The sequence below is a fragment of the Cupriavidus sp. R6-3 genome (assembly GCF_059772245.1).
Window position 1 is genome coordinate 1 of sequence record NZ_JCBAJO010000015.1, and the last position, 50239, is coordinate 50239.

Sequence of the window (50239 nt, forward strand, 5' to 3'; positions counted from 1 at the left end):
CACCAGCGACGCGGAAGTGGCGGCGATCGCCGCGCGCGCGCTGTCGTGGATCGCGCCGGCCTTCGGCGGCTTCGGCCTCGGCATGGCGCTGTATTTCGCGTCGATGGGCGCAGGCCGGATGCGCTGGCCCATTGCCGCCGGCATCGCCCGAATTGGCCTCGCCGCCGGCGGCGGCTGGCTGCTGGCGCATGTCGGCGGCATGGGGCTGGACGGTCATTTCCTCGGCGTGGCGCTCGGCATCACGGCCTACGGCGCGGTGACGGCGATGGGCGTGCGGCGCGAGGTGTGGTCGGGACGGTAGCCAGGCGATGGGCCGGGATGGGGTTGAGACGAGGCGGCGCTGAGGTAGAGCCAGGGCGGTAGTGCGGCGCTAAGGCGGCGCTAAGGCGGCGCTGAGGCGGCGCTAAGGCGGCGCTGAGGCGGCGGTGAGGCGGCGCTAATGCGGGGGCAAGGCGGCGCTTGGCACCGCCAAAGCGGCGAGGCTGGAACGCGGCCGCCATCGCGGCTCGGCGCCCCAACGCATGCGCGCACGCCGTATCCCCGGTATCGTGCGGCTTATCGTGCCGACGCGGCACGCCTGTCCGGAGCACCATGACCCCTCGCCGATCGATCCTGACGGCCGCGCTGATCGTCGCCCTGCTGCATGTCTATATCGGCGTGCGCCTGCTGCCCGCGCTGCCGTGGCCGCTGGCGGCAAAAGCGCTGGCCGCGCTGTGGCTCGCCATCTCCGCCGTGTCGATGCCGACCGCGCTGCTGGCGCGCCGCTTCGAGCCGCCGTGGGGCGATCGCCTTTCCTGGCTCGGCATGCTGGCGATGGGGCTGTTCTCGACGCTGCTGATCCTGACGGTGCTGCGCGAACTGGTGCTGCTGGCCTGCGCGCTGGCCGGCTGGTACCCGCCCGCGCTGGCGGTCTGGAGCGCCGTCGGCACCGTCGCGCTGGCGCTGCTGGTCTCGCTGCTCGGCTACTGGAACGCGCGGCGGGTCGCGCGCGTGGTCGACGTCGAGGTGCCGATCGCCGGACTGCCCGCCGCGCTCGACGGCTTCACGATCGCGCAGCTCAGCGACATCCACGTCGGTCCGACCATCAAGCGGCCGTACCTGCAGCGCATCGTCGAACGCGTCAATACGCTCGGCGCCGATGCGATCGCGATCACCGGCGACCTGGTCGACGGCAAGGTGCCGGAGTTGAGGGACCACACGGCGCCGCTGGGCTCGCTGCGCGCCCCGCATGGGGTCTATGTCGTCACCGGCAACCACGAGTACTACGCCGGCGCGCACGCGTGGATCGACGAGCTGCGGCGGCTGGGGCTGCGCGTCCTGCTGAACGAACACGTGGCGATCGAACGCGACGGCGCCAGGCTGGTGCTGGCCGGCGTCACCGACTTCAGCGCCGGGCATTTCGATCCCGCGCATCGCAGCGATCCCAAGGCGGCGCTGGCGGGCGCGCCGGCCGATGCGGCGGTGCGCGTGCTGCTGGCCCATCAGCCGCGCAGCGCGATCGCGGCGGCCGAGGCCGGCTTCGACCTGCAGTTGTCGGGGCATACGCATGGCGGGCAGTTCCTGCCGTGGAACCTGTTCGTGCCGATGCAGCAGCCCTATGTCGCCGGGCTGCACCGCCACCGGAACATGTGGGTCTATGTCAGCCGCGGCACCGGCTACTGGGGACCGCCCAAGCGCTTCGGCGCGCCGTCGGAGATCACGCGGATACGGCTGCGGCGGCCAACGGCGTAGCGGGGAAACGAGCGCGGCCTGGGCACGGCTTGAGCACCGCGTGAAGCGGCATGACCAATGTCTGGGCAAGGCCAGGGCAAGCGCTGAGCTCGCGGGCGCAGCGCGGCCAGAGCATGGCCAGAGCAAGCCCCGAGCGCCGGCCGACCCCATCCGACGCCGGTCTATAATCGCCGCACCCCGCCGCGCCTGCGGTCCTGCGTGCCGCGCGCGGCGGCAGAGCCTTGCCGCGGCATGCGGCCGCCGCGGCCCTCCTTCGAACGCAGTCCCCGTGCGAGCCAGCAGCATCCATGGTCTCCGGTCCGGTCCCATGAACACTGCCAGTTTCACCCACCACACGATCGCCATCCAGCAGGTCCAGCAGACGCTGCTGGGCGCGCGCCATCGCGGCGCCGACATCGCCGCGCTGCTGCGCCGGGCCGGCATCGCGCCGGCGCTGCTCGATTCGCCGGTGGCGCGCGTCACGCAGGGCCAGTACGCGGCGCTGGCGTTCGCGATGCGGCGCGCGATGCGCGACGAGATGTGGGGCCTGTGCAGCCGGCCGCTGCCGCTGGGCAGCTTTGCGCAGTGCTGCCAGATGCTGGTCCGCACGCGCACGCTGGGCGAGGCGATGCAGGCGGGGCTGCGCTACTACCGGCTGCTGATCGACGACTTCGTGCCGCGGCTGCGCCGCCATGGCGAGATCGCGATGCTGTCGCTGTCGCCGCGCGTCCCCTACGATGCGCGCCTGGCCTACGCGGCCCGTGCCTTCGCGTTTCTCGGCTACGGCCTGGCCTGCTGGCTGGCGGCGCGCCGCGTGCCGCTGATCGGCGTCGACTACCCCGATTCGGAGCTGGGCCCCAGCCCCGACGCCGCGCTGCTGTTCCAGGCGCCGGCGTCCTACGGCCACGACTACACCGGCTGGCGCTTCGAGTCGCGCTGGCTCGATCTGCCGGTGGTGCAGAACGAGGCCAGCCTGCGCGAATTCCTGCGGCACGCGCCGGCCAGCCTGCTGATCAAGTACCGCGACCAGACCAGCATCACCGAACGCATCCGCCGCATCCTGCGCCGCAACCTGACCGGCGAGCTGCCCACGCTCGAGGACGTCGGCGAGCAGCTGGCGATGACGCCGCAGACGTTGCGCCGCCGGCTGCGCGAGGAAGGCCAGGGCTTTCGCGGCATCAAGGACGACCTGCGCCGCGACGCCGCGATCGAATACCTGGCGCGCCCCGAGCTGACGCTGCCCGAGATCGCCAGCCTGCTGGGCTTCTCCGAGGCCAGCACCTTCCACCGCGCCTTCAAGCACTGGACCGGGGTCGCGCCCGGCCAATATCGCCAGGCGCATCTGCGCGAGCACTGAGCCGCCTTCGCGCATCGGCGCTTGCTCTGCGGGTTTCCCCGTAGCCGCAAGGACCTGCGCGCCGCGCTGCGTTCGCACGCGCTCCGGCTTGATCGTTCATGCCAATGCGATTCAGCGCTTCGGCCATGTATCGGTGCGCGCTGCCTTCCTAGACTGTGGTCACCGTGGCGGCAGGACCGTCGACCAGCGGACACAGAACAGGAGACAGACATGGCAGACACATCGAAGTCGCGCCGGCGCGCACTGTGGGCCCTGGCCGGCGGCGCGCTGGGCGCCTGGTCACCGTGGCCCGCCGTGGCGCTGGCCAAGTCCGACAGCTATCCCTCCCGCACGCTGACGATGATCATGCCGTTCCCGCCGGGCGGCGCCACCGACGTGCAGATGCGTGCGCTGGCGCACGCGCTGTCCAGGGAAATGGGGCAGCAGGTGGTGGTGGTCAACCAGCCCGGCGTCGCCGGCACCATGGGCCCGGCCGCGATGGCGCGCAGTGCGGCGCCCGACGGCTATACGTTCTCGGTGGCCCCTGCCACGCTGTTCCGCCTGCCGCATCTGCAGAAGGTCAATTTCGATCCACTCAGCGACTTCACCTATGTGATCTGCCTGACCGGCTACACCAACGGCCTGGTGGTACGCGCGGACGCGCCGTGGAAGACGCTGCAGGACCTGTTCGCCGACGCCAAGGCGCGGCCCGGCCAGATCAGCTACGGCTCCACCGGCATCGGCAGCGGCGGCCACGTGGCGATGGAACGGCTCGCGCTTGCGGCCGGGGTCAAGTTCAACTTCATTCCCTTCAAGGGCATGGCCGAGGAAACCACCGCGCTGCTCGGCGGCCATCTCGACGTGATCTCGGACCCCGGTTGGGGCGCGCTGGTCGATGGCGGCAAGGCCCGGCTGCTCGCGACGCTGGGCAACACGCGGCTGCCGCGCCGCCCCAATGTACCGACGCTGAAGGAGTTGGGCTACGACATCACGGTCAATTCGCCGGTGGGCATCGTCGCGCCCAAGGGCATGGAACCGGCCGTGCTCAAGACCCTGCACGACGCGCTGCGCAAGGCGATGCGCGACCCCGACTACCAGCGCATGCTGGCGGACTACGACCAGGTCGACATGTACATGAGCAGCGCCGAGTATCGGCAGTACGCGATCGACCAGTTCGCGCGCGAGAAGGTGTTCCTGAGCCAGATCGGCGTCAAGCTGCAATAACAGGCAATGCGCTGCAGCCAGGCACGCGGCAAACGCAGGCGGCGCTGATCGTTTCGGCCAGGCGCTTTGGTTGCGCGGGCCATTGGCGCATCGCGGCGGGAGCGGCACAGTGGGACCACGCAGCAGGCAAACAACGAGGACCAGACCATGACACGCAAAGTCCATGTCGCCGGTGTCGGCATGATTCCCTTCAGCAAGCCGGGCAAGAGCGAGCCCTATATGGTCATGGGCGAGCAGGCTGCGCGCCTGGCGCTCGACGATGCCGGCGTGCCGTACGACGCGGTGCAGCAGGCCTACGTCAGCTACGTCTACGGCGATTCGACCGCGGGTCAGGCGGCGATCTACCGCGTCGGCCTGACCGGCATCCCGGTCTTCAACCTGAACAACAACTGCTCGAGCGGATCGAGCGCGCTGTTCCTGGCGCGCCAGGCGGTGCAGAGCGGCGCGGTCGAATGTGCGATTGCGCTCGGCTTCGAGCAGATGGTGCCCGGCGCGCTCAAGGGCGCCTATGACGACCGCCCCTCGCCGATGGCGCGCTTCGCCGAGACCATGGGCGAGCTGCAGGGCATTGATGCGAACGCCCCGCGGGCCGCGCAGTTCTTCGGCGGCGCGGGACGCGACTACATCAGGCAGCACGGCATCCGCCCCGACACCTTCGCCCGCATCTCGGTCAAGGCGCGCCAGCACGCCGCGCGCAATCCGCTGGCGGTCTTCCGCGACACCGTGACGCTCGACGAGGTGATGGCCGCGCCGATGGTGTTCGAGCCGCTGACGCGGTTGCAATGCTGCCCGCCAACGTGCGGCGCCGCGGCGGCGATCCTGTGTTCCGAAGACTTTGCCCGCCGCCACGGGCTCGACATGCGCGTCACCATCGCCGCGCAGGCGATGACCACCGATACGCCGAGCACCTTCGCCCAGCGCGACATGCGCCAGCTGGTCGGCTACGACATGAGCCGTGCCGCCGCCGCGCAGGTCTACGAGATGGCCGGCATCGGCCCTGAAGACATCGACGTGGTCGAACTGCATGACTGCTTCACCGCGAACGAGCTGATCACCTACGAGGCGCTCGGCCTGACCCCCGAGGGCACCGCGGAGAAATTCATTCTCGAGGGCAACAACACCTACGGCGGCCGCGTGGTGACCAACCCGTCCGGCGGCCTGCTGTCGAAGGGCCATCCGCTCGGTGCCACCGGCCTCGCGCAGTGCGCGGAACTGACCTGGCAGCTGCGCGGCCAGGCCGACCAGCGCCAGGTCGACGGCGCGCGGCTCGCGCTGCAGCACAACCTCGGACTTGGCGGCGCCTGCGTGGTGACGCTCTATCAGGCGGCCTGAACCATGATCGATCGCCAATACATCGGGCACCGGATGGCACCCTTCACCGTGCCGGTGGAGGCGGGCCGGCTGCGCCTGTTCGCCAAGGCCACCGGCCAGCACGATCCCGTCTACACCGACGAGGCCGCCGCCCACGATGCCGGCCACCCGGGGCTGCCGGTGCCGCCCACCTTCCTGTTCTGCCTGGAGATGGACGCGCCCAACCCGGCCGCGATCCGCGAACTGCTGGGCCTGGACTATCGCCGGCTGCTGCACGGCGAACAGCGCTTTACCTATCACGCGATGACCTATGCGGGCGACCGGCTGACCTTCGAGCAATGCATCGAGGACATCTACGACAAGAAGGGCGGCGCGCTCGAATTCGTCGTCCGCCGCACGCGCGTCAGCAACCAGCACGGGACGCATGTCGCCGACCTGCGCACGGTCACGGTGATGCGCCATGGATAAGGGAGCCCGACCGATGCCAACGCTGCGCTACGACGCCCTGCAGGTGGGCGATGCCCTGCCCGCCTTCGAGACCGAACCGGTGTCGCGGCTGACGCTGGCGCTCTATTGCGGTGCCTCGGGCGACCACAACCCGATCCACGTCGACACCGATTTTGCGCACGCCGCGGGCCAGCCCGACGTGTTCGCGCACGGCATGCTGTCGATGGCCTATCTCGGCAGGCTGCTGACCAACTGGGTTCCACAGCAGGCGCTGCGCGACTTCGGCGTGCGCTTCGTCGCCATCACGCAGGTGGGCGACCGGCTGACCTGCCGCGGCACCGTGGTCGAGAAGATGGAGGCGCACGGCGAGAAGCGCGTGCGGATCGAACTGAGCACCGTGGACCAGAACGGCGAGGTCAAGGTGGCCGGCGACGCGGTGGTGGCGCTGCCCTGACGACAGTCGGCCGGGGCGGAATAGCACGGATAACACAGATACAGCCAGGAGCAGACGCATGAACAAGCTGCAGGACAAGGTGGCACTGGTATCGGGCTCGGGACGGGGCATCGGCCGCGAGATCGCGCTGAAGCTCGCGTCGGAAGGCGCTCGCGTGGTGGTCAACGACCTGGACGAGGCGCCCGCGCTGGACGTGGTGGAGACGATCCGCGCGAGCGGCGGCAAGGCGGCGGCCTGCGTCGGCAGCGTGACCGACGCGGGCTTTGCGGACCGCTTCGTCAATACCGCGCTCGAGCAGTTCGGCGGCCTCGACATCATCGTCAACAACGCCGGCTATACCTGGGACAACGTGATCCAGAAGATGAGCGACGAGCAGTGGGAGGACATCCTGGCGGTGCACCTGACCGCGCCCTTCCGCATCCTGCGCGCCGCGTCGGGCTTCATTCGCGAGGCCGCCAGGCAGGAGGCCGAGCGCGGCACGCCGGTGTTCCGCAAGGTCGTCAATATCTCGTCGACGTCCGGTGTCTACGGCAACGCGGGGCAGGCCAACTACGCCGCCGCCAAGGCCGGCATCAACGGCCTGACGCGCGCGATGGCCAAGGAATGGGGCCGCTACAAGGTCAACGTCAACAGCATCGCGTTCGGCCTGATCAAGACGCGGCTGACCGAGGCCGATGCGCAGGCCGACGCCAGCATCGACATCGCGGGGCGCAAGATCAAGGTCGGCGTCAATCCGCAGATCCTGAAGAACGCCGAGGCGCTGATTCCGCTGGGACGCGGCGGCACGCCCGAGGAAGCGGCCGGCGCGGTCTACCTGTTCTGCATCCCCGAGTCCAACTACGTCAGCGGCCAGGTGCTGGTCTGCGGCGGCGGGCGCCCGTAATTCGCACCGGAACCGCGCCATGACGATCCAGCATGCATCCCGTCCGTGGATGAACAGCGAACTGGAGCTGCTGCGCGATACCGCGCGGCGCTTCTTCGAGAGCGAATGCGTGCCGCGCCAGCCCGCGTGGGTCGAGCAGAAGCATTGCGACCGCGAGATCTGGCGCCGCGCGGGCGAGCTCGGCCTGCTGTGTTCGGGCATTCCCGAGGCCTACGGCGGAGGCGGCGGCAGCTTCCTGCACGAAGCGGTGATCTGCGAGGAGCAGCAGCGCGCGCTGGTCACCAGCTTCAGCATCAACGTGCACAGCGGCATCGTCGCGCACTATCTGCTCGCCTACGGCAGCGAGGCGCAGAAGCAGCGCTGGCTGCCGGCAATGGCGCGCGGCGAGATGGTTGCGGCGATCGGCATGACCGAGCCGGGTGCGGGCACCGACCTGCAGCGGATCAAGACCACCGCAATCCTCGGCAGCGATGGCCGGCACTATCTGGTCAACGGCGCCAAGACCTTCATCACCAACGGCTGGCACGCGGACCTGATCTGCCTGGCGGTCAAGACCGATCCCGAGGCGCGCGCCAGCGGCGTGTCGCTGCTGATGATCGAAACGCGCGACCTGCCGGGCTTCCAGCGCGGGCGCCTGCTCGACAAGATCGGGCAGCGCGGGCAGGACACCGTCGAGTTGTTCTTCGACGGCGTGATGGTGCCGGCCGAGAACCTGCTCGGCAACGAGGAAGGCCGCGGCTTCCGGCAGCTGATGCAGCAGCTGCCGCGCGAGCGGCTGCTGATCGCGATCGGCGCCGCGGCCACGATGCAGCGGGCGGTCGACGACACGCTCGCCTATGTGACGCAGCGCCACGTGTTCGGCGAGCCGCTGATGGCGATGCAGAACACGCGCTTCAAGCTCGCCGAGTGCCAGACCCATGCCACCATCGCGCGCAGCTTCGTCGACGACTGCATCGGCCGGCTGCAGCGCGGCGAGCTCGACGTGCCGACCGCCGCGATGGCCAAGTGGTGGAGCACGCAGACGTTGTGCCAGGTCATCGACGAATGCCTGCAGCTGCATGGCGGCTACGGCTATATGAACGAATACCCGATCGCACGGATGTACACCGATGCGCGCGTGGGCCGCATCTACGGCGGCGCCAACGAGGTGATGAAGGAAATCGTGGCGCGGGCGATGGACGACTGAGGCATCGGCGTATCGGCGCATCTGCGCATCGGCGTATCGGCGCATCGGCGTATCGGCGTATCGGCGTACGGGGGTATCGGGGCGAACGGCGCGTCGCCGCGGAGCGGCCGCCTGACCAACCACAGGAGACCAGCAGGCAATGACATCCGAAGCAGTGCCATCCAGCCCATCGGAGCAGGCCGCGTGGTTCGGCAGTTGGCCGCGCGGGCTGCCGCATCGCATCCGCGTGCCGCGCGTCACGCTGTGCCACAACCTGTCGGTGCAGGCCGACCGCTATCCCGACAAGCCCGCGATCGTCTTCTACGGCCGTGACCTGAGCTATGCCGAACTGCGCCGCCAGACCGAGGCGCTGGCCGGCCATCTGCATCGCCAAGCCGGTGTGCGGCCGGGCGAGCGCGTGCTGCTGATGAGCCAGAACTGCCCGCAGTTCGTCGTCGCCTTCCACGCGATCGTGCGCTGCGGCGCGGTGGTGGTGCCGGTCAATGCGATGTGCACCGCCAACGAGCTGGATCACTATCTGCGCGACAGCGGCGCGCAGGTCGCGCTGGTCGCGCAGGAACTGCTGCCGGCGCTGCGGCCCGCGCTGGCGGGCGATCGGCTGCGGCATGTGGTGGTGCACAACTATGCCGACGCGATCGACGCCGATACCGATCTCGACGTGCCCGACTGGGTGCGCGCCCCGCGCGCGGCGCTGGACGATGCGCGCCTGACGTACTGGGCCGATGCGCTGGCGGCCGCGCTGCCCGCGCCGGATGTGCAGGCCAGCCCGGACGACCTCTGCGTGCTGCCCTACACCTCCGGCACCACCGGCCAACCAAAGGGCTGCATGCATACGCACCGCACGCTGCTGGCGTCGACCTTCTCCGCGGTGCTCTGGCGCGGCCTGCATGCGGAAGCGGTGGTGATGGGCGTGGCGCCGCTGTTCCATCTGCTCGGCATGCAGAACGCGATGCTGATGCCGATCGCGATCGGCGCGACGGTGGTGATGCTGCCGCGCTGGGACGCCGCCACCGCGGCCCGCCTGATCGAACGCCATCGCGTGACGACCTGGGGCGCGCCGCCGGCGATGCTGATCGACTTCTTCGCGCACCCGGAAGCGAGCGCGCGCGACCTGTCCAGCCTGACGCTGCTGAACGGCGGCGGCGCCGCGATGCCGGAGGCGGTGGCCGCGATGCTGAAGTCGCGCTTCGACCTTGGCTATATCGAGGGCTATGGCATGACGGAGACCGCCTCGTTCCTGCATTGCAATCCGCTGCACCGACCGAAGCGGCAGTGCCTCGGCATTCCGGCCTTCGGCGTCGACTCGCGCATCGTCGACCCGGCCACGCTGGCGCCGCTGCCACCCGGCGAGGTCGGCGAACTGGTGACCAGCGGCGACCAGCTGATGCTCGGCTACTGGAACGACGAGGCCGCGAACCGCGAGTCGTTCTTCGAGCGCGACGGCAAGCGCTTCTTCCGCACCGGCGACCTGGCAAGCGTCGACGAGGAAGGCTACTTCTTCATGCGCGACCGGCTCAAACGGATGATCAACGTCAGCGGCTACAAGGTCTGGCCCGCCGAGGTCGAGACCATGCTGTACCAGCATCCCGCGATCCACGAAGCCTGCATCGTCGCGGTGCCCGACAGGCGGCAGGGCGAATCGGTGAAGGCGGTCGTCGTCCTCAAGCCCGGCACGACGCTGGAGCCGGCCGAGCTGATCGCGTGGTGCCGGGAGCGGATGGCGGCGTACAAGGCGCCGCGGGCCGTGGAGTTCCGCAGTGCGCTGCCGAAGTCCGGTACGGGCAAGGTGCTCTGGCGGGAGATTCAGGCGGAGCAGTGCCGTGCGGTGGAGACAGGAGCCGAGGCCGTGGATGCGCCGGCTCTGGGCGAAGCCAACGCCGGCCGCCTCGACAAGCCGCTTCAGCAAGCCTGATCCGTTTTCCGCTTCGGAGACCCACGCGATGTACCTGACCCAGGGACTGCACCGCGCGATACAGCGCCATCCCGCCAAGATTGCGCTTTGCCACGTGGCCGACGGCCACACGCGTACCACCGATTTCGCTGAACTGGGTGCGCGGGTGGCGCGTGCCGCCGCGGCGCTGAAGCGTCACGGCGTGGGACCCGGCGACCGCGTCGCGCTGCTCGCGCAGAACGGCGACGGCCTGATCGCGATGCTGCTGGCCTGCTGGTGGCGCGGCGCGGTGGCGTGTCCGCTCAATACGCGCTGGAGCGTGCCCGAGCTGCGCCATGCGATCGGCGACTGCGGCGCGCGGCTGCTGCTGCCCGATCGCCAGCTGACCGCGATGGCGGAGGAACTCGACGACCTCGCCACGGTGGTGCCGATCGACACCTTCCTGGCCGATGCCGACGCCGCGGCGGCGGCCGGCGCGGAATCGCTCGACGATACGCGCACCGGCGGCGATGCGCTGGCCGCGATCCTCTACACCGGCGGCACCACCGGTCGCGCCAAGGGGGTGATGCTGTCGCACGCCAACTTCTGGGCCGCGTCGATCTCGCGCGCCGCGGAACTGAACAATGCGCCGGACAGCGTATCGCTGCTGGTTGCCCCGCTGTTCCATGTCGCCGGTTTGGGCCGGCTGATCGGGCAGCTGATCGCCGGGGGCAGCTGCGTGACGCTGCCGCAGTTTCGCGCCGACATCGTGCTGTCCGCCATCGAGACACATCGGATCTCCGACATCATCGTGGTGCCGACCATGCTGCAGTCGCTGCTCGATCATCCCGGCTTCGACGCGGCGCGGCTGCAGAGCTTGAACCGCATTGCCTTCGGCGCCGCGCCGATGCCGCCGGACCTGCTGGCGCGCGCACTGCAGGCGTGGCCCGACGCGGAGTTCTTCCAGGCCTATGGCATGACGGAGACCGCCGCCGCGGTCTGCATCAATCCGCCAGCCAATCATCGTCCGGGCATGGGCGCCGAACGCCACCGGCATTCAGTGGGACGCGCCGGGCTCGGCGCCGAGATCCGCGTGGTCGATCCGCAAGGCGAAGAAGTGCCGCGCGGCACCGTCGGCGAGATCGTCGTGCGCGGGCCGATGGTGATGCGCGGCTACTGGAACCAGCCGGATGCGACCGCGCAGGCGCTGCGCGATGGCTGGCTGCATACGGGCGACGGCGGCTGGATGGACGAGGATGGCCATCTGTTCATCGCCGACCGGCTCAAGGACATGATCATTTCCGGCGGCGAGAACGTGTACTCGGGCGAAGTCGAGACCGCGCTGCGCAGCCATCCGCGCGTGGCGCAGGCCGCGGTCATCGGCGTGCCGGACGCGCGCTGGGGCGAGCGCGTGCATGCGGTGGTGGTCGTGGAGGGAGGCGAGCCACAGGACGACGCCGCGCTGTCGGCCGAGCTGACGCAGTGGTGCCGCGAACGGCTGGCGGGCTACAAGTGCCCGCGCAGTTTCGCCTATGTCGATGGGCTGCCGCTGTCGGCGGCCGGCAAGGTGCTGAAGAACGAATTGCGGCAGCGATACCGCGGCGCGGTGGCGGTTGGCGGGCGCTGATCGTCGGCGCCGCGAACTCATCAGCGAGAGGAATTCCGATGGAACGAATCGACTTCGAGATGCGGGACGGCGTCGCCACGCTGACGCTGAAGGATCCGAAGACGCGCAATGCGCTCGGGCCCGCGATGCGCGAGGAAATCGCCGAAGCAGTGCGCGTGGTCGCGACCGACCGCGGCATCCGCGCGCTGGTGCTGACCGGCGCCGACGGGCACTTCTGCTCGGGCGGCGACCTGCGCAATATCGCGAGCGCCGGTCTGGACAACCAGGGCTGGCGCGAGCGGCTCGGCGACCTGCATCGATGGCTGCGCGACCTGATCGGCCTAGACAAGCCCGTCATTGCGGCGGTCGATGGCGCGGCCTTCGGCGCGGGCTTCGGCCTGGCGCTGACGGCGGACTTTTTGATCGCCACGCCGCGGGCGCGCTTCTGCGTGTCCTTCCTGAAGGTCGGCCTGGTGCCCGATTGCGGGATCTTCCACACGCTGCCGCGCGTGGTCGGCGTGCAGCGCGCCAGGGAACTGATGCTGTCGGCGCGCGAGGTCGGGGCCGAGGAAGCGCTGCGGCTGGGAATCGCGATGGAGATTCATCCGCCGGAAGCGCTGGCGCAGCGCGCCCATGCGATCGCGCGCAGCTTTGTCGGGGCCTCGCCGATGGCGGTCAGCCTAGTCAAGCGGGCGGTGGCCGCGGATGGAGATCTTGCGACCGCACTGGAGCTGGAGGCCAATGCACAGGCGCTGGCGATGGGCACCGGGCACCATCGCGATGCGGTCGAGGCGTTTCTGGAGAAGCGGCCGGCGCCGTTTCAGTGGCCGGCCTAATGGGGAAGTTCTGGGGAAGTTTCGGGGTAGTTTCGCCGGTTTTCTCCCCTCTCCCGCGAGGCGGGAGAGGGGCCGGGGGAGAGGGAAAGCGCTTCGCCTTCAGCGGGCGATCGGCTTGTAGCGGATGCGCTTGGGCTTGGCGGCTTCCTCGCCCAGGCGGCGCTTCTTGTCGGCCTCGTACTCCTGATAGTTGCCGGCGAAGAACTCGACGTGCGAGTCGCCTTCGAAGGCCAGGATATGCGTCGCGATCCGGTCCAGGAACCAGCGATCGTGCGAGATGACCATCACGCAGCCGGCAAACTCCAGCAGCGCGTCTTCCAGCGCGCGCAGCGTTTCGACGTCGAGGTCGTTGGACGGTTCGTCGAGCAGCAGCACATTGCCGCCGGCGATCAGCGTCTTGGCCAGATGCAGGCGCCCGCGTTCGCCACCCGACAGCGTGCCGACGTGCTTCTGCTGGTCCGAGCCCTTGAAGTTGAAGCGGCCGATATAGGCGCGCGAGGGCGTCTCGTAGCGGCCCACGGTCAGCACATCCGCGCCGCCGGAGATTTCCTCGAACACCGTCTTGCTGCCGTCGAGCGCGTCGCGGCTCTGGTCGACATAGGCGAGCTTGACGGTCGGCCCGATCTTGATCGTGCCGCTGTCCGGCTGCTCCTTGCCGGTCAGCATGCGGAACAGCGTCGATTTACCGGCGCCATTCGGACCGATCACGCCGACGATTGCGCCCGGCGGCACCTTGAAGCTCAGGTTGTCGATCAGCAGCCGATCGCCGTAGGCCTTCGATACGTTCTCGAACTCGATCACCTCATTGCCGAGCCGCTCGCCGACCGGAATGAAGATCTCCTGGGTTTCGTTGCGCTTCTGGTATTCCTGGCTATTCAGCTCGTCGAAACGCGCCAGACGCGCCTTCGACTTGGCCTGCCGGCCCTTCGGATTCTGGCGGACCCATTCCAGCTCCTTCTTCAGCGCCTTCTGCCGCGCCGACTCGCTGGACTCTTCCTGCTTCAGCCGGTTTTCCTTCTGGTCCAGCCACGAGCTGTAGTTGCCCTTCCAGGGAATGCCGTGGCCGCGGTCCAGCTCCAGGATCCACTCGGCCGCGTTGTCGAGGAAGTAGCGATCATGGGTCACCGCGACCACCGTGCCCGGGAAGCGGGTCAGGAACTGCTCCAGCCATTCGACCGATTCGGCGTCCAGGTGGTTGGTCGGCTCGTCCAGCAGCAGCATGTCGGGACGCGACAGCAGCAGCCGGCACAGCGCGACGCGGCGCTTCTCGCCGCCGGACAGATGGCCGACCTTGGCGTCCCACGGCGGCAGCCGCAGCGCGTCGGCCGCAACTTCCAGCTGCTGCTCGGCATTGTTGCCGTCGCTGGCGGCCAGGATTGCCTCGTACTTGGCCTGATCGGCGGCCAGCTGGTCGAAGTCGGCATCCGGCTCGGCGTAGGCCGCGTAGATTTCCTCGAGCTTCTTGCGCGCCTCGAACACCTCGCCCAGACCGCCCTCGACTGCTTCACGCACGGTCTGCTCGGGATCGAGCTGCGGCTCCTGCGGCAGATAGCCGATGTTCAGATTCGGCATCGGGATCGCTTCGCCCTCGATGTCCTTGTCGACGCCGGCCATGATCCTGAGCAGCGTCGATTTGCCCGAACCGTTCAGGCCGAGCACGCCGATCTTGGCGCCGGGGAAAAAGGACAGCGAAATATCCTTCAGGATCTGACGCTTGGGCGGAACGATCTTGCCCACGCGATTCATCGTATAGACGTACTGTGCCATGCGGCTTACCCAGTGAAATGACTGTGTTGGAGGGGGATGGCGCAGTGTAGCAAACCGGGGGCGGCGGACGGACGGGGTGGCGGATGCGCTGGCCCATGCACGGGTCCATGCACTGCTCCTGGACCAGCCCATGCACTGCCCGCTGGCCGACACGGCGACCGCTGCACGGGCCCACGCGCCGGCCGGCGTACCGGCCGATGTACCGACCGAAGCGCTGGCCAAGGCGCCGCCCGCGGGCGCGGTATCATCGTGCCCTTCGCCTTCGGGCAAATTCCTGCCGACCGAGTACCACCATGAGCCCCAAACCCGCCCGCACGCTGACCTTCAAGTGCAAGAAGTGCAACAAGCCCGTGACCCTGTACCTGCAGAAGGTATCGGCCTGCTCGCATATCACGCCATACCAGGGCTTCTGCAAGTGCGGCGAGATGATGCGCCACGCCACCGGGGACAAGGACGCGGTGGCGTCGTTCGTGGAGTCGAACGATATTCACTGGGCGCATCACCATCATCACCATCATTGAGCGATGGCGGGTTCAGGCCGCGATGCGGGCGGAGACCTTGCGCGTCGTGGACTGAATGAACCGGCCGAGGCGGTCCGCGAGATCTCGCGCGCCATGCGGCAACGACGGCAAGGTGTGCTCCACCGCGCGCGCCACTGCGCCCGGGATCCGTTGCGCCAGTTCCGCCGCCTGGCCCAATACGAAGCGCGGCTGCATGCCAAGGGTTTCGGCCATCGCCACCACGTGCCGGCGCGCAATCTCGCCCGGCCGGTTTTCTCCCCCGATCGAGAACGCGAACTCCCCTGACAGCCCGGCATACAAGCGGGTGCACATCAGATCGTAGAAGGGGGTCAGCCTCACGCCCTGCCCAGGCAGCACGTACAACGACAGGTTCTTTGCGTGGCTGTCGTTGTTGCCGACGTAGAGGTTGAAGAAGATCCAGTTCAGGAAGTGGCGCAGGTCTACCGCGGGCTGGACGCTGCATTGCCGGATCAGAGCGGCACAGGCGGCGATGCCAGGGCCGCCCTCCTTTTCGTACTTGCGGTCGGACACGGTGCCGGCCAACTGGCACAGATCGTACTGGACCAGCCGTCCCAACGTTCCATCCGGCCGCTGGTACCTGTCGAAGCGCCGCACGACGCATGCTCGCGTCATCGGTTCATAGAAAACCTCGGCGGCAGGCAAACCACACTCCGCGGCAACGCGCATCACGATGGTTTCGTTCGCGGCCGACTGCCATACCTTGGCGAGGCGCTTGATGTCCGGCTTCAGGATATGCGTGGACGGCGCGACGCCGCGAGGAAGACGCGGGACGCCATCGTCGAAGATCGCCAGGCTCGTCTTGTCCTGTGCGCCCGCGAGCGAGATCCGCGCGCGGGCACCCTTCAGGTCGACGGCGGCCGCAGACGGCTTGCTCAGCGCCGCGCCCAGCGCCTGCCATGAGGTCGCCTGGTACGTGGCGGGCTTCGGCGTTTCGCCTTCCGGCACGATGACGAAGGCCCCAGCCGTGTCCCCCGCCACCTCCAGGAGCATCGAAAACAAGGTGGACGCCTTCTTCTGCTGCGCGAGATAGTCGCGCAATTCCCCCTCGGGCAGCAGGTTCTCGAAGAAGGCCTGCACGACCTCGGCGTCCTGCAATCCCGGCATCAGCGGAATGGCGGCGACCGGGAAGCGGTCCTCCCTGGCGAGCCATGCGGGCGAATAGGCGAAGGCCAATGGCGCGGTATCGTGGATGGTGCCGACCACTTCATCGCCCCACAGGACGCTGAGCCGTTCGGGCCGGGCCATCACAAGCCTCCGCTGGTCTTCGGTTTCACGACCACTTCCAGCCCGAGCAAGTCCATGATGTCGAGAACCTTCTGCAGCTGGACCGTCGGCTTGCCCCGCTCGAGTTCGACGACAAAGCGGTTGCCGGTACCGCCGAGACCGGCGAGATCGGTTTGCTTCAGTTCGAGTTGCTCGCGCCGCTGGCGGATGGCGGCGCCGAGTTCGGCCGAGCTGTGAACCACGATGCCGCTAGCGGCTGAGTTACCGCTCGGGAAGTTTTGTTTCTCCGTTGCCATCTTGCGCCCCTGATATTACCGCTCGGTAATTTTATATTGGAACCACGCATCGTCAAGGAAAAAGATTACCGCTCGGTAATACCACTGATCGCAGGCTTGGTGCGGTGCTGTAGTTCCCGGGAACGAATGGGTCGACGGCGTGGGAGGGCATCAGCCCCGCCGTTCAATCGAACGCCTGCACCGCCAGCAGCAAAATCACCGCCAGATAGCCCAGATGCATGCGCGTGCGCTGCCGCTTGTAGCGACGCACGACGTCCGGCAGGAACAATTGGCGTGCCGTCTTGAAGCTGGAAATCGGATCGGCCACGACGTCGGAATACGCCTCGGTGTTGTTGCGATAGATCGTCGCCAATGACTCGCGCTCATGTCCGCCCGTCAGCTGCTGCGTCGTGCGTGAACGCTTGCTGATGCGGTAGTAGAACAGCGGCGCATCGATCCGATGCACCTTGGCCTCGGGCTCCAGCAGACGGATATAGAACTCCCAGTCCTCGAAGCCGTGCTTCATCGCTTCGGAATAGCCCGAGGTCCGCTCGTACAACGCGCGCGGATAGACCGCGCAGTTGTGAATCATGTTCTCGAACAGCAGCCGCTGATAGCTGTATTCGGGCAGCCGCCATTTCCCCTTCTTCGCGCCGAATCGCTTGACCTGGCAGTAGACCAGCGCGGTGTCCGGATGCCTGCGGAAATGCGCTAGCGCGCGGCGCAGGTAGTCGGGATGGATCTTGTCGTCTCCGTCCAGCGGCACGATGTATTCGCCGCCGGTAAGCCGGATACCGAGATTGCGCGCCGACGCCACGCCGCCGTTCTGCTTGCGGATATAGGTGAAGCGGCGGTCCTTCTGCACGAAGGACTGCACGCGCTGCGCGGTATCGTCGGTGGAGCCGTCATCGACCACGATGCAGCGCCAGTGCCGGTAGCTCTGGCGCCGCACCGATTTCAGCGTGTCGGCGATCACGCCCGCCTGGTTGTAGCAGGGGACGATGATGGCGACTTCTGGCGCTGGATCGGTTTGCGAACGGCGGAATCTGGAAAGAGACTTCAACAGCATTAATGGGGAAAGCGGGTTCTGCGGTTGCGGCCAATGATCGCATACCGACCGTGACGGCCCTGGAAAACCGGGCCATCGCCGCTCGGCGTGCTCGGTTTCGGTCGTGCCGCTGGTTCCGCCTAACCCTCGTTAGTTCAGCTTGATATCGAGCTGCTGCACGGTCCGACTTTCGACCTCGAACTGCTCGGCGGCGGACTTCGCATATTGCTCGCTGCTCACGTAGACGGTTCGAGGTCGATGGCCTCCAACGACCTCAGGTATGTCGGATCCTGCGTCGCGTTTCTGAAGGCGTCGTGCAGGGTCTTGACGATATTCGGTCCATGCCGCTCGGGCCGACGATGCCGACCAGCGAGCTCGCGGTCAAGCGGCGGCGACCCGCCTGGCTCGTCAATGCCTTCGGCGCTGCCAGATGGATTACATTTCCGGGAGCAAGACTGAGGATGGGACCAGTCCAATTTCAACGATCCGGGAATCTCATGCACAACGACAAATTCGACCTGATCCAATTTTCCTCCGCGGTTCGCGATCTATTGGACAGCGAGCTTCAGGTATCGGTCGGCAATATGGAAGTGGTGCCCTTTGCCGAGAAGCTGTACAAGCTGGTGAGGTCGCATGCCTACAACGAGGGCGTGCTCGACGCGAAGCGCGTGATGGAACGCAAGCTGGCGGATGTTTCGGAGCAGCTGGATATCTTGCTGCAGTATGAGTAGCAAGTATTCGCTGACGCAGGTCAGGGAGGTCTGGGTCAACGCCCGCTTGAACGGCGAGGTGGACTGGCTCGACTATCTGGAGGCGCCGACGTTCTTCTTGAAGGCGAATGGCGAACTGGTTTCCAAAGCCAATCAGATTGCCTACATCGAACGCAGCCGGAAGAAGTTTCCGAACAAGCGGGCCGGCGAGGCACAGTTCAAGGAAACCGGCATCGAGATCCAGCAGCACAAGAGTTGGGCCACGGTAACGGGATCGGCATGCCTGAAGAGGGATGGGAAGATCGTCCACCAGTTCGAATTTCTCGAGTTATGGCTGATCGTGGGGGGCCGATGGCAGATTGCGTCCCTCTGTATCGGGGATATCGAGCATGCAGGGGCGGCATGACCTTGACTGCCGGCCGGCATGACGGCAAGGCGCTGGCGCTAACGCGAGGGCGGACGCTGGCCGCCTCTGATGCTTCCGCGCCGATTGCCAGCGACGGACATCGCTTACGGCGGCCCGCAACTCAAAACAACGTGGCTTCCATTCCCGACGCCCCTTCCCGCTCGGTCCTCGGCAAGTCCAGCCGCAGCGTGGCGCCTCCGGACAGATCCAGTTCGTCGCAGTTGTTCCCGGGCCCGCCGCGGTCCACGACGATGAACCGCGCCACACCTTCCGTCACGATCAGCGAGTGGTGCCACACGCCCTTGCGATAGTTGACGCCTTGCCGGCCGTTGGTGACGAAGGCCCGCACCGCATGCGGCTCGACCGTGTCGCCAGGCGGCGCCACCACGACGAGGAACCGCGCATCCCCCAGCGGAATGAACGCCTGGCTGCCGAGCGGGTGCCGCTCGAACGAGGTCAGTACCAGCGGCAGCGCATAGGGTTGCGATTCGAACAGATTGATCAGCGGGCGTCCGTCGTTCGAGGACACGTCGACCTCGGCAAGGTCGTGAAAGCGATGACACATGCCGCGATTGATGGCGATGGGGGTGCGGCCATCGCTCTCGATGACGTCGCCGAACGGCGCGAAGGCGTCTGCGGTCAGCGGTTGTGCGATCAGGGACAGCGGGGCGGTCTGAATGGGCATGGCTGGACGGAATCGGGTTCGCCTACTGGTCTTACCAGTATTACGATATGGCATGTCGGTGTCAATGCGGGAAATCGGCGGGTAAACGCCGATTTGTTGGGTTCGCGCGGGGCGTTATTGTTCCGCCCTGCGCGCATCAATCATACTGGTCATACCAGTGATAATCCAACGGACGACACAACAAATACGAGGAGACCTGCCATGACACCCTACCAAGCCGGCCCGGCGATTACGCCGGCGTCCGCGGCCGACATCCCGGCCGTCGCGCAAGAGAACGCGCTCTACCGCAAGGTGGCGTGGCGACTGCTGCCCTTCCTGATGCTGTGCTACGTCGTCGCCTACCTCGATCGCGTGAACGTCGGCTTCGCCAAGTTGCACATGCTCGCCGACCTGCAGTTCAGCGAAGCGATGTACGGCCTGGGTGCGGGTCTCTTCTTCATCGGCTACTTCTTCTTCGAGGTGCCGAGCAACATGCTGATGCACAGGATCGGCGCCAAGGCGACCATCTCCCGCATCATGATCACCTGGGCGCTGATCTCCGCGGCGATGATGTTCGTCACCACGCCGACGCAGTTCTACGTGCTGCGCCTGCTGCTCGGCGCCGCGGAGGCCGGCTTCTATCCCGGCATGATCTTGTATTTGACTTACTGGTTTCCGTCGCACCGCCGCGCGAAGATGGTGGCGCTGTTCATGTGTGCGATCCCGGTGTCGGGCATTTTCGGCGGACCGCTGTCGGGCTGGGTCATGGAATCGATGCAGGGCGTATCGGGGCTGCGCGGCTGGCAATGGATGTTCCTGCTCGAGGCCATCCCCTCGCTGCTGGTCGGCGTGGCGGTGATGTTCTACCTCGACAACAACATCCGCGCCGCCAAGTGGCTGACCGAATCGGAGAAGGTGCTGCTCGAGCGCAACATCGCCAACGAACGCCAGGCCAAGGACGCGCACCCGACGCTGCGCGCACTGTTCGCCGATACGCGCATCGTCAAGATGGCCTTCATCTGCTTCTGCACGGTGATGGGCCAGTACGGGCTCACGTTCTGGTTGCCGACGCTGGTCAAGCAGTCCGGCGTATCGAGCGCGCTGCATATCGGCCTGCTGACCGCCGTGCCGTTCTCGGTCGCGGTCTGCTCGATGATTCTCGTCAGCCGCAGCTCCGACCGCATGCGCGAACGCCGCTGGCACTTGATCGTGCCGTTCTGCTGCGGCGCCACCGGCCTGGTGCTGAGCGCCGTGTTCAGCGACAACGTGGCATGGTCCCTCGCCGCCCTGGCGCTGGCAGCCGGCGGCAGCCTCGCGACTTCGCCGCTGTTCTGGAGCCTGCCGACCGCGATCCTGTCCGGCGCCGGCGCGGCCGCGGGCATCGCGATGATCAACTCCTTCGCCAACCTGGCCGGCTTCCTGAGCCCCTACATGATCGGGCTCATCAAGGACGCGACGCAAAGCACCAACCTGGCGATGTTCGTGCTGGCCGGCGTGCTGCTGATGGGCGCCCTGCTGACGTACACGGTGCCCGCGAAGCTGGTCAACAAGTAGGCGCCGCCGCGCGGGGGCGCGCCGACGCTCGGGTACAATCGTCTGCCTGAGCGGCGCCCCTCCGCTGCGATGCGCGGCAGTTCGCTTGCTGCTGCCTCGGCGCTCTTCCTCGTTCAGACATCAGGCATGTTCAACTCGACCGCAGTCGCCGCCAATGCCGCCCGGCTGATCCAGCAATGGATCAACGACGGCACCTACCCCGCAGGCTCGCTGCTGCCCTCCCAGCGCGAGCTCTCCGAGCGCCTCGGCATCAGCCGGACCTCGCTGCGGGAGGCGTTCTCCACCTTGCAGGGACTGGGTCTGATCGTGGCGCGCCCCGGCAAGGGCGTGTACGTGGCGGAAGGCCCCGCGCCTTCCACCCACCCCTGGCGCTTCGCCGACTCGCATTCGCTGACCGATATCTACCAACTGCGCTTCGCGCTGGAGAATTTCACCGCGCGGCTGGCTGCGCTGGTGGTGGAGCCGGCCGATATCGATGCGCTGCGAGCCAATGCGGAAGCGATGCAGGCTTGCATCGAAGCGTCGGACTTCACGCAGGCGGCCCAACTCGATTTCGATTTCCACATGCAGATCATCGCGATCTCCGGCAACCGAGCGATCGCGGAGATCCTGCGCAACAGCGCGGAGATCATTCAGGAAAGCCAGCGCCTGCCGTTCTACAAGCGCGGTGCGCGGCGGGCTACGTTCAACGAGCACACGGCGATTATTGATGCGCTGGCGGCCGGGGATCCCTCACTGGCGCAGCGGGCGATGGCGGACCATATCGTGCAGGCGGCGCAGCGGGCGGGGGTGCATTTTCCGACGAGTCTTGATCCTGGTTGAAGACGACCGCAGTACTTGGACTGTGGTTTTGAGGGGCTGGGAATGAAAAAGGGTCACGCGATTATTTGCGTGACCCTTTTATATATGGTGCCGGCTGCAGGACTCGAACCCGCCACCTGATGATTACAAATCAACTGCTCTACCTGATGAGCTAAGCCGGCATGAATGCAGACCGCGATTCTACTGCATGCGGCCTGCCTTGGCGATGGTTGACCCGTCAGAACTGACCGGTCGAAGGGGCTTACTTGACGACCTTCAGCGAAGGCTTGCGCGTACCGATCCGCGGTACCGGCGGGGGATTCGGATCGTCGTCGTCCGAGGCGTCGGCACCGTCAGCTTGCGCGGCGCCATCGCTTTCGACCGGGGCCAGTTTCGGCGGCGGATTCAGTTCGCGTTCGGTTGCGGCCTGGGTTTCCGGCACGCTGCGCTCGACCGGGAAGGCCATGCCCTGGCCATTTTCCCGCGCGTAGATTGCCAGCACGTTATCGACCGGCACGTCCAGCTTGCGTGAGACGCCGCCGAAGCGGGCGCTGAAGCTGATCCACTCGTTGCCCATTTCCAGACCGCTGGTCGCGTCGAAGCTGACGTTCAGCACGATCTCGTTGTTCTTGACGAACTCGCGCGGCACGTTGGTGTTCGCGTCGACGAACACGGCGATATACGGAGTGAAGCCGTTGTCCGTGCACCATTCGTAAATGGCGCGGATCAGGTAGGGCTTGGTCGAGGTTTCAGGCATAAGACTTCCAGTGGCGTCGCGCCGATGGCCCGAGAGGACTCGGGCCGGGGCCGGCTTAGCGGCGCATCACCTTTTCCGACGGGGTCAGCGCTTCGATATAGGCGGGGCGGCTGAAGATCCGTTCCGCGTACTTCAGCAGCGGCGCGGCGTTCTTCGACAGTTCGATGCCGTAGTGGTCCAGGCGCCACAGCAGCGGCGCGATGGCGACGTCCAGCATCGAGAACTCTTCGCCGAGCATGTACTTGTTCTTGACGAAGATCGGCGCCAGTTGCGTCAGGCGATCGCGGATCGCGCCGCGGGCACGCTCGTGGCTCTTTTCCGCGGTCTTGCCCTTTTCGTTCTCCAGCACGTAGACGTGGGTGAACAGTTCCTTCTCGAAGTTGAACAGGAACAGGCGGGCGCGGGCGCGCTGGACCGGGTCGGCCGGCATCAGCTGCGGGTGCGGGAAGCGCTCGTCGATGTACTCGTTAATGATGTTGGATTCGTACAGGATCAGGTCGCGCTCGACCAGGATGGGCACCTGGCCGTAGGGATTCATCACCGAGATGTCTTCCGGCTTGTTGAACAGGTCGACGTCGCGGATTTCGAAGTCCATGCCCTTTTCGAACAGGACCAAGCGGCAACGCTGAGAGAACGGGCAGGTGGTGCCCGAATACAACACCATCATGGTTGGGATTCCTTGGAGGCGGCGCTAGGCCGAAGTTGGGTCAAACATTCTGTCAGAACCCACCATCGGAAAGCAAATTCGTTACAAATAGCGTAACGGAATGCCGGATCGGTGGCTTGGCGGGCGGCGCATGCGGCCCGTCCATGCCCTGTCTCTTTTCATTCCGTCACAAAGGAAAAAGGGCCAGGCGGTGTCGCATACGCAACTCCGCACTAGCCCTCGGGCGGTCTACCGGAATTACTTGATGTCTTTCCAGTAGGCGGCGTTCAGGCGCCAGGCGAACACGGTGAAGATGCCCAGGAACAGCAGCACCCACACGCCCAGACGGCGGCGATGGTTCTGCGCCGGCTCGGCCATCCAGTCCAGATAGGCGACCAGGTCGGCGACGGCGGTATCGTACTGCAGCGGCGTCATGCTGCCGGGCGTCAGCTGTTCGAAACCGACGAACTTGTGCACTTTTTCGCCATGCTCTTCGACATCGGCGAACTTGGCGGCGCGCTGGCCCTGCAGCTCCCACAGCACGTGCGGCATGCCGACGCTCGGGAATACCAGGTTGTTCCAACCGGTCGCGCGGGTGTCGTCGCGGTAGAAGGTACGCAGATACGTATACAGCCAGGCGTCGCCGCGGGCGCGGGCGATCACCGACAGGTCCGGCGGCGCCGCGCCGAACCAGGCCTTGGCGTCCTTCGGTTGCATCGCGATGGTCATCGTTTCACCGACCTTGTCCGCGGTGAACATCAGGTTTTCGCGGATCTGATCTTCGGTCAGGCCGATATCGCGCAGGCGGTTGTAGCGCATCATCGACGCGCCGTGGCAGTTCAGGCAGTAGTTGACGAACAGCTTGGCGCCACGCTGCAGCGAGAACAGGTCGCTGGTGTTGACCGGCGCCGGCTCGAGCGGATAGCCCCCTTCGGCAGCCATGGCGGGCGCACCGGCAAAGCACGCGCCGGCCAGCGCGAGAATGGAAAGCAGCTTTTTCATCGTTGTTCCTTGTCCTTGGGCCTGGCTTAGTGGTGCTTGAACGTCACGCGGTCGGGCACCGGCTGGAAGGTGCCGACGCGGCTCCACAGCGGCATGGCGAGGAAGAAGGCGAAGTACAGCAGCGTACCGAGCTGCGACACCTTCTCGCCAACCGGCGACGGCGGCTGCACGCCGAGGTAGCCCAGGATCAGGAAGAACGCGACGAAAACCATCAGGATCGTCTTGTGGAAAGCCGGACGGTAGCGGATCGACTTGACCGGCGAATGGTCGAGCCAGGGCAGGAAGAACAGGATGATCACCGAACCGCCCATGATCACCACGCCCCAGAACTTGGCGTCGATGAAGTAAAAGCCCAGCGCCAGCAGCACCGCGATCGCCACGGCGATGCCCTTGACCTTCAGGCTCTTGCTGCGCAGGAACAGGATGCCCAGCAGCACGGCGAAGAAGATCCACAGGATCGGCAGGAAGTTGGCCGTGGTGGCACGCAGCATCGAATAGAACGGCGTGAAGTACCAGACCGGGGCGATGTGCGGCGGGGTCTTCAGCGGATCAGCAGGGAAGAAGTTGTTGTGTTCCAGGAAGTAGCCGCCCATCTCCGGGAAGAAGAAGATCACGGCCGAGAAGATGATCAGGAACACGCCCACGCCCATCAGGTCGTGCACCGAGTAGTACGGGTGGAACGGGATGCCGTCGAGCGGCACGCCGTTTTCGTCCTTGTTGGCCTTGATCTCGACGCCATCCGGGTTGTTCGAGCCCACCTCGTGCAGCGCGATGATGTGGGCGACGACCAGGCCCAACAGCACCAGCGGCACCGCGATCACGTGGAACGAGAAGAAGCGGTTCAGCGTCGCGTCGCTGACCACGTAGTCACCGCGGATGAACAGCGACAGGTCCTGGCCGATCACCGGGATCGCCGAGAACAGGTTGACGATCACCTGGGCGCCCCAGTACGACATCTGGCCCCACGGCAGCAGATAGCCCATGAAGGCCTCGGCCATCAGCGTCAGGAAGATCAGGCAGCCGAAGATCCAGACCAGCTCGCGCGGCTTGCGGTACGAACCGTACAGCAGCCCGCGGAACATATGCAGGTAGACGACCACGAAGAACGCCGAGGCGCCGGTCGAGTGCATGTAGCGGATCAACCAGCCCCAAGGGACCTCGCGCATGATGAATTCGACGCTGGCGTAGGCCACCGGGATGCCGGCGGCGTTCAGCGTGCCGTCCGGCTTGTAGTTCATCACCAGGAAGATGCCGGTGACGATCTGGATCACCAGCACCAGCAGCGCCAGCGAGCCGAAGAAGTACCAGAAGTTGAAGTTCTTCGGCGCGTAGTACTTGGACAGATGGTCTTCCCACAGCTGCGTCGCCGGGAAGCGCGCGTCGATCCAGCCCAGCAGGCCGGTCGTCTTGACTTGCTTTTCCGCCGCCATGATCAAGCCTCTCCTTTTTCGTCTTTGCCGATCACGATCGTGGTGTCGGTGAGGAACTGGTATGGGGGAACGTCAAGGTTCTGCGGTGCCGGCTTGTTCTTGAAGACGCGGCCTGCCAGGTCGAAGGTCGAGCCGTGGCACGGGCAAAGGAAACCGGGGTCGGAACCGAGGGTGGGATTGGCGCCGGCCGCGAACGGGCCGGACGGGGAGCAACCGAGATGGGAACAGATACCGACGACGACGAGGATGTCCTTGTGCTCGGGCCGGGAACGGGTTTCGTTCTTGCAATACTCGGGGGTTTCCATCGTGAACGGAATTTCCGAGTTCGGGTCGGCCACTTCGGCGTCGGTCTTTTTCAGCGACGCCAGCATCTCCTCCGTGCGACGCAGAATCCAGACGGGCTTGCCGCGCCATTCGACCGTCATCATTTCGCCGGGCTTGAGCCCGCTGATGTCGGCCTCGACCGGCGCACCTGCCGCCTTGGCCTTTTCCGACGGTGCAAAGGTACTGACAAACGGCACCGCAACCGCCACTCCTCCGATGCCGCCAGCCACAGACGTCGCGATCAACCAGTTGCGACGCCCCTTATCCACGCTCTTCACGCTTTGCTGGTCATTCATTCCAAACCCCAGGGGAAGTCAATTTAGATTTTGCGTCAACCGTAAATTGTACCTTAGGCACATTGGGCAGTGAAAGCGCGGTAACCCGGGGGTGTTCGGTCATCGCGCGACCGTGCAAGGCAGCCCCGCCGATCGGCCCGAATGCCGCGACAGGCTTGCGTTTGCGGCATCCTTGCGGCAGTCTTGCGCTGCGGTCCGTGGTGAAAAATGAACAACAGCAAGGAGTTAAGCCATGAGCATGATGTCGGAATTCAAGACCTTCGCGATGCGCGGGAACGTGGTCGACCTCGCGGTCGGCGTGATTATCGGCGCAGCTTTCGGAAAAATCGTGGATTCCGTGGTCAATGACCTGATCATGCCGTTGGTCGGCCGCATCATCGGCAAACTCGACTTTTCGAATCTGTTTCTGGTGTTGTCCGACCCGCCAGCCGGAACGCCAATGACGCTGGATGCCTTGAAAAAGGCCGGCGTACCGGTATTTGCCTACGGCAATTTCCTGACCATCCTGGTCAACTTCCTGATCCTGGCCTTCATCATTTTCATGATGGTGCGCGCGATCAATCGCCTGCGCGCCGCCGAGCCGCCGGCACCGGCGCCCGAAGATCCGGAAGACATCAAGCTGCTGCGCGAGATCCGCGACAGCCTGAAGACGACGCGGGCCTGAGGCCCCGGGGGCCGCGGCGCCCCGGCGTTGCGGCGTCGCGGGCGGACCTTTCGGACAGACCGCGTTCGCACCTCGCTCAGACCGGATTCGGGATGTCGATGAAGGTATGGCGCAGGCCGAACTGCTGCGCCAGATGGGTGCCGAGCGCCTGAATGCCATAGCGCTCGGTCGCGTGATGGCCGGCGGCGATATAGCCGACGCCGCTCTCGCGCGCCAGGTGCGTGGTCTGCTCGGAGACCTCCCCGCTCAGATAGACATCGACTCCGGCGGCGATCGCCGCGCCGAAATAGCCCTGCGCGCCGCCGGTGCACCAGCCCACTGTCCGAACGGGCTGGTCCGGATCGCCGATCGCCAGGGGCTCACGCCCGAGCACGCCCGCGATGTGGTCGGCCAGCATGCGCAGCGTCATCGATTGCGGCAACGTGCCGGTCCAGCCGAGCTGGTCTTCCCCGAAGCGGCCGGTCGGATTCAGCCCAAGTTCGTGCCCCAGCTGCGCGTTGTTGCCTAGTTCGGGATGGCCGTCGAGCGGCAGGTGATAGGCCAGCAGATTGGTATCGGACACCAGCAGGCGGCGCAGCCTGCCATGCTTCTGGCCGATGACGCGAGCGTCTTCGCCGCGCCAGAAATAGCCGTGATGGACCAGGATCGCATCGGCACCGGCTTCGATGGCGGCATCGAGCAGCGCGGCACTGGCCGTCACTCCCGTCACGATGTGGGTGACTTCCGGCCGACCTTGTACTTGCAGGCCGTTCGGGCAATAGTCCTTGTAGCGGGGGACTTCCAACAGGTCGTTCAAGTACAATTCAAGCTCTTTTGTTTTCATTTTCAGCCCAAACTCCAATATGTTGCGCCGCTTCTGGCTGTTCTTTGCCCAGGCCGTCACGGTTGTGCTGGCCATCTGGTTTGTCGTGGCGACATTGAAACCGGAATGGTTGCAACGCGGGCGCGTCGCGGTCCAATCCGGTTCGCCAATCGTCGCGCTCAAGGAAGTGGTGCCGAACGTCACAGGCCCATCCGCGGAACGCTCCTATAGCGAGGCGGCGCAGCTGGCGATGCCGGCGGTGGTCAACATCTTCACCAGCAAGAACGGCGCGCGCCGCGGCAACCCGCAGGCCGACGATCCGTGGTTCCGCTTCTTCTTCGGTGACCGGCTGCCCGAGCGGCAGGAGCCGGTGTCGAGCCTGGGCTCGGGCGTGATCGTCAGCGCCGAGGGCTACATTCTAACCAACCATCATGTGGTAGACGGCGCCGACGAGATCGAGGTCGCGCTGACCGACGGCCGCAAGGCCAACGCCAAGGTGGTGGGCTCGGACCCGGAAACGGATCTCGCGGTGCTCAAGATCACGCTGAAGGATCTGCCGGCCATCACGCTGGGACGCCTCGAGAACGTCAAGGTCGGCGATGTGGTGCTGGCGATCGGCAACCCGTTCGGCGTCGGCCAGACCGTGACGATGGGTATCGTGTCCGCGCTGGGCCGCAGCCATCTCGGTATCAATACCTTCGAGAACTTCATCCAGACCGACGCGGCGATCAACCCGGGCAACTCGGGTGGCGCGCTCGTCGACGCGCAGGGTAATCTGCTGGGCATCAATACGGCCATCTACTCGCGTTCGGGCGGCTCGCTGGGCATCGGTTTCGCGATTCCGGTGTCCACCGCCAAGCAGGTGATGGAGTCGATCATCTCGACCGGCTCGGTGACGCGCGGGTGGATCGGCGTCGAGCCGCAAGACATGACGCCGGAGATCGCCGAATCGTTCGGGCTCGAGGCCAAGGAAGGCGCGCTGATCGCCGCGATCGTGCAAGGCGGCCCCGCAGACAAGGCCGGCGTGCGGCCGGGCGATGTGCTGGTTGCCGTGCAGGATCAACCGATCACGGATACCACAGCACTGCTCAATGCGATCGCGCAGCTCAAGCCGGGTACGGAAGTGAAGATGAAGGTGGTACGCCGTGGCAAGCCGACCGAGGTGACGGTGACGATCGGCAAGCGCCCTCCTCCACCGCGGCGCGTGTTGCCTTACGACGAGGAAGATTGAAGACGTTCTGAACGTGCGGTGAACTGAAAAGCCCCTTGGTGATGCCAAGGGGCTTTTTTATTGGCGGTGACCCGTCGTAAACCAGGACGAGCCAAGTACCGTTGGCGCGTGCGAATTGGCCATGTTGCACCAGAGCACGACAGCGGGCCGAGCTCGTGAAGGATCCCGCCGCCCCGTCCTGCCAGAGAGCCGCTTTGCGTTTCCAACCGCGACGCGCGACGACGCGATGACGCGAGCCTCACGCGGTGCCTGCCTTATCCGATATGCCGGACCGGCACGGGCAAAGCCATCGGCAATGGGGCTTTCCGTGATGCTGCCTCAGCGTGACATTCCGCAGCTGCCCATTGCTTCCCCGTGCCGCGCCAGGTCGCCGGGCTGGGGCCTGACAGACTACTTCTGCAGAGGCGATCGCGACGGGCGCAACGATAAGGACTAAGACACCACAAAACAAAACGCCGGCATCCCGAAGGATGCCGGCGTTTCGATCAAGCTAACTTGATGCGGTTGCCCGCGTCAAATTAGAACTTGTGACGCACGCCGATGATGGCGCCGAACTGGTCCTTGCCCGGCTCCACGTTGAACGTGCTGGCAGCGGCGGTAGCACCGATGGTGTTGAAGCCCGACACGCCCAGACCCGAACCATCCTTGTTCAGGGTGTACGACAGCGACGTGTAGATGTCGGTACGCTTCGACAGCGCGTAGTCGCCGGTCAGGACGAATTGCCACGGATCAGCACCGCTGCGGCGGAAGTCCTGGTAGTACGCAGCACCCGTGACCGAGAAGGCCGGGGTCATTTGGTACGCCAGGCCAGCCCAGTACAGGTTCGACGTCGTGGTGTCAGCACCAACAGCGCCCGGCAGAACAGCGCCGTCCGAAGCCTTCGCCCAACGGTAGCCCACGAAGGCCTTGGCCGGACCGAAAGCGTAGGTACCGGCAACGGTAGCGCGGCGGATCACCGGAGCCTGGTTAGCTTCGGTACCGACGTGCAGGTCGTCGTAAGCAGCACCGATCGCGAACGGGCCAGCTGCGTACGACAGCATGGCGCCCATTTCGCGGCCGAACACGTTGCGGCCAGCAACTTCTTGGCCGTCAGCGCGGAACGAGTACATGGCCGACGCGGTCAGGCCGCCGAACTTGCCGACGTACTTGACGGCGTTGTCAGCACGCGATTGGAACTCGACAGCTTGCGAGGTGATCGAGTAACGCGGAGCGATCGCCATCGGGTCGAACTGCAGACCGAAGTCGTAGAACGGGGTCTGTTGACGACCCAGGGTCAGGGTGCCGAACTGGTTCTGCAGACCGACGTAGGCGGCACGACCGAACAGACGGCCACCTTGGCCCGAACGGCCGGTGTCGAGATCGAAACCGCTTTCCAGCACGAACAGACCCTTCAGGCCACCGCCCAGGTCTTCCACGCCACGCAGGCCCCAACGCGAGCCCGACTGGCCGCCCGACTGCATGCGGAACAGGTTTTCGCCCGTTGCGCCGGAGTTGTTGTTGTACTCGATACCAGCGTCGACCACGCCGTACAGGGTCACGCTCGACTGGGCGTAGGCACCACCAGCGGCCAGGGCGGCGACTGCAGCTGCAAACAGTTTCATCTTCATATCGACACTTTCCTTGTCAACTGATTGGGAAATCTTGGGTTGCCCAAGTGCATGGGCGACGCATTCACCATCACGTCTGCTGCGTATTATGTGTCAGGCTCCCGCGCGCTCAGAAGGCTTTTTCGTCGTAAACCGTTCCTGAGGGCGGCTTTTGTTGCTGAACAGCAACAGGAGAAACGGTGATTTTCCCCATTTTGGTGCAAAAAGGACGCAAGGTTTGCGCCCTCTTGCCCTCATCAGTCGGCTTGCGACTCTTTTGCGGCGCCGTCATTGGGCAGCGGACGGCCGATGACCTTGGCCATCAGCAGGCCAAGCTCGTAGAGCAGGATCAGCGGAATCGCCAGCAACAGCTGCGACAGCACATCGGGCGGCGTGACGATGGCGGCGATGATGAAGGCGCCAACGATCACATACGGGCGGATCTGCTTGAGCTTCTCCAGCTCCACCACGCCGAAGCGCACCAGCACGATGACGACCACCGGCACCTCGAAGGTGATGCCGAACGCCAGGAACGTCGTCATCGCGAAGCCGAGATACTTGTCGATGTCGGTCGACATTTCGGCACCGAGCGGCGCGTTGTAGTGCGCCATGAAGTGGAACACCGTCGGAAACACCAGGAAGTAGGCAAAGGCGACGCCGAACAGGAACAGCAGATAGCTGCTCGTGACCAGCGGCATGATCAGCCGCTTCTCGTGCTGATAGAGCCCGGGCGCGACGAATTGCCAGACCTGGTACAGCACCCATGGCAACGCGATCAGGAAAGCGACCAGCAACGTGACCTTCATCGGCACGAAGAACGAGCCGGTCACGTCGGTCACGATCATCTTGCCGCCCTTGGGCAACGACTCCATCAGCGGCCGCGCAAACAGGTTGAAGATATCCGGCGCCCAGTACACCAGGCTGACGAATACCACCAGCACGCCGGCGACGGCCTTGACGATGCGCTCGCGCAGCTCCACCAGGTGGGAGATAAAGGTTTCCTGCGGGGATTCGTCTTGGGGATCGGGGGAACGCGATTCGCTCATGGCGGCAGCCGCTCAGCAGCGGTGGGCGGACAACAGGGAAGAGAAAAGCGACATCGCGCGCGGCAAGGCGCGCGACGAACGTGCGGACCGGTCGGCCGCCGGCATCGGGGCGGACTGCCGCATGGTCACTCGAAGAAAGAACGGGCGGGACGCGTCGCCGGACGGTGCCGCTTGACGCGGGCAGCGCCGGATTGCGCCCAGCCGCGGACGTTGTTCTGGCGCTTGTACCACTTCGGCACGGCGGCCTGCTTGACGCGCCAGCTCTTGCGGCCGTTGTGCATCTTGTGCGCGCTGTCCCAGCTCGGCACATACGAGGCAGGCACATCGGTGCCGGCGGGGGTACCGATCTCGCTGGTGTCGCCGGACAACGCCTCGTTCAGCGACTGCGCCTGCTCGTTGACCTCTTTGTGGATGGTCCGCTCGACATCGCGCGCGGCTTCCTCGAATTCGGTGCGCATGCGGCGCAGTTCGTCCAGCTCGACCTCGCGGCTGACCTCCGCCTTCACATCGCTGATATAGCGTTGCGCGCGCCCGACCAGCGCGCCGACGGTGCGGGCGACCTTGGGCAGCCGCTCGGGACCGATCACGATCAGCGCGACCGCGCCGATCAGCGCCAGCTTGGAAATGCCCAGATCGATCATGCGGGATTCAATGCCAGTGCCGGGCGCGGCCGGGCGCAATGCCCTGCGCCGCCGCCCGGAGGAAGGAGGGAATCAGTGTACCGGGGGCCGGCCCGGCCGATGCGGGGCCGCGCCGGCCGGACGCCGACTGACTGCATGATGCGGATTACTGCTGCTGGCGCGACTTTTCCTTGGCGTCCACGTCGATCGTGGTCGAGTCGCGCAGTTCCTTGGGCGTGCCGGCGGCGGTGTCCTCGCCCGCCGGGGCGTTGGGATCCTTCATGCCGTCCTTGAAGCCCTTGACCGCGCCGCCCAGATCCTGGCCGATATTGCGCAGCTTCTTCGTACCGAAGACCAGCATGACGATCACCAGCACGATCAGCCAATGCCAAATGCTAAACGAACCCATTTTCCTGCTCCTGATGAAGCCCCGCGCGGCACCTTGCCACGCGGACCCGTTGTTCCGTCCGAGCTCGCACGCCGGGCGACGGTAGCCGGCGCTGTTCCGTCCGCCGCGAGCGGCAGGACGTCATTCTTTACTCCAGGCTTGCCGCGGCGGCCTACGGCAGCGCGACCTTCCATTCGGTCCGCGGCCCGCCCATCACGTGCAGATGCAGGTGATAGACCTCCTGGCCGCCGTCCGAACCGGTGTTGATCACGGTGCGGAAGCCATTGCCGCAGCCCGCCTCGCGGGCCAGCTGCGGCGCCTTGAGCAGCATTTTAGCAAGCACGTCGCCTTCGCCCGGGCCGCAGTCGGCGAGCGAGTCTACATGCACCTTCGGAATGATCAGGAAGTGCACCGGCGCCTTCGGATGGATATCGTGGAACGCCAGCATGTCGGCGTCCTCGTACACCTTGCGCGACGGTATCTGGCCGGCGACGATCTTGCAGAAGATGCAATTCTCGTGTGCGTTCATGAAAGTTTCATTGCGAAGTGGAGGACACCGGCAAGCCGGAATTCAGCCTGGCCCGGTTCGCGCCGTCTGGAAATCTAGAAACGCTGCTCCGGGTACATCGGCTTGCTGTCGTTCAAATACAACCAGCCTTTGACAATACGGTAAAGAATCCACAGCGACAACAGGCCCCAGACGATGAAGGCCAGTGCGATGCCGACCACGGTGGCAAACAGCACGCCCCCCAGCACGGTCCACGCGACCGACCACCAGAACGAGCGGATCTGCCACGCAAAGTGCGATGCATAGAGCGTGCCGCGCGCGTCGTCACGCTTGACGTAGTTGATGATGATCGCGATCAGCGCGGTGATGCCGCCGGTCAGCCAGAAAATCGCATACAGCCCGTACAGGATATGGGTCAGCTTGCGCAGGCTGTCGAGCTGCGCGCCGCCGCTGCTGGGCACCACCTGGCCGGGATAGTCCTGGCCGGGATAGTCGTTGCTCATTGCACCTCCTTGCGTGTGCGCACGGTTCGGTCCAGACGATACTGTGCCACACGATACACCGCCGCCCGCCGAGGGGCGCCGGCGCTCACTTCGGCTCGGCCGTGCGCGCGGCCTTTTCGGCCAGTCCCGACAGCCCCTCGCGGCGCGCCAGTTCGGCCACCACGTCGGCCGGACTCAGGCCAAAGCGGGCCAGCAGCACCATGCTGTGGAACCACAGGTCCGCGACCTCGTAGACGACCTTGTCGAGCGCGGGGCCGGCCAGGCCGGCGGCGCGCGCGTCCTTGGCTGCCATTACCGTTTCGGTCGCTTCCTCGCCGATCTTCTTCAGGATCGCGTCGTCGCCTTTATGAAACAACCGCGCGACATAGGATTTGTCGGGATCGCCGCCGTGTTCGGGCTTGCGCGATTCGAGCACCGCGGCCACGCGCGCAAGCACGTCGGCCAGCGCGTCGGCCTGGTTCGCAGAAGAGTCGCTCATCAGTGATTGCTGCCGTAGATGGACGAGGGGTCCTTCAGCACCGGTTCGACGGTCTGCCAGTCGCCGTCCTCGACGTCGCCCTCGAATTTCTGGAAGAAGCAGGAATGGCGGCCGGTGTGGCAGGCGATGTCGCCGGCCTGCGTGACCTTCAGCAGCACCACGTCCTCGTCGCAATCGAGCCGGATCTCATGCACCTTCTGCACATGGCCTGACTCCTCGCCCTTGTGCCACAGCCGCTTGCGCGAACGCGACCAGAACACCGCCTCGCCGAGCTCGACGGTGCGCTGCAGCGCCTCGCGATTCATGAAGGCGAACATCAGCACGTCGTTGGAGCCGACTTCCTGCACGATCACCGGCACCAGGCCGTGGTCGTCCCATTTGACCTTGTTGAGCCACTTCTTTTGCATCGTCAAACCCGCATCGGAATGCCCTCGCGGGCCATGAATGCCTTCGCCTCGGCCACCGTGTGCTGGCCGTAGTGGAAGATGCTCGCCGCCAGCACCGCGTCGGCATGGCCGATGCGGATGCCGTCGGCCAGGTCCTGCAGCCCGCCGACGCCGCCCGAGGCGATCACCGGCACGCCGACCGCGTCGCTGACCGCGCGGGTCAGTTCGAGATCGAAGCCGCTCTTGGTGCCGTCGCGGTCCATGCTGGTCAGCAGCAGCTCACCGGCGCCGCGGCGCGCCATTTCGCGCGCCCACTCGACCGCGTCGAGGCCGGTGGCCTTGCGCCCGCCGTGGGTGAACACTTCCCAGCGCGGCGGCTCGCCCGGTGCGGAGCTGCGCTTGGCGTCGATCGCCACCACGATGCATTGCGAGCCGTAGCGAGCGGTGGCATCCGACACCAGCTGCGGATTGCTGATCGCCGACGAATTGACGCTGATCTTGTCCGCGCCGGCATTGAGCAGGCGGCGCACGTCCTCGACGGTGCGCACGCCGCCGCCGACCGTCAGCGGAATGAACACCTGCGAGGCCACCGCCTCGATGATGTTCAGCATCAGGTCGCGGCCGTCGCTGGTCGCGGTGATGTCGAGGAATGTGATTTCGTCCGCGCCCTGCTCGTCATAGCGGCGCGCGATCTCGACCGGGTCGCCCGCGTCGCGCAATTCAACGAAGTTGACCCCTTTGACCACCCGCCCGTTGGTCACGTCCAGGCAGGGGATGATACGTTTGGCTAGCATCGGAATCCTTGCCACGCGGCGCGCGCAGGCACGGCGCGACGCGGGCAGCAGCGCCCCCCCGGGGGCGCAATGGCGACGGCTTACTGGCCGGCGCCGAGTTTGTCCGCGAGCGCCTGCGCGTCCGCGAAATTCAGGTCGCCGGAGTAAATCGCGCGGCCGCAGATCACCCCTTCGACGCCTTCGCTCTCGACCGAGCACAGCCGGTCGATATCGCTCATGTTCGACAGGCCGCCGCTGGCGATCACCGGGATCGACACCGACTGGGCCAGCTTGACGGTGGCATCGATGTTGATGCCCTGCAGCATGCCGTCGCGGCCGATGTCGGTGTAGATGATCGCCTCGACGCCGTAGTCCTCGTACTTGCGCGCCAGGTCGATCACCTCGTGGCCGGTCAGCTTGCTCCAGCCGTCGGTGGCGACCTTGCCGTCGCGGGCATCGAGTCCGACGATGATGTGGCCGCCGAACGCCGAGCATGCATCCTTCAGGAAGCCCGGATTCTTGACCGCGGCGGTGCCGATGATGATGTACGACAGGCCGTCGTCCAGCCACCGCTCGATCGTGTTCAGGTCGCGGATGCCTCCGCCGAGCTGGACCGGGATCTCTTCGCCGACCTCGGCGATGATGGCCTTGATCGCGGCCTCATTGCGGGGCTTGCCGACGAAGGCGCCGTTCAGGTCGACCAGGTGCAGACGCCGCGCGCCCTGTTCCACCCAATGTCGTGCCATGGCGGCGGGCTCTTCGGAGAAGACGGTGGCCTGGTCCATATCGCCTTGTTTGAGGCGTACACATTGACCGTCCTTCAGGTCGATGGCCGGAATGAGCAACATAAGCGTGACGAGCGTGTTGAAGTAAAAAGGTTGTCCTGGCGGGACCGGCGCTGCCGGCCCGGCCTTGCCTGCGTCGAACGGCTTGGTGAATCAGGGCTTCCAGTCCACGAAATTCCGGTAGAGCTGCAAGCCGAGCGCGGCGCTTTTCTCCGGGTGGAACTGCGTGGCAAAAATATTATCCCGGGCCACCGCGCTGGTAAACACGACGCCATATTCGGTTTCCCCGGCAGTATGGGCGGAATCGCGCGGCTGCACATAGTAGCTGTGGACGAAATAGAACCAGCTCTGATCGGGAATACCCTGCCACAGCGGATGCGGGCGGGTCTGGCGAACGCGGTTCCAGCCCATCTGCGGCACCTTGTAGCGCGAGCCGTCCGGCTGCGTCATGCCGTCGAGCTCGAAGCGGACCACCTCGCCCGGCATCAGGCCCAGGCATGGCGTGCTGTCCGCACCGGCCCTACTTTCCCTGCTCGCTTCGAACAGCATCTGTTCGCCAACGCACACGCCCAGCAGCGGCTTGCTGGCCGCGGCCTCGAGCACGGCCTCGCGCAGCCCCGAGGCATTGAGCGCCGCCATGCAGTCGGGCATCGCGCCCTGGCCGGGCAGCACCACGCGCTCGGCGGCGCGGATGCCCTCGGGCGCATCGACGACGCGCACATCGGCGTCGGGCGCCGCACGGCGCAGCGCCTGCGCCACCGAGCGCAGGTTGCCCATGCCGTAATCCACAATTGCAATCGTAGTCATGATGTTGGAAACGGCCGTGGCATCGCGTGGCCGTCCCCTCGGAAACGGTGGAGGGTGGTGGAGTCCGGTAGAGATCGGTAGAAACCGGTCGGCGTGGGCGGCGGCAGGAAAACCCGCCGCCCTTCATCGGACCGGTATCGAAATCAGAGCGTACCCTTGGTCGACGGAATCGTATTGGCCGCGCGCGGGTCCAGCTCTACCGCCATGCGCAGCGCCCGGCCGAAGGCCTTGAATACCGTTTCGCATTGATGGTGGGCATTGATGCCGCGCAGATTGTCGATATGCAGCGTGACGCCGGCATGATTGACGAAGCCGCGGAAGAACTCGATGGTCAGGTCGACATCGAAGCTGCCGACGCGCGCCCGGGTGAACGGCACGTGGAACTCCAGCCCCGGGCGGCCCGAGAAATCGATCACCACGCGCGACAGGCATTCATCGAGCGGCACGTAGCTGTGCCCATAGCGGGTGATGCCCTTCTTGTCGCCGATGGCCTTGGCCACCGCCTGTCCCAGCGTGATGCCGACATCCTCGACCGTATGGTGGTCGTCGATATGGGTGTCGCCCTTGGCCTCGACCTCGAGGTCGAACATGCCATGGCGGGCGATCTGGTCCAGCATGTGGTCCAGGAAGGGAACGCCGGAAGCCAGCAGCTGGCGTCCGGTGCCGTCCAGATTCAGCGCGACGCGGATCTGGGTCTCGGAGGTATTGCGGGTGACCTCGGCAACACGCATGGTGCTAATCCTGCAGCGAGGCGGCAAACGCCTCGAGAAACTGCGCATTTTCTTCGGGGGTGCTGACCGTCACGCGCAGACAGTTGGCCAGCAATGGGTGCATTTTACTCACGTTCTTGATCAGCACCTTGCGCGCGAGCAGCCGATCGAAGATTCGCGCGGCATCGGGCACGCGCACCAGCAGGAAATTGCCGGCGCTGGGGAACACGGTAACGCCCGGATGCGCGGCCATCGCCGCGGCCACGCTGGCGCGTTCGGCACGCAATTGCGCGGCCTGTTCGTCGAGCACGTCGACATGCTCGAGCACGAACAGCGCGGTCGCCTCGGTCAGCACGTTGACGTTGTACGGCGGGCGCACCTTGTCGATCTGCGCGAGCCAGGCCGGATCGCCGGCCAGGTAGCCGAGCCGGATGCCGGCCAGGCCCAGCTTCGACACGGTGCGCATCACCAGCAGATTGCCGAACTCCGGCAGCCGCGGCATCCAGCTGTGCTGCGCGAACGGCTGGTAGGCCTCGTCGACCACCACCAGGCTGTGGCACACCTCGCCCTGCGCGGCGCGCACGATCGCCTCCATGTCCTGCTCGTCGAACAGCGTGCCGGTCGGATTGTTCGGATAGGCGAGGTAGATCACCGCCGGCTTGTGCTCGGCCATCGCGGCCAGCATCGCGGCGCGGTCCAGCGTGAAGTCCGCGCGCAGCGGCACGCCGACGAACTCGAGGCCGGTGAACTGCGCCGACATCGCGTACATCACGAAGCCGGGCACGGGCGCCATCACCTTGGCGCCCGGCCGTGCGACCGCCAGCGCCAGCATGCTGATGATCTCGTCCGAGCCGTTGCCGAGCAGGATCTCCATGCCGGCGGGCACATCCATCACGTGCTTCAGGAGCGCGCGCAGCGCCTCGCTGGTCGGTACCGGATAACGGTTCAGCGCGACCTCGGCCAGCCGCTTGCCGAGCTGCTCGCGCAGCGGCGCAGGCAACTGGTACGGGTTCTCCATCGCGTCGAGCTTGATCAGACCGTGCGAATCGGCCACGTGATAGGCGCCCATGGCGCGGACGTCGTCACGGATGATTCGCTCGATCAGGGAAGGCTCGACTGCTGACATGGATTCCTCTTCGGTTGGGGAGTAAAGGGACGGCACGCGGGCCGCCCCGGCAAATCAACTGCGCTTGAGGCGGTATTCGGCGCTGCGGGCATGCGCCTGCAGGCCCTCGCCATAGGCAAGTTCCGCGGCGATCTGGCCCAGCATCTGCGCGCCCGCCTCGCTGACCTCGATCAGGCTCGAGCGCTTCTGGAAGTCATAGACGCCCAGCGGCGACGAGAAGCGCGCGGTGCGCGAGGTCGGCAACACGTGGTTCGGGCCCGCGCAGTAGTCGCCCAGCGATTCGCTGGTGAACTGGCCCAGGAAGATCGCGCCGGCGTGGCGGATCTTCTCGGCCCACTGGCGCGGATTGAGCGCGGAGATCTCCAGGTGCTCGGGCGCGATCGCGTTGGCGATGTCGCAGGCCTCGTCCATGTCGCGTACCTTGATCAGCGCGCCGCGGCCGCCGATCGAGGCCGCGATCACGTCGCGGCGCGGCATGTCGTCGAGCAGGCGGCGGATGCTGTCCTCGACCTTGAGCAGATAGCCGGAATCCGGGCACAGCAGGATCGACTGCGCCATCTCGTCGTGCTCGGCCTGCGAGAACAGGTCCATCGCGACCCAGTCCGGGTCGGTGCTGCCGTCGCAGATCACCAGGATCTCGGACGGGCCGGCGATCATGTCGATGCCGACCGTGCCGAACACGCGGCGCTTGGCCGCGGCGACATAGGCGTTGCCCGGGCCGACGATCTTGTCGACCTGCGGCAGCGTCTCGGTACCGTATGCGAGCGCGCCGACCGCCTGGGCACCGCCGATGGTGAACACGCGGTCGACGCCGGCGATCGCCGCGGCCGCCAGCACCAGCGGGTTGCGCACGCCGCCCGGGGTCGGCACCACCATGATCACTTCCTTGACGCCGGCGACGCGGGCCGGAATCGCGTTCATCAGCACCGATGACGGATAGGCCGCCTTGCCGCCCGGCACATAGAGGCCGACGCGATCGAGCGGCGTCACCTTCTGGCCGAGCACGGTGCCGTCGGCCTCCGCGTATTCCCAGCTATGGCTGCCGCATTCGATCTTCTGCTTCTCGTGGTAGGCGCGCACGCGCGCCGCGGCCGCCTCGAGCGCGGCGCGGCGTTTGGGCTCGAGCTCCTCGAGCGCGGCGTCCATCTCGGCCGGCGACAGTTCCAGCGCGGCCAGCGATTCGGCTTCGACACGGTCGAAGCGCATCGTGTATTCGAGCACCGCGGCATCGCCGCGCACCTTGACGTCGGCCAGGATCTGCGCAACGGCGCGCTCGATGGCCTCGTCCTCGCCGGCCTCGAAGGCCAGCAGCTGGCGCAGCCGCACGGGGAAGTCCGTGCTGGCCGAGTCCAGTCGGCGGATGTTCAGGCTTTGTTCGTTCATGACTCCATTCCCCGGGCCGTCGGCCATGGCATCACGCCACGGCCGCCGAGGCCCGTTCAAACGCTTCGAGGATCGGCGCCAGCCGCTCGCGCTTGAGCTTGAGCGCGGCCTGGTTGATCACCAGGCGCGACGAGATCTGCACGATCTCCTCGACTTCCACCAGATTGTTGGCGCGCAGCGTGCCGCCGGTGCTGACCAGGTCGACGATCGCATCGGCCAGCCCGACCAGCGGACCGAGCTCCATCGAGCCGTACAGCTTGATCAGATCGACGTGGACGCCCTTCTTGGCGAAATGCTCGCGCGCGGTCTGTACATACTTGGTCGCCACCGCCAGCCGCGCCCCCTGCCGCACCGCGCGGACATAGTCGAAGCCCGCCGGCACCGCCACCGACATGCGGCAGCGGGCGATATTCAGGTCGATCGGCGCATACAGGCCGGCCATCCCATGCTCCATCAGCACGTCCTTGCCCGCCACGCCAAAGTCGGCGGCGCCGTACTGCACATAGGTGGGCACGTCGGAGGCGCGCACGATGATCACGCGCACGTCCGGGTCGGTGGTCGGCAGGATCAGCTTGCGGGAGGTTTCCGGGTCTTCGGTGACCTCGATGCCCGCGGCCGCCAGCAGCGGCATGGTTTCGGTAAAGATCCGGCCCTTGGATAGGGCCAGGGTCAGCTGGTTCGGAGAAGGGCTCATCGTCTTGTTCGTGGGTCAGCCCGCGATGCGGCGGATGCGCGCACCGACGGCGGACAGCTTGTCTTCCATGCGGTCGTAGCCGCGGTCCAGGTGGTAGATGCGGTCGATCACCGTTTCGCCGTCGGCGATCAGGCCGGCAATCACCAGGCTGGCCGAGGCGCGCAGATCGGTCGCCATCACGCGCGCGCCCGACAGGCGCGGCACGCCGGTCACCACCGCGGTATTGCCTTCGACCGCGATATTGGCGCCGAGCCGGTTCAGCTCCTGCACGTGCATGAAGCGGTTCTCGAAGATCGTCTCGGTGACCCGCGCCGTGCCGTCGGCCACGCAATCGAGCGCCATGAACTGCGCCTGCATGTCGGTCGGAAAGGCCGGGTATTCGGAGGTGCGAAAGCTGACCGCCCGTGGGCGCTGGCGCATCGACAGCCGCACCCAGTCGGCGCCGCGCTCGATCGATGCACCGGCTTCAACCAGCTTGTCGAGCACCGCGTCCAGAATGACCGGCGGGACATCGCGCACCACCACCTCGCCCAGCGTCGCCGCGGCGGCGCACAGGAACGTGCCGGCCTCGATGCGATCGGCAATCACGCGATGCTCGGCCCCGTGCAGGCGCTCGACGCCGTGAATCACCAGCCGGTCGGTGCCGATGCCCTCGATGCGGGCGCCCATGCTCACCAGCAGGTTGGCCAGGTCGGTGACCTCGGGCTCGCGCGCCGCGTTCTCCAGCACGGTCTCGCCCTCGGCCAGCGTGGCCGCCATCAGCAGGTTCTCGGTGCCCGTCACCGTGATCATGTCCGTGACGATGCGCGCGCCCTTGAGCCGACGCGCACGCGCGTGGATGAAGCCGTGCTCGATCGCGATGTCGGCGCCCATGGCCTGCAGGCCCTTGATGTGCTGGTCGACCGGCCGCGCACCGATGGCGCAGCCGCCGGGCAGCGATACCCGCGCCTCGCCAAGGCGCGCGACCAGCGGCCCCAGCACCAGGATCGATGCGCGCATGGTCTTGACCATCTCGTAGGGCGCCTCGGGCGCGGTGATCTCGCCCGCGTTCAGCGTCAGCCGCGTGCCGTCCTGCTCGATGCGCACGCCCATCTGGCGCAGCAGCGCCAGCATGGTGCGCACGTCCTGCAGATCGGGCACGTTGTCCAGCGTCAGCGTGTCGGCCGTCAGCAGGCTCGCGCACAGGATCGGCAGGGCGGCGTTCTTCGCCCCCGAGACGCGGATTTCGCCGCGCAGCGGACCGTTGCCGTGGATTTCGAGTTGATCCATGAGGATGCGCGGCCGCTCAGCGCTGGCCGGGCTGGCCGGCATGTTCGCCCTGACCGCCTTGCCATTCGGCCGGCGTCAGCGTCTTCATCGACAGCGCGTGGATCTCGGCCCGCATGCGGTCGCCGAGCGCGGCATAGACGCGCTGATGGCGCTGGATCAGCCGCTTGCCCTCGAACTCGACGCTGACGATGGTGGCGAAGAAGTGCTGGCCGTCGCCCTCCACTTCGAGGTGTTCGCAGGGCAGCCCCTGGGCGATGTAGTCCCTGACTTGTTCCGGTGTAGGCAGCATGGTGAATCTCGTTTCGTCTGTGTGCGTCCCGCTCTCGCGCGTGTCGGCCCGGCCTGGTCTCGCAAGATCAGTGCCGCAGCTTGTAGCCGGTCTGCAGCAGCCGCAGCGCGATGGCCGCGACGACCGCGAAGGCGCTCGCCACCACGGCCAGGCTGAACCACGGCGACACGTCGGAGACGCCGAAGAAGCCATGGCGGAACCCGTCGATCATGTAGAAGAACGGGTTGGCGTGCGACACCGTCTGCCAGAACGCGGGCAGCGAGTGGATCGAATAAAACACGCCGGACAGGAAGGTCGCCGGCATGATCAGGAAATTCTGGAAGGCGGCCAGCTGGTCGAACTTCTCGGCCCAGATGCCGGCGATCAGGCCCAGCGTGCCCAGCATGCCGGCGCCGAGCAGCGCGAAGACGACGATCCAGGCGACATTGGCCACATGCAGGTCGGCGAACCAAACCGTCACCAGCAGCACGCCCAGGCCGACCGCCAGCCCGCGCACGATTGCGGCGGTCACGTAGGCGCCGAACATCTCCCAGTGCGACAGCGGCGGCAGCAGAACGAACACCAGGTTGCCGGTGATCTTGGACTGGATCAGCGACGACGAGCTGTTGGCGAACGCGTTCTGCAGGATGCTCATCATCACCAGCCCGGGCACCAGGAAGGCGGTGTAGCTGATCTGGTCGTAGACGCGGACGCGGTCCTCCAGCACATGGCCGAAGATCAGCAGATAGAGGATCGCGGTCAGCACCGGCGCGGCCACGGTCTGGAAGCTGACCTTCCAGAAGCGCAGCACTTCCTTGTAGAGCAGCGTGCGAAAGCCCACCAGGCCGCCCACCGCCATCGGCGCCAGGTGCCGGCTGTCGTCGCCGCCGCCGTGACGGGCGTCCTGTTGCGCCTGATCGAGTCCGGCAGGATGTTTCATACCGGGCTCTCCAGCGAGGAAGGGGTGGCATTGACCGGTTCGGTCGGGGCCGCGGCGCGCTTGCCGCCGTCGCCGCTCGCGCCGCCGTCAGTGTCCCTGTCCGCGTCGCGGTCCGCTCCGGCGTCACGCGAAGCCGGCTTGCGCCCTTCCCTCCCCATGATCTGCACGAATACGTCCTCGAGGTCAGCCTTGTTGATTTCCATGTCTTCGATTTCGCAGCCCGACTCGCGGCAGGCCGCGAGGATCGGTTCGACCACCTGGTAGCCGGACAACCGCAGCCGGATCGCGCGCTCGCCCGGATTGGACGGCATCCGCAGCGGCTCCAGCGAGGCCGGCAGGCGGCCGGCCGACAGCGTCAGCACCAGTTGCAGGCCGGCGAACTGGCTCAGCAGGCTGCTGGTGCGGTCCAGCGCCACCACCTCGCCGAACTTGAGCATCGCGATGCGGTCGCACAGGGCCTCGGCCTCTTCCAGATAGTGGGTGGTCAGGATGATGGTATGACCTTCGCGGTTCAGCCGGGAGATGAATTTCCACAGCGTCTGGCGCAGCTCCACGTCGACGCCCGCGGTCGGTTCGTCGAGCACGATCACCGGCGGACGATGCACCAGCGCCTGCGCGACCAGCACGCGGCGCTTCATGCCGCCCGACAACTGCCGCATGTTGGCGTCGGCCTTGTCGGTCAGGTCCAGGTTGGCCATGATCTCGTCGATCCAGTCGTCGTTGCGGGTCAGGCCGAAATAGCCCGACTGCAGCCGCAGCGTCTCGCGCACGGTGAAGAACGGATCGAACACCAGCTCCTGCGGCACCACGCCCAGCATGCGGCGCGCCACCCGGTAATCGCCGACCACGTCGTGGCCGTGCACGCGCACCTGGCCCGAGTCGGCCCGGTTCAGTCCGGCGAGGATCGAGATCAGCGTGGTCTTGCCCGCGCCGTTGGGGCCGAGCAGGCCGAAGAATTCGCCGCGCTCGACGCTGAAGCTGACGCCCTTGAGCGCCTGCAGATTGCGGTAGCGCTTGCGGACATCCTGGATTTCGATGGCTTTCATGGCCGATATCGTCTGGCGGGCGTGCGAGCGTCGCGCTGCCGCGCCGGGCTCCTGGAAATGGCGGGGACCGCCTGAGGGTGATACAGCTGCCGGACTGGTCGCCCGCCTGGCTTGCCGGCTGCCGGCGTGGCAGGCGCATCGCGCGTTGGCGCGCGGGCGGTGCTGACGAACGAATAACCCGGAATTATAGGGGATGCGGGGAGGTCCCCGCTTGGGACGCGGCGTCGGCTGGCGGCCGGCGCCGAGGCATCGCGACGGTGCCGGCGCGGGCCATCGCCCCGCGCTCACCGCGGATGCCGGTTCAATGTCGATGCAAGCCGGCTTGCTCGAGGGGGGCGGCGGCCGAAGCAGGCGCGGATTCGGCCCTGGATTCGGCGACAGGTTCGGCCGCAGTGTCGGCCGCAGTGTCGGCAACCCCATGCGCCGGCACCGATGCCGGGTCCTGCGGCGACAGCGCCAGCAGCGTATCGACCCCGTACAGGCTGGCGAGCGCGGCCAGTTGCTGCGGCACGCCGACGAACGCCAGGGTCCGGCCGCGCGCGCTGGCATCGCGATGCAGCGCCAGCATCACGGCCACCGCCGACGAATCGACCTGTCCGAGCGCGCTGCAATCGACCTGCGCTTCCCCTTGCGCGACGCGCGCGGCCGCATCGCGCAGCACGGCGGCGGCGTTGCGGTTGGTCAGCGAGGTTCCGAGTGAAAGCATCGAGGCGGTCGGTCGGTAAGGGGCTTGGTCGGGGCAAAACGGCCGGTGCGGGTGAAGCTTGCGCACCGAGCCGGCATTGTAACGCGGCGCAGCATCCACGTGCTGCGCCGCGTCGTCACGGCATGGCAGCCGCGCCAGGGCTCGACTTGCTCTGCTGGCTCAGCGGGCTTAGCCCTTCGCGCTGGCCAGCTGGCGGTTGCGGTCCTGCAGGGTCTTGATCACGCCTTCGATACCCTGCTGGCTGGCGATCGTGTTGAAGCTGCCCTTGTAGGCCTCGGTCAGCCAGGCGCCCAGCACGTTGATGTCGTAGACCTTCCAGCCCTGCGGCGTCTTCTCCAGGCGGTAGTCCATCTGGATCGGCTCGCCCTTGTTGATGACCTGGGTGCGCACGGTGACCTCGGTGTCTTCCGGCGCCGCGCGGAACGGGCGGAACTGCACGGTCTGGTCGCGGATCTGCGAGACGGCGCCCGCATAGGTGCGGATCAGCAGCATCTTGAATTCCTCGACGATCTGCTTCTGCTGCTCCGGCGTCGCCTTCGCCCAGTTGCGGCCCATCGCGATCTGCGTGGTCTTCTGGAAGTTGGCGTTCGGCAGGATCTTCTGCTCGACCAGCGCGGTGATCTTGGGGATGCTGCCGGCCTGCATTTCCTTGTCGGCCTTGACGGTGGCCATCACGTCGTCCACCAGCGCCTTGATCAGGCCGTCCGGGGTCGAGGTGTCCGGGCTCTGGGCCATGGCCGCGCCGGCCATGGCGAAGGCGGCGATGAAGGGAAGCAACAGTCGCTTGAACATGGTTTTTCCTTGTCTATCTTGTTCCGCCGGGGGCGGCGGGGGGTGCGTTGAGTTGGAGAGCGCGCACCCCGGGCAAGTTCATGGTGCCGGGGGCGCGGGGCGCTGGCACCGGTTATCACAGTTTGTTGCAGCGGTGACCGGGCGCTCACAAAGCCGGCGGGCCGCGCCTCCACCGCGGTGACGCCGGCGCCTCTCAGCGTCAGGGTCAGCGTCGGTGTTCAGCAATCCCTCACAGGCCAAGCCGCCCGGGCGACAGCGACGGCGCCACCGGCGGCACCGGCATGGTCTGGCCGGGCAGACTTTCGCCCGAACCGGAGCTCGGGGGCGTCGGCTTGGCGTCGCCGTCGATGCCATCGTCCTCGCGGTCCGGCGGATTGCCGTCGTAGACCAGGTACTCGCGGCGCTGCAGATAGGCGTCGCGCATGAACGAGTAGCGGTCCAGCGCGGCCATCTCGACCAGGCTGCTGGCGCCCAGCAGCTCGGCGCGGGCGCTGACCACGCGCACGCCGATCAGCGTATTGCGCATCCAGACGGGATGCAGGTAGGCCGACGGGTCGGCCTGCCGGTCGACCAGCATGCCACCGGTGTCGCGCACCGTGCTCGGACCGAACAGCGGCAGCACCAGGTACGGGCCGGGCGGCACGCCCCACACGCCCAGCGTCTGGCCGAAGTCTTCCTTGTACTTGGGCAGGCCGGCCGGCGTGGCGATGTCGATCAGGCCGCCGATGCCCAGCACGGTGTTGATCGCCACCCGCATGGTGTCCTCGGCGAAGCGCGTCGGCTTGCCCTGCAGCAGGTTGTTCAGCGCCGAGTAGACGTCGCTGACGTTGGAGAACACGTTGCTGACCGCGGTGCGCACCGGCGACGGCACGTAGTCGGCATAGACCTCGGCGATCGGGCGCATCACGCCCTTGTCGAAGTCCTCGTTGATCTTGTTGACTTCGCGGTTGAACGGCTCGAGCGGGTCGCGCGGATTGGCGTCCGGCCCCGTCGCGCAGCCCGCCAGGGCGACCGCCATCGCGCCGGCCAGCAGCCAGCGCCCGTGAACTCCCGAACCCCTCATTTCTCCGCTCCCGTGCCGCCCGCGTCGGCCGCCTTGTTGTATAGGAACTGCCCGATCAAATTCTCCAGCACCACGGCCGACTGGGTCATCGTGATCCGCGCGCCGTCGGCCAGCATGGCGGTATCGCCGCCCGCTTCGAGGCCGATGTATTGCTCGCCCAGCAGCCCCGACGTCAGGATCTTGGCCGACGTGTCCTTGGGAAACTGGTAGCGCTGCTCCAGGTGCATCGTCACCGTGGCCTGGTAGTTCTTGTCGTCGAAGCTGATCTGCGCGACGCGGCCCACCACCACGCCGGCGCTCTTGACCGGAGCACGTGCCTTCAGCCCGCCGATATTGTCGAAGCGGGCCTGCACGGTGTAGGTGTCCTCGAAGGTGAAGGCGCTCATGTTCCCGGCCTTCAGCGCGAGGAACAGCAGGGCCACGAAGCCGGCCACCACGAACAGCCCCACCCAGAAATCGAGTGCGTTCTTTCTCATCGGAATTCTCTAGTTCAACCAGCGGGATGCGACGGCGCCCATGCGGGGCTCAGGTACTGAACATCAGCGCCGTCAGCAGGAAATCGAGCCCCAGCACGGCGAGCGACGCGATCACCACGGTGCGGGTGGTGGCGCGCGACACGCCCTCGGGCGTCGGCTTGGCCTCGTAGCCCTGGTACAAGGCGATAAACGTCACGGCAATGCCGAAGATAAAGCTCTTGATGACGCCGTTCAGCACGTCGTCGCGCACATCGACGCCGCCCTGCATCTGCGACCAGAAGGCGCCGGCGTCGACGCCGATCAGCTGCACGCCGACGATGTAGCCGCCCAGGATGCCGACCGCGCTGAAGATCGCCGCCAGCACCGGCATCGCGATCACGCCCGCCCAGAAGCGCGGCGCGACCACGCGCTGCAGCGGGTTCACCGCCATCATTTCCATCGCGGTCAGCTGCTCGCCCGCCTTCATCAGGCCGATCTCGGCGGTCAGCGAAGTGCCGGCGCGCCCCGCGAACAGCAGCGCGGTCACCACCGGCCCCAGCTCGCGCACGAGCGACAGCGCCACCAGCAGCCCTAGCGCCTGCTCGGAGCCGTAGCGGTTCAGCGTGTAGTAGCCCTGCAGGCCGAGCACGAAGCCGACGAACAGCCCGGACACGGCGATGATCACCAGCGACAGGTTGCCGACGAAGAAGATCTGGTCCGACACCAGCCGGAAGCGGCGCAGCATCGACGGCGACATCGCCAGCATCGCGAAGAACATGCGCGTGGCCATGCCCAGGCCCTCGACGCTCTGGCGCACCGCCGAGCCGACCATCGCGATGGCGTTGTAGAGTGCGCCCATCACCGCCCCGCCCCGCCGACGAAGTCCTCGGCGAGCGACGGCCCGCCGTAGTGGAACGGCACCGGGCCGTCGGCCTCGGCATGCACGAACTGGTGGACGAAGGGATCGGTCGAGGCGCGCAGCGCCTCGGGCTCCCCTTCCGCCGCGATGCGGCCTTCGGCGATGAAATACACGTAGTCGGCGATCTGAAAGGTCTCGTGCACGTCGTGCGACACGATGATCGTGGTGGCGCCGAGCGCGTCGTTCAGCGTGCGGATCAGCCGCGCGGTCAGGCCCAGCGAAATGGGATCGAGCCCGGCAAAGGGCTCGTCGTACATCAGCAGCGAGGGGTCCAGCGCGATGGCCCGGGCCAGCGCCACGCGGCGCGCCATGCCCCCAGAGATCTGCGCGGGCATCAGGTCGCGCGCCCCGCGCAGGCCCACCGCGTTGAGCTTCATCAGCACCAGGTCGCGGATCATCGACTCGGGCAGGTCGGTGTGTTCGCGCAGCGGGAAGGCGACGTTGTCGAACACCGACAGGTCGGTAAACAGCGCGCCGAACTGGAACAGCATCCCCATCTGCCGCCGTGCCGCATACAGGCCGGCGCGGTCCAGCGCCGGGATATCGGCGCCGTCGAAGCGGACATGGCCGCGCTGCGGCCGGACCTGGCCGCCGATCAGCCGCAGCACGGTGGTCTTGCCGCAGCCGGAGCCGCCCATGACCGCGACGACCTTGCCACGCGGAATCCGCATGGACAGGCCCGACAGGATGGGCTTGCCGCCCGCCGCATAGGCGAAGTCGACCGCTTGCAGCTCGACGAGGTTGGGTGTGGTTTCAGTCACGTTGGCATCGCTAGGGACGGTCGGCATTATAAGTGCTAATACCTATACTCGTCCGGGCGCGTGCCGGGCAATGCGCCCGCGATGAAATGCTGCAACGCGGCGCGACGTGCGCTATCGGGCGACGAAGCGGAATCGGTTGCATTCCGGGCCAGGGCATGGCAGTGCACCGCGGCCCGGCGCCCTCCCAGTTGACGCCTCCCAGTTGGCGCCCTTCCAGTTGACGCCCTTCCAGTTGACGCCCTCCCAGTTGACGCCCTCCCAGTTGACGCCCTTGTCGCTGACGCCCTTCCGCTGATGCCCTTCCCCGCAACGCCGGCCGTGGGGGGAGACTCAAGGTTCGACCGGTCCGCCGGCCTGCCGCAGGATCACCTGCCACTGGATCGATTCCGAGCGGATCGAGGTGGCGAAGGCCTCGGGCGAGTCGCGCAGCGGCGTCAGCCCTACCGATTCCAGCCGGCGCGCGACGTCCCCCTCGCGCACCACCTCGTCGAGCACCGTGGCCAGCTTCGCCACGATCGCGCGCGGGGTCTTGGCGGGCGCCAGCACGCCCAGCCACGGCCCGGCGCCGTAGCCGTCGAGTCCACTCTCATGCAGTGTCGGCACGCCGGGCGCCAGCGACGAACGCGCCGAGCCGGCCACGCCGAGCAGCCGCAGGGTGCCCTCGCGCACATGCTGCTGGACCGCCGCGAAGTTGCAGAAGCAGGCGCTGATGCGGGCGGCCAGCATCTCCTGCACCAGGGCCGCCTCGCCCTTGGCAGTCACCAGCGGCACGCCATTGGGGATGCCGCGCACCGCGTATTCCGCATACAGATGGGCCGGGGTGCCGGCCTGCGCCGTGCCGACGCTGTAGGCACCCGGGTTGGCGCGCACCGCCGCCAGCCACTGCTGCGCCGTGCGGATCGGCAGCCGCGCGTCGATCACCAGGAACAGCGGCATCGCAGCGACCCGCGCCACCGGCGTGAAGTCGCGCACCACGTCGTAGGGCAACGGCTCCACGCCGGACTGGATCAGCATGGTGGACTGGTGCAGCAGCAGCGTGTGGCCGTCGGAGCTGGCCTTGGCGACCACGTCGCCGGCGGTGGTGCCATTGGCGCTGGGACGGTTGTCGACCTCGACCGGCACGCCAAGCTTGGCGGTCAGCTTCTCGGCCAGCGTGCGGGCGATGGCGTCCGGCACGCCGCCGGCGGGAAACGGCACGACCAGCCGCAATGGGCGGGCGGG

General features: G+C 66.6%; 54 protein-coding genes, 1 tRNA gene and 2 pseudogenes. 19 read left to right on the plus strand and 38 right to left on the minus strand.

The window, feature by feature from the left end:
• The 12 genes and pseudogenes from AC6EI8_RS04910 to AC6EI8_RS04965 all read left to right on the plus strand — a co-directional run.
• A pseudogene (locus AC6EI8_RS04910) lies at positions 1-301 on the plus strand (MATE family efflux transporter); the annotation flags it as partial.
• 290 nt (positions 302-591) lie between these two features.
• Positions 592-1731 carry a metallophosphoesterase gene (locus tag AC6EI8_RS04915; protein ID WP_226109470.1) on the plus strand — a complete coding sequence of 380 codons (1140 nt, stop codon included), beginning with the start codon at positions 592-594 and terminating at the stop codon, positions 1729-1731.
• Between the two features lie 307 nt (positions 1732-2038).
• Entirely contained in the window at positions 2039-3067 is a 1029-nt protein-coding gene (locus tag AC6EI8_RS04920; protein WP_498381422.1) for an AraC family transcriptional regulator, read from the plus strand.
• A 210-nt stretch (positions 3068-3277) separates the two neighbouring features.
• Positions 3278-4270, plus strand: a complete 993-nt coding sequence (locus tag AC6EI8_RS04925; RefSeq protein WP_149319679.1) for a tripartite tricarboxylate transporter substrate binding protein — start codon at positions 3278-3280, stop codon at positions 4268-4270.
• 147 nt (positions 4271-4417) lie between these two features.
• Entirely contained in the window at positions 4418-5602 is a 1185-nt protein-coding gene (locus tag AC6EI8_RS04930) for a lipid-transfer protein (RefSeq protein ID WP_149319680.1), read from the plus strand.
• Between the two features lie 3 nt (positions 5603-5605).
• On the plus strand, positions 5606-6049 hold the full coding sequence (locus AC6EI8_RS04935) for a MaoC family dehydratase N-terminal domain-containing protein (protein ID WP_150082589.1): 444 nt from the start codon (positions 5606-5608) through the stop codon (positions 6047-6049).
• A gap of 13 nt (positions 6050-6062) precedes the next feature.
• Positions 6063-6482: a MaoC family dehydratase gene (locus AC6EI8_RS04940; RefSeq protein ID WP_150082590.1), complete on the plus strand. Its 420-nt coding sequence runs from the start codon at positions 6063-6065 to the stop codon at positions 6480-6482.
• Positions 6483-6540: 58 nt separating this feature from the next.
• Positions 6541-7365 (plus strand): SDR family NAD(P)-dependent oxidoreductase, encoded by an 825-nt coding sequence (locus AC6EI8_RS04945; RefSeq protein WP_498381423.1) that lies wholly within the window; start codon positions 6541-6543, stop codon positions 7363-7365.
• Positions 7366-7384: 19 nt separating this feature from the next.
• Entirely contained in the window at positions 7385-8551 is a 1167-nt protein-coding gene (locus tag AC6EI8_RS04950) for an acyl-CoA dehydrogenase family protein (RefSeq protein WP_226109473.1), read from the plus strand.
• 139 nt (positions 8552-8690) lie between these two features.
• On the plus strand, positions 8691-10463 hold the full coding sequence (locus tag AC6EI8_RS04955) for a long-chain-fatty-acid--CoA ligase (protein WP_149319684.1): 1773 nt from the start codon (positions 8691-8693) through the stop codon (positions 10461-10463).
• 28 nt (positions 10464-10491) lie between these two features.
• A complete protein-coding gene (locus AC6EI8_RS04960; RefSeq protein WP_498381424.1) occupies positions 10492-12048 on the plus strand; it encodes a class I adenylate-forming enzyme family protein in 1557 nt (518 codons plus the stop codon).
• A gap of 38 nt (positions 12049-12086) precedes the next feature.
• Complete coding sequence (locus tag AC6EI8_RS04965; RefSeq protein WP_498381425.1) at positions 12087-12863, plus strand: enoyl-CoA hydratase/isomerase family protein; 777 nt, start codon at positions 12087-12089, stop codon at positions 12861-12863.
• A 99-nt stretch (positions 12864-12962) separates the two neighbouring features.
• Here the strand turns inward: AC6EI8_RS04965 and ettA are convergent, their stop codons facing one another.
• Positions 12963-14630, minus strand: a complete 1668-nt coding sequence (ettA, locus tag AC6EI8_RS04970; RefSeq protein WP_150082596.1) for an energy-dependent translational throttle protein EttA — start codon at positions 14628-14630, stop codon at positions 12963-12965.
• 293 nt (positions 14631-14923) lie between these two features.
• Between ettA and AC6EI8_RS04975 the strand changes: the two genes are divergently transcribed.
• A complete protein-coding gene (locus tag AC6EI8_RS04975) occupies positions 14924-15151 on the plus strand; it encodes a hypothetical protein (RefSeq protein ID WP_006575803.1) in 228 nt (75 codons plus the stop codon).
• 12 nt (positions 15152-15163) lie between these two features.
• Here AC6EI8_RS04975 and AC6EI8_RS04980 read toward each other — a convergent pair whose 3' ends face one another.
• The 3 genes from AC6EI8_RS04980 to AC6EI8_RS04990 all read right to left on the minus strand — a co-directional run bounded on the left by AC6EI8_RS04980 (position 15164) and on the right by AC6EI8_RS04990 (position 17740).
• A complete protein-coding gene (locus tag AC6EI8_RS04980) occupies positions 15164-16417 on the minus strand; it encodes a type II toxin-antitoxin system HipA family toxin (protein ID WP_498381426.1) in 1254 nt (417 codons plus the stop codon).
• On the minus strand, positions 16417-16692 hold the full coding sequence (locus tag AC6EI8_RS04985) for a helix-turn-helix transcriptional regulator (protein WP_498381427.1): 276 nt from the start codon (positions 16690-16692) through the stop codon (positions 16417-16419). Before AC6EI8_RS04985 ends, AC6EI8_RS04980 begins: the two co-directional genes overlap by 1 nt.
• A gap of 163 nt (positions 16693-16855) precedes the next feature.
• A complete protein-coding gene (locus tag AC6EI8_RS04990; RefSeq protein WP_150082600.1) occupies positions 16856-17740 on the minus strand; it encodes a glycosyltransferase family 2 protein in 885 nt (294 codons plus the stop codon).
• A 320-nt stretch (positions 17741-18060) separates the two neighbouring features.
• Here AC6EI8_RS04990 and AC6EI8_RS04995 point away from each other — a divergent pair, with 320 nt between their 5' ends.
• Positions 18061-18450: a DUF2164 family protein gene (locus AC6EI8_RS04995; RefSeq protein ID WP_262485065.1), complete on the plus strand. Its 390-nt coding sequence runs from the start codon at positions 18061-18063 to the stop codon at positions 18448-18450.
• Positions 18443-18835 carry a hypothetical protein gene (locus AC6EI8_RS05000; RefSeq protein WP_498381428.1) on the plus strand — a complete coding sequence of 131 codons (393 nt, stop codon included), beginning with the start codon at positions 18443-18445 and terminating at the stop codon, positions 18833-18835. Before AC6EI8_RS04995 ends, AC6EI8_RS05000 begins: the two co-directional genes overlap by 8 nt.
• Positions 18836-18956: 121 nt before the next feature.
• Here AC6EI8_RS05000 and AC6EI8_RS05005 read toward each other — a convergent pair whose 3' ends face one another.
• On the minus strand, positions 18957-19520 hold the full coding sequence (locus tag AC6EI8_RS05005; protein WP_498381438.1) for an ureidoglycolate lyase: 564 nt from the start codon (positions 19518-19520) through the stop codon (positions 18957-18959).
• 201 nt (positions 19521-19721) lie between these two features.
• Here AC6EI8_RS05005 and AC6EI8_RS05010 point away from each other — a divergent pair, with 201 nt between their 5' ends.
• Both AC6EI8_RS05010 and AC6EI8_RS05015 read left to right on the plus strand, forming a co-directional pair.
• Positions 19722-21053, plus strand: a complete 1332-nt coding sequence (locus tag AC6EI8_RS05010; protein WP_498381429.1) for an MFS transporter — start codon at positions 19722-19724, stop codon at positions 21051-21053.
• A 126-nt stretch (positions 21054-21179) separates the two neighbouring features.
• Positions 21180-21875 (plus strand): FadR/GntR family transcriptional regulator, encoded by a 696-nt coding sequence (locus tag AC6EI8_RS05015; RefSeq protein ID WP_498381430.1) that lies wholly within the window; start codon positions 21180-21182, stop codon positions 21873-21875.
• An 85-nt stretch (positions 21876-21960) separates the two neighbouring features.
• Here the strand turns inward: AC6EI8_RS05015 and AC6EI8_RS05020 are convergent.
• From AC6EI8_RS05020 to petA, 6 genes are all read right to left on the minus strand, one after another.
• Positions 21961-22036, minus strand: a tRNA-Thr gene (locus AC6EI8_RS05020).
• 80 nt (positions 22037-22116) lie between these two features.
• Positions 22117-22611: a ClpXP protease specificity-enhancing factor gene (locus AC6EI8_RS05025; protein ID WP_006575791.1), complete on the minus strand. Its 495-nt coding sequence runs from the start codon at positions 22609-22611 to the stop codon at positions 22117-22119.
• Positions 22612-22666: 55 nt separating this feature from the next.
• Positions 22667-23278 carry a glutathione S-transferase N-terminal domain-containing protein gene (locus tag AC6EI8_RS05030; protein ID WP_006575790.1) on the minus strand — a complete coding sequence of 204 codons (612 nt, stop codon included), beginning with the start codon at positions 23276-23278 and terminating at the stop codon, positions 22667-22669.
• 237 nt (positions 23279-23515) lie between these two features.
• Entirely contained in the window at positions 23516-24259 is a 744-nt protein-coding gene (locus AC6EI8_RS05035; protein ID WP_150082606.1) for a cytochrome c1, read from the minus strand.
• A 26-nt stretch (positions 24260-24285) separates the two neighbouring features.
• Positions 24286-25689: a cytochrome b gene (locus tag AC6EI8_RS05040; RefSeq protein ID WP_149319696.1), complete on the minus strand. Its 1404-nt coding sequence runs from the start codon at positions 25687-25689 to the stop codon at positions 24286-24288.
• Between the two features lie 2 nt (positions 25690-25691).
• Positions 25692-26309, minus strand: coding sequence for a ubiquinol-cytochrome c reductase iron-sulfur subunit (gene petA, locus AC6EI8_RS05045; protein WP_149319697.1), 618 nt, complete (start codon positions 26307-26309; stop codon positions 25692-25694).
• 232 nt (positions 26310-26541) lie between these two features.
• On the opposite strand from petA, the gene mscL reads away from it, so the two are divergent.
• Positions 26542-26973: a large conductance mechanosensitive channel protein MscL gene (gene mscL / locus AC6EI8_RS05050; RefSeq protein ID WP_149319698.1), complete on the plus strand. Its 432-nt coding sequence runs from the start codon at positions 26542-26544 to the stop codon at positions 26971-26973.
• A gap of 76 nt (positions 26974-27049) precedes the next feature.
• On the opposite strand, the gene AC6EI8_RS05055 is transcribed toward mscL, so the two are convergent.
• Positions 27050-27796 (minus strand): Nif3-like dinuclear metal center hexameric protein, encoded by a 747-nt coding sequence (locus AC6EI8_RS05055; protein WP_498381431.1) that lies wholly within the window; start codon positions 27794-27796, stop codon positions 27050-27052.
• Between the two features lie 19 nt (positions 27797-27815).
• Here AC6EI8_RS05055 and AC6EI8_RS05060 point away from each other — a divergent pair, with 19 nt between their 5' ends.
• Entirely contained in the window at positions 27816-29006 is a 1191-nt protein-coding gene (locus AC6EI8_RS05060; protein ID WP_150082608.1) for a Do family serine endopeptidase, read from the plus strand.
• A 518-nt stretch (positions 29007-29524) separates the two neighbouring features.
• On the opposite strand, the gene AC6EI8_RS05065 is transcribed toward AC6EI8_RS05060, so the two are convergent.
• From AC6EI8_RS05065 to AC6EI8_RS05190, 26 genes and pseudogenes are all read right to left on the minus strand, one after another.
• On the minus strand, positions 29525-30613 hold the full coding sequence (locus AC6EI8_RS05065) for a porin (protein ID WP_498381432.1): 1089 nt from the start codon (positions 30611-30613) through the stop codon (positions 29525-29527).
• A 236-nt stretch (positions 30614-30849) separates the two neighbouring features.
• The gene (tatC, locus tag AC6EI8_RS05070; RefSeq protein ID WP_149319702.1) at positions 30850-31638 is read right to left on the minus strand and encodes a twin-arginine translocase subunit TatC; all 789 of its coding nucleotides are present in this window, start codon (positions 31636-31638) and stop codon (positions 30850-30852) included.
• 125 nt (positions 31639-31763) lie between these two features.
• Positions 31764-32279, minus strand: coding sequence for a Sec-independent protein translocase protein TatB (gene tatB / locus AC6EI8_RS05075; protein ID WP_149319703.1), 516 nt, complete (start codon positions 32277-32279; stop codon positions 31764-31766).
• A 145-nt stretch (positions 32280-32424) separates the two neighbouring features.
• Positions 32425-32667, minus strand: coding sequence for a Sec-independent protein translocase subunit TatA (tatA, locus tag AC6EI8_RS05080; protein WP_149319704.1), 243 nt, complete (start codon positions 32665-32667; stop codon positions 32425-32427).
• Positions 32668-32818: 151 nt separating this feature from the next.
• On the minus strand, positions 32819-33175 hold the full coding sequence (locus AC6EI8_RS05085) for a histidine triad nucleotide-binding protein (protein WP_149319705.1): 357 nt from the start codon (positions 33173-33175) through the stop codon (positions 32819-32821).
• Between the two features lie 74 nt (positions 33176-33249).
• Entirely contained in the window at positions 33250-33657 is a 408-nt protein-coding gene (locus tag AC6EI8_RS05090) for a DUF4870 family protein (protein WP_223819515.1), read from the minus strand.
• An 85-nt stretch (positions 33658-33742) separates the two neighbouring features.
• Positions 33743-34135 carry a phosphoribosyl-ATP diphosphatase gene (locus tag AC6EI8_RS05095; protein WP_150082610.1) on the minus strand — a complete coding sequence of 131 codons (393 nt, stop codon included), beginning with the start codon at positions 34133-34135 and terminating at the stop codon, positions 33743-33745.
• The gene (hisI, locus tag AC6EI8_RS05100) at positions 34135-34542 is read right to left on the minus strand and encodes a phosphoribosyl-AMP cyclohydrolase (protein WP_149319707.1); all 408 of its coding nucleotides are present in this window, start codon (positions 34540-34542) and stop codon (positions 34135-34137) included. Before hisI ends, AC6EI8_RS05095 begins: the two co-directional genes overlap by 1 nt.
• Positions 34543-34544: 2 nt before the next feature.
• Positions 34545-35315 carry an imidazole glycerol phosphate synthase subunit HisF gene (hisF, locus tag AC6EI8_RS05105; RefSeq protein WP_149319708.1) on the minus strand — a complete coding sequence of 257 codons (771 nt, stop codon included), beginning with the start codon at positions 35313-35315 and terminating at the stop codon, positions 34545-34547.
• Positions 35316-35395: 80 nt separating this feature from the next.
• Positions 35396-36142: a 1-(5-phosphoribosyl)-5-[(5-phosphoribosylamino)methylideneamino]imidazole-4-carboxamide isomerase gene (gene hisA, locus AC6EI8_RS05110; protein ID WP_149319709.1), complete on the minus strand. Its 747-nt coding sequence runs from the start codon at positions 36140-36142 to the stop codon at positions 35396-35398.
• A gap of 90 nt (positions 36143-36232) precedes the next feature.
• The gene (gene hisH / locus AC6EI8_RS05115) at positions 36233-36886 is read right to left on the minus strand and encodes an imidazole glycerol phosphate synthase subunit HisH (RefSeq protein WP_149319710.1); all 654 of its coding nucleotides are present in this window, start codon (positions 36884-36886) and stop codon (positions 36233-36235) included.
• Between the two features lie 143 nt (positions 36887-37029).
• Complete coding sequence (gene hisB / locus AC6EI8_RS05120) at positions 37030-37617, minus strand: imidazoleglycerol-phosphate dehydratase HisB (protein ID WP_006575772.1); 588 nt, start codon at positions 37615-37617, stop codon at positions 37030-37032.
• A 4-nt stretch (positions 37618-37621) separates the two neighbouring features.
• Complete coding sequence (gene hisC, locus AC6EI8_RS05125) at positions 37622-38722, minus strand: histidinol-phosphate transaminase (protein WP_498381433.1); 1101 nt, start codon at positions 38720-38722, stop codon at positions 37622-37624.
• Positions 38723-38776: 54 nt separating this feature from the next.
• Positions 38777-40105, minus strand: coding sequence for a histidinol dehydrogenase (hisD, locus tag AC6EI8_RS05130; protein ID WP_149319712.1), 1329 nt, complete (start codon positions 40103-40105; stop codon positions 38777-38779).
• A gap of 31 nt (positions 40106-40136) precedes the next feature.
• Positions 40137-40799, minus strand: coding sequence for an ATP phosphoribosyltransferase (hisG, locus tag AC6EI8_RS05135; protein ID WP_149319713.1), 663 nt, complete (start codon positions 40797-40799; stop codon positions 40137-40139).
• A 15-nt stretch (positions 40800-40814) separates the two neighbouring features.
• On the minus strand, positions 40815-42068 hold the full coding sequence (gene murA, locus AC6EI8_RS05140) for a UDP-N-acetylglucosamine 1-carboxyvinyltransferase (protein ID WP_498381434.1): 1254 nt from the start codon (positions 42066-42068) through the stop codon (positions 40815-40817).
• 16 nt (positions 42069-42084) lie between these two features.
• Positions 42085-42357 (minus strand): BolA family protein, encoded by a 273-nt coding sequence (locus AC6EI8_RS05145; protein ID WP_498381435.1) that lies wholly within the window; start codon positions 42355-42357, stop codon positions 42085-42087.
• Positions 42358-42424: 67 nt separating this feature from the next.
• Positions 42425-43195: an ABC transporter permease gene (locus tag AC6EI8_RS05150; protein WP_149319765.1), complete on the minus strand. Its 771-nt coding sequence runs from the start codon at positions 43193-43195 to the stop codon at positions 42425-42427.
• 77 nt (positions 43196-43272) lie between these two features.
• Complete coding sequence (locus AC6EI8_RS05155) at positions 43273-44322, minus strand: ABC transporter ATP-binding protein (protein ID WP_498381436.1); 1050 nt, start codon at positions 44320-44322, stop codon at positions 43273-43275.
• Positions 44323-44776: 454 nt separating this feature from the next.
• Positions 44777-45031: pseudogene (locus AC6EI8_RS05160) on the minus strand (STAS domain-containing protein); the annotation flags it as partial.
• Positions 45032-45196: 165 nt separating this feature from the next.
• Entirely contained in the window at positions 45197-45820 is a 624-nt protein-coding gene (locus tag AC6EI8_RS05165) for an MlaC/ttg2D family ABC transporter substrate-binding protein (RefSeq protein ID WP_149319718.1), read from the minus strand.
• Between the two features lie 229 nt (positions 45821-46049).
• Positions 46050-46883, minus strand: coding sequence for an MlaA family lipoprotein (locus tag AC6EI8_RS05170; RefSeq protein WP_150082616.1), 834 nt, complete (start codon positions 46881-46883; stop codon positions 46050-46052).
• The gene (gene mlaD / locus AC6EI8_RS05175; protein ID WP_006575761.1) at positions 46880-47359 is read right to left on the minus strand and encodes an outer membrane lipid asymmetry maintenance protein MlaD; all 480 of its coding nucleotides are present in this window, start codon (positions 47357-47359) and stop codon (positions 46880-46882) included. Before mlaD ends, AC6EI8_RS05170 begins: the two co-directional genes overlap by 4 nt.
• A gap of 49 nt (positions 47360-47408) precedes the next feature.
• Positions 47409-48170, minus strand: coding sequence for a lipid asymmetry maintenance ABC transporter permease subunit MlaE (mlaE, locus tag AC6EI8_RS05180; protein WP_150082635.1), 762 nt, complete (start codon positions 48168-48170; stop codon positions 47409-47411).
• A gap of 26 nt (positions 48171-48196) precedes the next feature.
• On the minus strand, positions 48197-49045 hold the full coding sequence (locus AC6EI8_RS05185; protein WP_255650892.1) for an ABC transporter ATP-binding protein: 849 nt from the start codon (positions 49043-49045) through the stop codon (positions 48197-48199).
• Positions 49046-49348: 303 nt separating this feature from the next.
• Positions 49349-50239: Bug family tripartite tricarboxylate transporter substrate binding protein (locus AC6EI8_RS05190; RefSeq protein WP_498381437.1), on the minus strand; the 891-nt coding region annotated here is incomplete at its 5' end.

Excerpts from the sequence above, each read along its gene's own strand:
- AC6EI8_RS04915 (WP_226109470.1), top strand. The coding sequence starts at position 592 with ATGACCCCTCGCCGATCGATCCTGACGGCCGCGCTGATCGTCGCCCTG.
- AC6EI8_RS04920 (WP_498381422.1), top strand. The coding sequence starts at position 2,039 with ATGAACACTGCCAGTTTCACCCACCACACGATCGCCATCCAGCAGGTC.
- AC6EI8_RS04925 (WP_149319679.1), top strand. The coding sequence starts at position 3,278 with ATGGCAGACACATCGAAGTCGCGCCGGCGCGCACTGTGGGCCCTGGCC.
- AC6EI8_RS04930 (WP_149319680.1), top strand. The coding sequence starts at position 4,418 with ATGACACGCAAAGTCCATGTCGCCGGTGTCGGCATGATTCCCTTCAGC.
- AC6EI8_RS04935 (WP_150082589.1), top strand. The coding sequence starts at position 5,606 with ATGATCGATCGCCAATACATCGGGCACCGGATGGCACCCTTCACCGTG.
- AC6EI8_RS04940 (WP_150082590.1), top strand. The coding sequence starts at position 6,063 with ATGCCAACGCTGCGCTACGACGCCCTGCAGGTGGGCGATGCCCTGCCC.
- AC6EI8_RS04945 (WP_498381423.1), top strand. The coding sequence starts at position 6,541 with ATGAACAAGCTGCAGGACAAGGTGGCACTGGTATCGGGCTCGGGACGG.
- AC6EI8_RS04950 (WP_226109473.1), top strand. The coding sequence starts at position 7,385 with ATGACGATCCAGCATGCATCCCGTCCGTGGATGAACAGCGAACTGGAG.
- AC6EI8_RS04955 (WP_149319684.1), top strand. The coding sequence starts at position 8,691 with ATGACATCCGAAGCAGTGCCATCCAGCCCATCGGAGCAGGCCGCGTGG.
- AC6EI8_RS04960 (WP_498381424.1), top strand. The coding sequence starts at position 10,492 with ATGTACCTGACCCAGGGACTGCACCGCGCGATACAGCGCCATCCCGCC.
- AC6EI8_RS04965 (WP_498381425.1), top strand. The coding sequence starts at position 12,087 with ATGGAACGAATCGACTTCGAGATGCGGGACGGCGTCGCCACGCTGACG.
- ettA (WP_150082596.1), bottom strand. The coding sequence starts at position 14,630 with ATGGCACAGTACGTCTATACGATGAATCGCGTGGGCAAGATCGTTCCG.
- AC6EI8_RS04975 (WP_006575803.1), top strand. The coding sequence starts at position 14,924 with ATGAGCCCCAAACCCGCCCGCACGCTGACCTTCAAGTGCAAGAAGTGC.
- AC6EI8_RS04980 (WP_498381426.1), bottom strand. The coding sequence starts at position 16,417 with ATGGCCCGGCCCGAACGGCTCAGCGTCCTGTGGGGCGATGAAGTGGTC.
- AC6EI8_RS04985 (WP_498381427.1), bottom strand. The coding sequence starts at position 16,692 with ATGGCAACGGAGAAACAAAACTTCCCGAGCGGTAACTCAGCCGCTAGC.
- AC6EI8_RS04990 (WP_150082600.1), bottom strand. The coding sequence starts at position 17,740 with ATGCTGTTGAAGTCTCTTTCCAGATTCCGCCGTTCGCAAACCGATCCA.
- AC6EI8_RS04995 (WP_262485065.1), top strand. The coding sequence starts at position 18,061 with ATGCCGCTCGGGCCGACGATGCCGACCAGCGAGCTCGCGGTCAAGCGG.
- AC6EI8_RS05000 (WP_498381428.1), top strand. The coding sequence starts at position 18,443 with ATGAGTAGCAAGTATTCGCTGACGCAGGTCAGGGAGGTCTGGGTCAAC.
- AC6EI8_RS05005 (WP_498381438.1), bottom strand. The coding sequence starts at position 19,520 with ATGCCCATTCAGACCGCCCCGCTGTCCCTGATCGCACAACCGCTGACC.
- AC6EI8_RS05010 (WP_498381429.1), top strand. The coding sequence starts at position 19,722 with ATGACACCCTACCAAGCCGGCCCGGCGATTACGCCGGCGTCCGCGGCC.
- AC6EI8_RS05015 (WP_498381430.1), top strand. The coding sequence starts at position 21,180 with ATGTTCAACTCGACCGCAGTCGCCGCCAATGCCGCCCGGCTGATCCAG.
- AC6EI8_RS05025 (WP_006575791.1), bottom strand. The coding sequence starts at position 22,611 with ATGCCTGAAACCTCGACCAAGCCCTACCTGATCCGCGCCATTTACGAA.
- AC6EI8_RS05030 (WP_006575790.1), bottom strand. The coding sequence starts at position 23,278 with ATGATGGTGTTGTATTCGGGCACCACCTGCCCGTTCTCTCAGCGTTGC.
- AC6EI8_RS05035 (WP_150082606.1), bottom strand. The coding sequence starts at position 24,259 with ATGAAAAAGCTGCTTTCCATTCTCGCGCTGGCCGGCGCGTGCTTTGCC.
- AC6EI8_RS05040 (WP_149319696.1), bottom strand. The coding sequence starts at position 25,689 with ATGGCGGCGGAAAAGCAAGTCAAGACGACCGGCCTGCTGGGCTGGATC.
- petA (WP_149319697.1), bottom strand. The coding sequence starts at position 26,309 with ATGAATGACCAGCAAAGCGTGAAGAGCGTGGATAAGGGGCGTCGCAAC.
- mscL (WP_149319698.1), top strand. The coding sequence starts at position 26,542 with ATGAGCATGATGTCGGAATTCAAGACCTTCGCGATGCGCGGGAACGTG.
- AC6EI8_RS05055 (WP_498381431.1), bottom strand. The coding sequence starts at position 27,796 with ATGAAAACAAAAGAGCTTGAATTGTACTTGAACGACCTGTTGGAAGTC.
- AC6EI8_RS05060 (WP_150082608.1), top strand. The coding sequence starts at position 27,816 with ATGTTGCGCCGCTTCTGGCTGTTCTTTGCCCAGGCCGTCACGGTTGTG.
- AC6EI8_RS05065 (WP_498381432.1), bottom strand. The coding sequence starts at position 30,613 with ATGAAGATGAAACTGTTTGCAGCTGCAGTCGCCGCCCTGGCCGCTGGT.
- tatC (WP_149319702.1), bottom strand. The coding sequence starts at position 31,638 with ATGAGCGAATCGCGTTCCCCCGATCCCCAAGACGAATCCCCGCAGGAA.
- tatB (WP_149319703.1), bottom strand. The coding sequence starts at position 32,279 with ATGATCGATCTGGGCATTTCCAAGCTGGCGCTGATCGGCGCGGTCGCG.
- tatA (WP_149319704.1), bottom strand. The coding sequence starts at position 32,667 with ATGGGTTCGTTTAGCATTTGGCATTGGCTGATCGTGCTGGTGATCGTC.
- AC6EI8_RS05085 (WP_149319705.1), bottom strand. The coding sequence starts at position 33,175 with ATGAACGCACACGAGAATTGCATCTTCTGCAAGATCGTCGCCGGCCAG.
- AC6EI8_RS05090 (WP_223819515.1), bottom strand. The coding sequence starts at position 33,657 with ATGAGCAACGACTATCCCGGCCAGGACTATCCCGGCCAGGTGGTGCCC.
- AC6EI8_RS05095 (WP_150082610.1), bottom strand. The coding sequence starts at position 34,135 with ATGAGCGACTCTTCTGCGAACCAGGCCGACGCGCTGGCCGACGTGCTT.
- hisI (WP_149319707.1), bottom strand. The coding sequence starts at position 34,542 with ATGCAAAAGAAGTGGCTCAACAAGGTCAAATGGGACGACCACGGCCTG.
- hisF (WP_149319708.1), bottom strand. The coding sequence starts at position 35,315 with ATGCTAGCCAAACGTATCATCCCCTGCCTGGACGTGACCAACGGGCGG.
- hisA (WP_149319709.1), bottom strand. The coding sequence starts at position 36,142 with ATGTTGCTCATTCCGGCCATCGACCTGAAGGACGGTCAATGTGTACGC.
- hisH (WP_149319710.1), bottom strand. The coding sequence starts at position 36,886 with ATGACTACGATTGCAATTGTGGATTACGGCATGGGCAACCTGCGCTCG.
- hisB (WP_006575772.1), bottom strand. The coding sequence starts at position 37,617 with ATGCGTGTTGCCGAGGTCACCCGCAATACCTCCGAGACCCAGATCCGC.
- hisC (WP_498381433.1), bottom strand. The coding sequence starts at position 38,722 with ATGTCAGCAGTCGAGCCTTCCCTGATCGAGCGAATCATCCGTGACGAC.
- hisD (WP_149319712.1), bottom strand. The coding sequence starts at position 40,105 with ATGAACGAACAAAGCCTGAACATCCGCCGACTGGACTCGGCCAGCACG.
- hisG (WP_149319713.1), bottom strand. The coding sequence starts at position 40,799 with ATGAGCCCTTCTCCGAACCAGCTGACCCTGGCCCTATCCAAGGGCCGG.
- murA (WP_498381434.1), bottom strand. The coding sequence starts at position 42,068 with ATGGATCAACTCGAAATCCACGGCAACGGTCCGCTGCGCGGCGAAATC.
- AC6EI8_RS05145 (WP_498381435.1), bottom strand. The coding sequence starts at position 42,357 with ATGCTGCCTACACCGGAACAAGTCAGGGACTACATCGCCCAGGGGCTG.
- AC6EI8_RS05150 (WP_149319765.1), bottom strand. The coding sequence starts at position 43,195 with ATGGCGGTGGGCGGCCTGGTGGGCTTTCGCACGCTGCTCTACAAGGAA.
- AC6EI8_RS05155 (WP_498381436.1), bottom strand. The coding sequence starts at position 44,322 with ATGAAAGCCATCGAAATCCAGGATGTCCGCAAGCGCTACCGCAATCTG.
- AC6EI8_RS05165 (WP_149319718.1), bottom strand. The coding sequence starts at position 45,820 with ATGTTCAAGCGACTGTTGCTTCCCTTCATCGCCGCCTTCGCCATGGCC.
- AC6EI8_RS05170 (WP_150082616.1), bottom strand. The coding sequence starts at position 46,883 with ATGAGGGGTTCGGGAGTTCACGGGCGCTGGCTGCTGGCCGGCGCGATG.
- mlaD (WP_006575761.1), bottom strand. The coding sequence starts at position 47,359 with ATGAGAAAGAACGCACTCGATTTCTGGGTGGGGCTGTTCGTGGTGGCC.
- mlaE (WP_150082635.1), bottom strand. The coding sequence starts at position 48,170 with ATGGTCGGCTCGGCGGTGCGCCAGAGCGTCGAGGGCCTGGGCATGGCC.
- AC6EI8_RS05185 (WP_255650892.1), bottom strand. The coding sequence starts at position 49,045 with ATGCCGACCGTCCCTAGCGATGCCAACGTGACTGAAACCACACCCAAC.